Origin of the sequence: Caballeronia sordidicola (assembly GCF_001544455.2) — a bacterium.
Taxonomy (GTDB): domain Bacteria; phylum Pseudomonadota; class Gammaproteobacteria; order Burkholderiales; family Burkholderiaceae; genus Caballeronia; species Caballeronia sordidicola.
Genome location: NZ_FCOC02000001.1, coordinates 516139 through 573809 on the forward strand (window position 1 = coordinate 516139; position 57671 = coordinate 573809).

Sequence of the window (57671 nt, forward strand, 5' to 3'; positions counted from 1 at the left end):
TCCTAAGGTGAATACGGCAGGAGCGGTAGCAGCGTTCTTGATCGTATTGCCTGTCGCCAACAGGCCGCCAGCGTTTTGGTAGCAATAGACCCCGACCGAATAAAGACTGTCAGCGCAATTCACCATGTTTCCCGTGAAGTCGATATCATTGCTGCTGCCGCCTTCAAGGAACATCGCGCCTTTAAGATTGGGGGCAGTCGCAAGGTCGCCAAAGCCGGCGAATGTGTTGCCGCTTATGGTGCCCGATGTGCACGCGAGCACATGTATCGCGTGACCGCTCACGCCCCAAAACCGGCAACCCTGCACCGTGAAATCAACGGATGGCGCGTTGACTGTGATGGCGTCGGTAGCGACGGTCGGTGCGGCGATTGTCCGGGCGACGAAACCACAACCTATGTAGGCAATGCCGAATGCTGTGCCGTCAATAAACGCATCGTATTGAACGCAGTCAAAGGCGCAATTTAACCAAGTAAAAACGTTGGTGCCTTCGTTCACGGCGCCGTAGTAATACCCGTATGCGAAACAGTTCGTCGCCCGCCCCGTATCAGCGCGCTTGATATAGAAAGCCCACGCGTTATTGTTCACCCAGGTTTGCAAACCCGCCCCCGACTGCGGGTAATACTTCAGCGAAAACATGCACCTGTCCAGCCGATCAACGTCAATACCGTTGTCGAGAATAATGCCGCGGTATAGGGGGTAACCGTAAATGTCGCTCATCCACAGACTGCTATGACTGCTCGTAGGCGTGCTGGCATCAAGAAGGATATACGGGTTCATGAACATGCAATTCCGAACCATCGTATCTGCGCTGCCTTCTGTGAGCTTCAGCGTGGGCGGATAAGCAACAGGGATATCCGCTCCGACCAAGTCAGTTACCTGATTCGGATAGAAAAATGATAGCTGCTCGACTGTACTTGCTGAACCAAGCGACAGGGCAGGATTGACCAGACCAACGCAATACAGCCAGGCACCGTGCGTTAAGTCTTGGAAGAACCCAGAATTAATAGGGTTCATGCCGTGAAATTTGACATGTGCCGGGACGTTCAAAGAACTAACGAGATAGGTTCCGACTGGAACGAAAACATCGTATGCAGCGTTGAGCGCCTGTTGAATAGCGGGAGTGTCGTCAGTTACTCCATCTCCGACAGCTCCAAATTGTCGTATTGAGACTCCATTAGCGCAGGAGAGAATCCAGCATCCAATCCCACCGGACGCCGCAATGATCGATCCACCATTGTCCAAACTGGAAGAAGTTGACGCGCTGTAGTGATATCCGCCCCCGCCACCATCACCCATCGCGTAGTAGCCAGTGACGAATACACGCGTTGCCTTGACGGGAACTTGTCTAAGTGCGGCGATCGAATCGACTACTCTGTTCTGAATCAGGAGCGCCAACGACGAGCCTGAAGCGATCGACGAGTCTTGCACGCTGCCATCGCTTGGTGCACCGATAAGTCTCGCCGCCCCGCCCCTGATATAGACCTTTTGCGTGCCTTCAGGAATCGGTGAATTGAAAGATAGGCCATAGCCAATTAGCGAATATTGGTCTGGGCCTTGGAACGTTCCGTCAAAAAACACCTCAACATTCGCTGCGGAGTAGTACAGATTCTTCAACGTGAGAGCCAGCGATACGCCAGGAACAAACGTGTTTGGGGCGATTCCATCGCCGGCCATGAAGATTTCTGGATTCGGACTGATCGGAAGAAGCGCAATTTCGTCCTTCGTGAGGTAGCGATCGTCCAGCACGGAAACTGGAAGAGCACGGGTAACGCCGTTGGCAGCGCTCCACAGCGGCAGCTTGTCGGCAGAGTTAACCGACGTGGAGACCGATAGATCGTTGATTGTTCCCATGTTGATATGTATTCCTAATTTGTATTTTTACTACTTGCTGACAATGTATTCGTGATTACTTTAGTAAATGATATGACTTGGGGTTTTATTGGGCAATGGAAACTAGCTTTTCCGGCTGCTGCCGTTGGCCGAGATTAAGGCTTCACACTTACATGACAGGGAAAGCCAAAGCAGTGCGGCTGCTTTCGGGTGCAACGGGCGATCTCACGACGAACGCTTCAAAGATAAACTGCATGGCCGACTCCGCCAGCTTCGCGAATAGCTCAGAGCTAACGGCCTCAACTAGCGCCTCGTATGATGGCGCGTTGCCCACCATAGAGTTGGCCGCCATCCAGTAGTGCAGTACAGCTGCATACTCGCGGCGCAACGACCGGTAATGCCGTTCAGTCCATGCCCTCGGTCTAGGTGCCTTTGTGGATGACTTACGACATGAGAAGGCGTTTTGCTGACGCATGAGAATCGCCGACTGCACACACGCTTCACGTATCGATAAGTCAGGTTGCCCCCACATGAAACAAAGCGGCAGCGATCCATCAATGGCACTTTGCTGCGCCAGCGATACCCGGGCAGAGAGTTCCGATCGACCTATGTCGAACAACAGATCCTGATCGTCAGCATTGAGCCCCGCAACAAACGCGGCTGAGTTAGCTGCGGCGGCGTGCGTAATGCCCAGTTCGTAGCGTCTGCGGAACATCTCGTCTCTGGGAAAGGTCATTAGCGGAATTAGAGCGGACATAGCCAGTGCGGATTCGCCATGCCGGCCAGCTCTACGTTGCGTCGCTCGCATTCGTCGGCGGCGCGCTTCTCATCAAGAATTGCGAGTCGAACGCGCTCCATATGCTCCGCTAGATCGCTTTCCGACATCGCACTTTTCGTCGGGCGAGGATTGTCCGAGATCTCATAGATCATCCTTTCCTCCCGCACGGACGATACTCACTTTGACGGACGGCGCCCCCGCGATTCCGCCAATTCCGACGTCCACCTTTTCGCCGAACTGTCGCGGATTGATTTTCGCGGCACGCCACCGGTAATGGTGAGCGAGCTCCCGTGCCTTTGCGAGTTCAAAAGCATCCTTCGCGTCTTTGAGAACGGTTTCCGCTTTCTCCTCCCACATTTGCGCCGTCGCCGCTCTCGCCTCGCGCGCGCACGCGGAACGTTTATCGTCCTTGCTAATCCACTGCGTAAGCATTCCTGGCGAACATTTGAAAGCCCTCGCGATCACGTGCATTTGGTCGCCTTCCAAAATCATTCGGACGATCTCGTCGATGCCGATCTCATCCAGAGTGCGGGTCACGTCTCCCTTTGCCATCATTGATCCTCACTTGGTTCAAGCTCGTAGCCACCTAACTCGCTCAACGTGCGGATGGTCTCGTAACACTGCGATTGCGCCTGTAACGCCAACCACAAGTATTCGGAATCAGCATCGTCGCCTGACATCAGCGCCACCCGGTTAAACACCATGTCCAGGGTATTAGCCTGAGTCAGCAACATCTCCCGAACCGCCTTGAGATCGCCGCCAATTGCCTCGCTTACCTTTTTGCGGATCTCCGCCTCGTACGCGGTCAGATCGATTGCCCCGAACACCGGAATTGCAAACGCCCGCGCCGCGGCAGCGCCACGCGTGACGCCATTCGACGCGGTCCTTGCAGTGGTCTGAGCATCAGACTCGCCGGGCGCCTGTTGGATATCAAACGCATTTGGCTTCCGAGTCACTTCTTTATTCATTTGTTTCTCCAGTCGGATGTTCCGTCCGTGCGCATTCGCAAGGCGGGGAGCCAGCGGGCAGCGGTGCCGCTCCGCAAGCCAAGCAAATACGGCCGTCTTCGTCATTCAAGTTCTGCTCTTCCAAAGTTGCCTCCTAGAATGGTTCATCGAGTGGATCGTTCATCGCATCACGCTTGCCGTACAAACGCTCGGCCAGCTTCACGCCCGGATGTACCTCAGGGGTCTCTGGTTCGGCCGCAGCTTTACGCTTCCGGCTGACTTGATACGCCGACATGACGTTCTGCGCCACCATGCTCACGCTCGCCTTAACCGAGCCGTCCCGCGCCTCATAGGTGCCGATCTTCAACGTTCCAGCGAGCGAGACACTGTCACCTTCGTCCAACGCCAACAGTGCCGCCTTAGCTGAGTCGCTGAACGCGACGACGCTAATAAAGAGCCCCTCGCCTTCCCCGTCAGCCGCCCGGATATTCGCGGTCACGAACGTCTTGCCGGCCTGAGACAGGCGTTCCTCCGCAGCCTTAAACAACTTCCCACCTACCAATGCATCAATCATTTTTCGACCTTATATGTTTAGGATTACCGATAACTATTCACGTGCCAAATAACTATTCACCAAACTTGTCACGCTTTTCCGTGAATCGCCAAACCCATACTCAGCATGCGTTTCAGGACGATTTTGGAAACTATTCACCAATTCACGGGAGGGGTCACCCAGACCTGATTTTTCTCCTTAGCCACCAAAGAAATTTCTCCCGGGTGTGGGGGTGGTGGTGAATTGGTGAATAGTTTTTTATATATCTATGTAACCCAATACCAGCAAGGGTTTGGCAATTCACCAGACTTGGTGAATAGTTTGTGAATTGGTGAATAGTTTTCATGGAAGAAGCCGATAGTAGACTTGGGTTTGCGGACCTCGAACAGCGGCGCTATCCATGGATTCCGTCTCGATTACCTGGGACTGGATCATGTGGTCAATGGCCTGCATGAAATCCCGCGACCCAAGTTTTGAGCGATGCAGGAGCGCGCTATGGTTAACGATGCCCTTTTCCCGTGCAACCTCGTTGTACTTCGATCTTGGGCCGGCGAAAGGCGTCTTGCCGCCGATCGCGTCACGCATAATCTGCTCTATCTTTTGTGCCGCTGCTACAACAGGGCTGTCCGTCATGGTTTCAACGAACGCCAAAAGGCAGTGATGGGAGTAGGTGACGAACTCAAGACCCCATTTCACCTGCTCACGATTTATCGTCGCGGCGCCGGACCAGACGGCGAGCACAAGTGCAATTCGCTTCACTTGTTCCAACCCGCGAGCACATAACGCGCGCTTTGCACCGTCCGCTTTGCGCGCCTGAACGTCAAAGTGGGCCATTGCGCGGTCCAGCAGTGCATCCGCGTCAGAGTCGAATGACAGCCGGGTTACGCCCTCTTCCGGTTTTCTCATCGGATCGCCAAACGCTGAAACCTTGCGAGCCACAGCCCCAAGCTTTCCTTCTGCCTGGCCAAATACGCTAGATGGGTTGACGATCTTGCGTTGATCCACAAAATCTTCTCCCGATACCATGAGGACTCGCCCGAGCAGTCCGTCCTCGATGAGCCCCGGAGAAATGCCCTTCATCTTGGCGTGGGTAGTGACACCGAACAAGCTGGTGTATGGGTGGTACAGGACCTCAGGGGGCTTTTCAGAATTCGCGAGGAGCCGAGTGACATAAACGCTGCCCGACGCGCTGTAGAGTTCGAGAAGAGCTTTGCCGGTCGCGTTCTCGTACGGCGATGACTTAGCGCTCCCCAATGCGCCCAGCATGTGGCCGATCTCATCGATCGTAAGGTTGACGCGGCGATCCTCGGACGCAGCTAAAGCGTCTTCCAGGCCCTGCCCCGATCCTATGTTCGACATCGTATGACGGTCGTTGCCGGAGGCTGAAACCAAAGCCTTGACCAGATCCAACGGCCCACTCTTGCCCGCGCCAGTGCCGGCCAATCCAACGACGTAGAGATTCCCCCGGAGTCCGTCTTGCGTGGCATAGCGGCCATGCATGCACGACGACATCGCGCAAAGTGCCGCAGCGACCGTCAAAGCCGGTTGTGGGCGGTGCTGTTGGCCGATCGATAGGTGAAAGAGAGTCTCCATCGGACCGGGAAATGGTTCAGGGCAGGTGTTCGGAGGCGCAATCTTTTTTGGGGCTTCCAGGAGTTCCAAGACCTTCCTCGCGGGCGTCTTCGGAACAGCAGAGATGGTATGGCTCCTAATGCTTTCAGCAATCCGTTGTTCAAGGGCTGCGTCCATCAATGCGCCTCCAAAATGAAATCGTTGGCGTCCTGACTCTCGCGCGCTGATTTGAAGATCTGCACATTGCGGCCGTCGTCTAGCCATCTATCCGCGCATGCCTGGGCGGCTTTTTCGCCAGCGGGATCGTAGTCGGCTGCGATCGTCAGCGACTCCACATAAGGGAGCAGGGGGAATTGACTAAGATTGCCCGCATCAATCGCTGCCCAAACAGGCTTGAAGCAGTGAGCAAGGCTCAGAGCTGTTTCGACGCCTTCCCCGAGGCCGAGCGACCAGCAAACAGCATCGTCAGGCCACAAGCGGACGACTCCGCCCGATTTCCGATGGGAGTCACCGAGCAGCAAGCGGGGTTTATCGACCGCTGGTTTGGTGCCATCTGCATTTATCCAGGTTCGGTGGAGCGATATCGGGGCTTGGGTGAGGATGTCGGTAATGAGGGCAACCAGACAACCGCCAACATGGCCCGAAGGATGACGCGCTGCCGGGTCGTAACGGAGATCGCCGTCACGCGGGGGAAGGGCGCACAATCGAGACTCCAGATAATCACGTCCAATGCCGGCAATGGGTCCAAGTGCGTCCCAGTATTCCTGCCATTCGCCGGATAGACGGTCGCGCTTGGGCTTGGCGATAGGGGCCGGCATTGGACGAGCTTCGCGAACTTCGAAACCACCGAGTTGCGCGGACACTTGTTTCAAGCTTTCTGCGACAGACCAGCCGAAGACGTGAGACAGCAGAGTGAAGCCGTCACCGCTTACCTTATCAGATTGGCTGCAGATGTAGGTTCCATCGCCGGACTTGTCGTCAAACCGAAAGCGATCCGTACCGCCGCAACCAGGACACGGGCCATGGCGATTGATAAGGCTTTCGGCAGGAACACCCAGCGATGTCAGAATGTTGCGCCAGTTACCGTTGGCGGCGCGCTTAACCTCGGCGAACTCAACCCGCATAGCTGGCCTCCTTGATGAGGAAATACCGAGCGATACGATGGCGCCGGCCTTCAGGCGTAAACTCGTTGCTCCATACAGTTTGGACTTCATGCCCAGCACGACGGAGTTCAAGCACCCGCATCGCGGGATGCATCACATCAATACAGTGGCGCGCTTCGATGGTACTGAGCGATCCGTTTGACCTGAGGTAGGTCAGTACACGAAGGCGTTGAGCAGCGGAAGAATTCGCATTAGAATCAAGACCTGTCGTTGTACTGACCACGTTGTGAGAGGCGTGGTCTTTTTTTTGTGTCATTTCGCCCCCTTACGCCGATGCCGGCTTACGCGCGGCTTCGATGCGGGACGTTACCCACTGATTTACTGCATCGGACGGCCATGCAACCGCACGGTCCGTAATGCTAACGGGCGCAGGAAATTTTCCCGCTGAGATAAATTTGTAGATAGAAGCCCGGGATAGACCGGTCGTGGAGATGACTTCTGGGAGGCGAAGAAGGCGAATGCTTTGGGATTCCATGTGGTTCTCCGTTAAGCGCCTGAGCGCTTTTTTGAACATGGAAGCATTTCAACCTGCGACGCCCAATCTCCCCTATACGCACGGATCTAAGCGGAGCTTAACGAACCTTATCGATTCTATTAGCCGCTTGAGGTTTTGCGGCGCCGCGTCAACCGCAAACCCAATGCCTTCTTCGTAAGTGCCTTGACAGACCCGCCATCGGTGTACATCAAAGATTCACTGTTGACATCACCCGTAAAAGGAACCGCCTCGTCCAATGCCATTCTTCTCAGCTCGTCAAACACGACAGCCTGCGCATTGCTCTTGGTGTTATGAATCGCGGTATCGATGACGCTGTCAAGTACGTTTATTCGGGTCTTGGTAGTATGAACTATCACCCTCTCTGATTGCTCTTCTGAGGGCGTAGGCGTTGATGACATCAGTTCCGAGCGCTGGGCGTAATTCTGAGCCCGAATTTTCAATGCGTCAGGGATATCAATCCCTTTTCTTGATGCCCAATATGAAAATTGTTCAATATTCACGGAGTGCAACATACGCCCACTGATGTTCACCATAGGCAGCGCAATAAAACTGCCGTCTCGATTCACCGCCTCCCAAACCAAATGGAACGCGGCGGGAAACTCGCGCAGTTGATCTTGATACCAAATATCCCTCTTGGGAGGTTCTAAGTTAGCAGCGAGACACGTAGCCTCCCAAAGAAAAGCTCGATCAAACATTGCCCACTTCCCCCAGTCGGGGGTGTCAAAACGATATCCAAATGGCCGTGACATTTGCGCCCTTCTAGCGCTGACTTCCTTTAGGAGCCACGCCAGACCGGTGAAGTTTCCGGCTCTTCGCTCCGTCGAGCTAGGCGTGGCTTGATCAATACGCCGTCATTTCTCCAGGGCGAGTTTCCCCAACGCGTAACTATCGAGTGATCTGTAAATCGTAAAATGTTCCATCATCCGTCAAGCACGTACCATTGCCTTGTTGGCTCCACCCGCTAAACGAAAACACGCAACGAAGGTTGTGGCCATCGGAGGACTCGGCAAGTACGTTGCCATTGCCAACAGCGCTGACGCCCATACCCGAAGCGGTAGCAGTTTGACCGCCTGCGAACCCCGTCGCCAACGTAAAAGTACCCCCTTGAATATACGCATATTTACCCTGGTACTCGCGCCCGCCAATCGTGATACGCACCGACTTGTCGATTTGCTTTGCCACCCCGTGCGCCATACCACCCGCCCCACGCGGAAGCAAGTTGAGGGTATATGTCGCGCATCCACCTAAGAGGGTTACGGCCGCTAGCAATGCCACTTGTTTCTTCATTGTTTTATCTTTTTTATGCCAACGCCTAAAATGACCGTAGCGAGAACGCTAGGCCGCAGATTGCCGAAACGGGCGCACGGTCCATTCGTGGCCAGCCTCGCAATTCAATAGAAAGCACGCCCAAAGTTCTAAAGCTGCACGGCGCTCATCATAATAGTTGTGCTGATCGTAAATGCCTTCGACGCCAACGAGCTTGTGGTTTAGGCACATCTCCGAAATGTCGCTCGATACGCCAAGCTTGCGCATATGGCTTTTCATGGTGCTTCGAAGGTCGTGAGGGGTGAAGCGCCTAATCTTCGGCTCATGGTTGGTGATCCAAAAGTCTATGGCCTCGCGGATCGCGTCCTTCGAGATATGTGCGTCACCATCGAAGCGCTCGTTTCGGGTGCGTAGACGTGCAGGAATGACGTAAGCGGAATCACTTGTTACCTTCGCTAGCTCGCCGAGCCATTCAACGACGGCGGGTGCTAGAGGGATATCCATCTCAGGGCCGGTCTTGCTCTTTGGGATGTGCCAACGAGCTTCGTCGAGAAAGACATGCTCACGACGAGCGGTGAATAGTTCGGATATGCGTACACCGGTCGCAAGCAGCACGCCAACGGCCAGTCGGTTTTCGGTGCTCATCTTGGCGGTCATCAGGACATGCAACTCTTCCGCCGTCAGCATCAGACGCTTCCGCTTCTCTGGACGCTCGCCGAGGATGGCCGACAGCTCAACGCCAATAGCCGGGTTCACATTTATGATTTTTTTGCCGGCGGCGTGGCGGAACAACGCCTTCATGACGGTTAAAAGAGTGTTTGACTCGACCCAACCAAGCTGTGCTTTCTCAACGCGCACAACGATATCGGATGGCTCGACATCCGTGACCGACATTGCTCCCATGCCTGACTCGATGCGCTTCAGATTCCGTCCGTAGCCGCGTTGCGTGCTATCCGATAATTTTGACAGCACCAGGTTTTTATAGTCTTCCGCCAATTGCCGAACGGTCCAATCTTTGCGGGTTTTTGCTCGGCGCACGGCGAGCGCTGGGTTACGGCCCTGCTGAACTTCAACTCTCTTTTCGGCAGCAAGCTTGCGAGCCGCAGACAAGCCGAGGTCGGGGTAACGTCCCAGCGTAATTTCTTGTTGACGGCCACCGTGACTAAATCGAAGAATCCAGGCCGCAGTTCCTGCGCTTGAAAGCGTGAACGTCAACCCGGCGCCATCGGATTTGGCGACAGGCGCCCCCACTCTCACATACTGCTTGAGGAGCAGATCATTGAGCAGATTGGACTGACGCTTTGCCATTTCCCCCGACCGTTCTAGTAGCTACGTTATTAGCTACTAATTTTACGCGCTATCTTGGGAGACTGGTATGGATTTCTGTGTACGGAATTCCCTTGTTGCAAGGGCATCACAGACGGGTAAAAAGAATTCTATGGCGTCGCGTGGATCTAGTTCGGAACAGTACGATATTGTTTTGATGTAGGCGCTGGAAGGAATAAGGCCGGAGCGTTTTTGTCCGGCGCCACTTCGCTTTCAGCTTCGACCCAATAATCAGTAAGTCACTTTATCCCACATCAGGTTTCTTAATAGTTCATGCAATAAAAACATATTCAGAATTCGAAGACATTGCAAAACCCGTCGCCCACAACATCAAAAATAAAATATAAAAATCAACGTATGCGCCAATCACGCGCCACATCGGCCAAATCGTCCCCCACTTTAATATCACTGGACACGGTCTTTTTATATTTCTAAGATCGTTTTCATTCAGGCCAGTCGCCTCAGCGTAGACGCTTTTCCAGAAACCCCGCTATGCTTGTTGCTGCAAAGGCGGCGTAAAGGCAACTTAAGCGGCGCGATTTTGACATCCGTGAGTCTTGTATTTCTGCTCTCATGGACTTCCTGCTGCCAACGATCAACCCAGCCATATCACCAGGACCCGCGTGTCGTCTTTTTTCATCGATCGTCCGGTTTTCGCCTGGATCATAGCGCTCGCGATTTTCGTGGCGGGCGCGCTCGTCACGCCATTTCTGCCCGTCGCGCAATATCCGCGGCTGACGCCGCCACGCATCGTGATCTCAGCCATGTATCCGGGCGCGGCGCCGGAGAGCGTCGACAACACCGTGGCAAGCGTGATCGAAGAAAGTCTCGACGGCGCCGAAGGCCTGCAGTACTACGAAACCACCAGCGACAGCCTCGGCGAACTCGAAATAGCCGCCACGTTTTCCGCTGCCACGAATCCGGACATCGCCATGGTCGATGTCCAGAACCGCATGAAGCAGATCGAGTCGCGCCTGCCGCAGCAGGTCGTGCAGCAAGGCATCAGCGTGTTCAAGTCCACGGGCACATTCCTGATGCTCGTCGCCCTCACCTCCACCGACGGCAAGCGCGATTCCGTCATGCTGAGCGACTACGTCAACCGCTACATGCTGCGCGACCTGAAGCGCGCGCCGGGCGTGGGCGCAGCGGATTTGTGGGACGCGGGCGAGGCGCTGCGCGTCTGGATCGACCCAATGAAACTGCGCGAGTACAACCTCGCCGCCGCCGACGTGACGCAAGCCATCGCGACACAAAATTCAACGGTGACAGCCGGCACGCTCGGCGACGTGCCGTTCGTCGCGGGTCAGCAACTGACGGCGTCGGTGACGGTGCGGGGCCAGTTGATCTCGCCCAACGAGTTTGGCGAGATCGTGTTGAAAGCGCGGCCCGATGGCTCCGCGGTCCGGCTCAAAGACGTTGCCCGCGTGGAAATTGGCCGGGACAGTTACGCGTCGTTTTCGCGGCTCAACGGGAAGCCGTCGGCCACCATCGGCATCAGGCTCTCGCCGCAAGGCAACGCCATCGAAACGTCGGATGCGATCCGCGCCAAGCTTGCGGAATTGTCGCGCAGCTTGCCGCCGGGCGTGGCGGTCGTGATTCCCTTCGATACCTCCAGGTTCGTCCACGTCGCGCTGCATGAAGTGGTGTTGACGCTGCTCGAAGCCGTGCTGCTCGTGTTCCTCGTCATGTGGCTGTTCCTGCGCGACCTGCGTTACGCGCTGGTGCCGACCGTCGTGATTCCGGTCGCGCTCACTGGCGCGCTGCTCGCGCTCTACGCGCTCGGCATGTCGATCAACGTCTTCACCATGTTCGCGCTGGTGCTCGCGATCGGGATTCTCGTGGATGACGCCATCGTGGTCGTGGAAAACGTCGATCGCGTCATGCGCGAGGAAGGCCTGGCGCCAAAGGCGGCCACGCGCCGCGCGATGCAGCAGATGGGCAGCGCGATCGTCGGCATCACGGCGGTGCTGACCGCCGTCTTCGTGCCAATGGCGTTTTTCCCCGGCAGCGTGGGCGGGATCTATCGGCAATTCACCGTGGCGATGATCGCGTCGATCCTCGTCTCCGCGTTCACCGCCTTGTCGCTCACGCCCGCGTTGTGCGCGAACCTGCTGAAAGCGCCGCCGCGCGATGCGCTCAGGCACGGGGTTCATCGACCTCATGGCGGCGCCAGGTCATATGGTTTCTCCGCGATGTTCGACTGGACCTCGCGCAAATACAGCGGCCTCATCACGCGCGTTCTACGGCGCGCGGGTTCCATGTTCGTGGTGTATCTCGTGCTGGCCGGCGCGTGTGCGCTGCTTTATTTGCATATGCCCAACGGCTTTCTGCCGCAGGAAGATCAGGCCCAGCTTCAGGTCATGGTGCAGTTGCCCTCCGGCGCCACGCAGGCGCGCACGCTCGCGGCGGTTGAACAGGCGGAAGCCATTCTTCGCCGTGAACCGGCGGTATCGAATATCACGAGCGTGGTCGGCTGGAGTTTTCAGGGCAGCGGCCAGAACGTGGCGATGTGTTTTGTCGACCTGAAAGATTGGTCTTCGCGCGATATCGACGCCAGCGCCTTGCGCGACAAGCTCAACCACCCGCTCTCGGCCATCATGGACGCCACGGTGACAGCGCAAATGCCGCCGTCCGTACCTGGCATGGGACATTCGGAAGGCTTCGTGATGCGGCTCGAGGATCGCGGCGGCGTTGGCATCCAGGCATTGACGGCGGCCCGCGAGCAGCTTTTCGAAGCGGCCCGGCACAACCCGGCATTCGCCGATGTCCACTCCGAAGCGCTGCCGGACGCACCGCGCATCGTGCTCGATATCGATCGTGCCAAGGCGTATGCGCTGGGGGTATCGTTCGACAAGATCGGCGACGCGCTCGGCAATACCTTCGGGTCCACGTATATCGATGATTTCCCGTCGGGAGGCCGGATGCGCCGCGTGATGATCGCCGCCGACGCGCCCTCGCGCATGACCGAAAACAACCTCATGAACCTGTCCGTGCGCAATCTCGCAGGACAGATGGTGCCGTTATCTTCTGTGGCGTCACTTCATTGGACGACCGGTCCTTCAGTGCTCACGCGTTACAACGGCTCTCCTTCGCTCGATGTCAGCGGCCGCCCCGCCAACGGCGTGAGTTCCGGCGCGGCAATGGCCGAGATGGAGCGTCTCGCGCAGATGCTGCCGGTGGGCGTGGGCTTCGACTGGACCGACACGGCGCTGGAGGAAACCCGCGCTGCGCGCCTCACGCCGGTGCTGATCGGCTTGTCATTGCTGGCGGTTTTCATGGCGCTCGCCGCGCTCTACGAGAGCTGGACCATTCCGCTCGCGGTGCTGACCATCGTGCCGCTTGGCATGATCGGCGCAGTGATCGCGATGTACACGCGCGGCATGCCGAACGACGTGTACTTCAAGGTCGGCATGATCACGGTAATCGGGTTATCGGCGAAGAACGCCATCCTGATCGTGCAGTTCGCCCGCGCGTTGCACGCCGAAGGCATGGCGCTGGCCGCCGCCATTGTCGCCGCGGCGAGCGCCCGGTTCCGGCCGATCGTAATGACGTCCGCGGCGTTCCTGCTGGGCGTCACGCCCTTGCTGGTTTCGAGCGGCGCGGGCGCGGAAAGCCGGCGCTCGATTGGCACCGGCGTGTTCGGCGGCGCGATCACCGCGACCGTTCTCGGCCTCGTATTCACGCCGCTGGCGTATTTCATCGTGGTGTCGGCGCAAAGGGTCATGCAGCGCAGATTCAAGGCGCTTGCCCGCAGACAAGGATCGGCGAACGCGGAACTGGACGACCTGCCGCGCGCCGATGTCCAGGGCTCGGGCGAAAGCTGACCGGCGGGGACTTCGCCGCTATCCCAATCTCCCAGCGCAATCGCCTATGATTGCAGCAACGATTGCAACATTGCGTGTCTTCGCGCGATCCGGAGGTTGGGAATGGCCTATCCCGCAGGGACCGTTGCAGCACTCAGTTCGGCTGCGGCGACGGTGTTTTCCATCGGCATCGTGTTCCTGGGTTATTGGGGCATTCACGAGTCCACGCAGTGGCATTTCGCCGATGTCACCGTTGCCATCCTGGCGCTCGCGGGCTTCATCTGTCTCGGCCTGGTGCCGTGGCTCGCCACGTCTCCCGTCGATCATCCCGATGACGACTCCCTGATCCGCCATGCGCGGCGTGCATTCCTCGGCGGCGTTGGCGCGCTCTGGCTTGCTATCGTCGTGTCCATCTTTACGTGAACGTGCGCCCTTGAAACAGCTTCCCCTCAACATGAAGATTCGTTCCGGCCAGGTCATCGAACTTGTGGTGAACCTGCTGTTGCCGTGGCTCGCTTACCGGCTGGCCTTGCCGTATTGGGGCGAACTCGGGGCGCTGTATGCGTCGGCAGTGCCGCCCATTGTCTGGAGCCTTGCGGAGTTTGCTAGGACCCGCCGTGTCGATGCCTTGAGCGTGCTCGTCCTGCTGGGCATTGCGCTGTCGATCATGCTGATGGCGCTCGGCGGAAGTCCGAGGCTCTTGCTGATGCGTGAATCGATGGCCTCGGGCGCCATCGGCTTTGTGTTCCTGCTGTCGCTTGCGGCGCGCCGGCCGTTGACGTTCTATCTGGCGCGGGCGACTGTCGCGCGGGAATCGGAGGGTGGCGCAGAACGCTTCGAGGCGCTGTGGGACAGCCGGCCTGCATTGCGCCGGTCCGTGCGCCTGATGACGCTTGCGTGGGGGCTGGGGCTGACCGGCGAAAACCTGCTCCGTGCATGGCTTGCGTGGCACTGGCCGATTGAACGCTTCCTGCTGGTTTCGCCGTTTATTGGCTACGGGATTTATGGCGGCCTGACCGTGTGGACGCTGATCTATCGCAAGCGGATGAAAGCCCGCGACGCGAGCGCACCGGCCAGCACCGTTCAACCCTGAAAACGCGCCCGAAGTCCGATGAACGTGGAGCGCTTTTATCACGCCGCCTGCTGCTGATACTGAATCCGGTGCAGGTTCGCGTAGAGCCCGTTCAACCGCAGCAATTCGGCGTGACTGCCCTGCTCCGCAATCTTGCCGCCGTCCATCACGAGAATGCGGTCAGCCCGCTCAATAGTCGATAACCGGTGCGCAATCACCAGCGTCGTGCGCCCCTTCATCAGCGTTTCGAGCGCTTCCTGCACATGCCGCTCGGATTCGGAGTCGAGCGCGGACGTGGCTTCGTCGAGGATGAGAATCGGCGCGTCCTTGTAGATGGCGCGCGCAATCGCAAGCCGCTGGCGCTGGCCGCCCGAAAGCCGCATGCCGTTTCCGCCCACGCGGGTTTCCATGCCCTCGGGCATGGCCATGACCACGTCTGCGAGATTCGCCGCGGCGAGCGCCGCCTTCACCCGTTCACGGTCGGGCGTCTGGCCATACGCCACGTTGGCGGCGATCGTATCGTTGAAGAGCACCACGTCCTGGCTCACCATCGCCATCTGGCTGCGCAGGTCGTGGAGGCTGTATTCGGGAAGCGCCACGCCATCCACGAGCACCGCGCCGTCAGCCGGGTCGAAGAAACGCGGCAGCAAGTTGACCAGCGTGGTCTTGCCGCTACCCGATGCGCCCGCCAGCGCCACCATCTCGCCGGGCGCGACCTTGAACGACACGGCGTCGAGCGTGGGCGCCGTGCTCGTTCCATACCTGAACGACACGTCGCGGAACTCCACTTCGCCGCGCGCGCGTTGCAGCGGCTGGCCGCCGCCTTCGGGCTCCACGGGTTCATCGATCAGACCAAAGATCAGTTCGGCCGCCGTCATGCCGCGCTGCAGCGGCTGGTTGATATCGATCAGGTGCTTGAGCGGCGAGATCACAAGCAGCATGGACGTGACGAACGCAACGAAACCGCCGACCGTGGTCTGGTCGTTCGCCGACTGCACGACAGCAATGGTGATCACGATCGCGAGCGCAATAGAAGCGAGGAATTGCGTCAGCGGCTGCGCGAGGCCGCCCGAGACGGTCATGCGCATGGAGTAGCCGCGCAGGCGATTGCTCATGCTGGTGAAGCGGTCGTTTTCGTACTTCTGCCCGTTGTGCACCTTTACGACCTTGTAGCCGCCAACCGTCTCTTCCACGATGTATGACAGCTCGTTCGTGAGCAACTGATGCTCGCGGTTCAGGCGCCGCAGGCGCCGGTTGATCTTGCTGACCAGCCAGCCGATGGCCGGCAGGATCACCGCGATGACCAGCGTCAGGCGCCAGTTGAGAATAAACAGGTAGCCCAGCAGGAAAACCACCGTGAGCGAATCGCGCACGAGCGTCACGACAACGCTCTGCAGCACGTTCAGGATCTGGTTCACCTCGAACACGATTGCATTGATGATCGTGCTGGCTGTTTCGCGCTGGAAGAAACCTGCGCTGGTGTTGATCATCCTGTCGAACATCTTGAGGCGCAGTTCGAGCAGGATCTTGTTGGTGACATACGAAAGCAGATAGCCGGACGCGTACTGCATGCCGCCGCGCACAACCGCGAGACCGACCACCGCAGCCGGCACGATCCATTTGGCGCTTGCGCTGCCGTTCGCGCCGAAACCGTGGTCGAGCAGCGGTTTGAGCAACATGGGGATACCGGCTTCGCTCGCGGCGACAAAACCCATCGCGATCAGGCCGAGCACGACAATACCGAGGAGCGGCCGGATATATGGCCAGAGCCGGGTCATCACGGCGGCCGGCGAGGTGGTCGTGCCGCCGCCGATCGTTTTGCTCAAGGTTGGCTTTTGACTCAAAGGTGTGTCCTTAGTGGTGCGGAGTTTGGCGCTTGCCGCCACTCGCGTGGCGGGTAAATCCGGGTCAGTGCCGAATCCACGCCTGAGCGGCAAACCGCCATTGTAATGCGGCGGGAGCCGGCGTCTCATTAAGCCTTCCGCGCGGATTTCGTATCGGCAAACGAAAAGATGAAACCCGCCGCCATGTGCCCTCGCAACAGCCCCGAAACCTCACTTCGCCGCTTCGCCCCGCGCCCTCGCGACCACGCCCGCCAGCCTTTCTCCGCGGCCCATCAAAAACCCCGAAAAGCACCAGAATGCAAGCGCCGTGGTCTGCCACATGAAGTCATCGGTGGAATTCTTGGCGATCATCCCGGCCACGAGCGCAATGCCCGCGGCGCTTATCCACGGCGTCGCATGGCGCAACCGCCAGAACCGCCAGATCAGCGCAAGCAACAACGCAATCTCGAGCACCACGCCCACAATGCCCGTCTCCAGCCAGGTATTCAGAAACAGGTTGTGTGCATGCGTAAGGGCCTGTGGCTCACGCTCCAGCAGACTTGGGGGAATCTCAGCCTGAAAGACCCTTCCCGGCAGCGGCTTGCCAAAACCGACACCCGTCCACGTCCGTGCCTCACCTTCCTTGCCGTAAAAAGCCCAGAGCTTGGGACGGGTATCGGAGGACATTGCGTCGCCAATTCCCGCCAGCGCCTCCGGCATGTACACCTTGTCTCCGGCAACCGTGACTTCGCGCGCCGCCGGCGTTGGCATGCTGTGCCCAAGGCGCAGGCGCACGCTCAGTTCGAGCGTTCCCACCGCGGCGACGCAAATCACCAGCACACTGACGGCCGCGAACAGCAAATGCCTCCGATACGACGGGTAAGCCGCGATCACGAGCGTGAGGCCCGCCGCAGGCCAGAAAAAGCGGTTGAGCGTCGCCAGTCCGATAACCAGCGCGAGCACAATGCCGCTCAGCCCGAAAAGCCGCCAGCGGCGCTCCATCATGAGGCCGGTGAAAAGAGGTATCGAGAAGATGGCGAGCGTGCTGGTGTGGCCTACGCGGTTGTAGTAGTGCAGGAGCCAGTCGGCGGGGTCCGTGGGCGGCTGCAGACGGCCCCAGTAATACAGGCTGCCTGCGGCAAGCAGAAGGCACGCGACCCAGTTGATCAGCACGATCTGCTGGGGCCGGCCTGTGCGCGTGCCGACGAGCCAGAACGCAAGGAACGAGACGAGCGGATACAGCACTTCGTCGAGCCACGCATGCATGCTGTCGCGCGGAAACGGCGACCAGGATACCGATACCAATGCCCACGCCGCCCACGCGGCAATGGGCCACAGCAACGGCCAGCGCAGCGGCGACGGCCGGTCCGGCGAACAGGCGGCGGCGAGCGTGCCGATACCCACAAGCCCCAGCGCCATGTTTTCCAGCGCGGTCATGTGGGCGAACATCGCGACAAACATAATGACGGGACACGCCACCCACAGAACGCGTTCCACCTGCATGCACATCTTCGTCATTGCACTCCCGGAAGAACCGCCCGCAAGCTGTTGCAGACGGCCTCAAGCGAAATAAATCCCATGCAGTCGGCATGGTCGCCGCGCCACGCGACACACGTCGATGTATTGCGGTCACAGCGGCGCGCCCACGCGACGTGCCGCCGGAAAATATCGGGCTGATCGCGGCACGGCATGTCCGCGATAGTAACCGGCGTGAACGGCGCATCACGCCAGTAGTTTCCCGCGCCGTGAATCAGCGCGTTGCCCGGCCCGAACAGCGCAATGGTGGGCACGCCGGTCAAACGCCCCAGATGAGCCACGCCGGTATCCGGGCAGACAATCGCCCGCGCGCCGGCAAACAGGTGCCACACCTGACGCAAGTCGATACGGCCCGCAAAGCTCGTAAAGCGGCCCGCAGGATCGATCGCCTCGATCAGTTCCGTTTCGCTGGGTCCGCCGCTCCAGACCGGCGTAAGCCCGGACGCTTCCACGAATGCCGCCAGCGCCCGCCAGCGCTCGTCGGGCCAGCGCTTGACGCCGGTGCTCGCGCCCGGATGCAGCACCACGTAAGGCTTCCGCAATATCCGGGCATCCGCGTCCGAAAGCGCTGCGGGCGCGGGCGCCGGCCAGTCATCCTTACGATACGGCCGCGGCGGCGGTCCTTCGATCAACTCCGCAGCGAAATCCGCCCACGCGCCGGGAATGGCCGGATAAGGCACGGCGTGGTCGAGCGGCCAGTTTTTCCACACGGGGACATCGTCTGCATGCCCCGTGATCCATCGGCATCCCGTTGCGAGCGCGAGCCACGCATGCCGATTATCTCCCGCCACAATGCCAAGATCGTACGGTCCCGAACGCAGCACGGCCGCGACCGAGCGCACATCGCGCGGATCGAAAGGAATCACATCGATGCCGAACGGCCTGCCGGCATAGAGCGGCACGATCGGTTTCGGACAGGTCAACACGATCTGCGCGTGTGGATACTGGGCGCGCAACTTGGCGATGAGCGGCGTGAGCAACAGCGTGTCGCCAAGCAACAGGTGATGCGCGATCAGGACGCGCTTCACCGTCTGCGGCTTCCGGCGCAACGGCTTCAATGTCAGCCGGGGCAATGCGCGGGCCAAGATGCGCATGCGTCCAGAAAGTCGGCTCATCGGACAGCGTTCCTGCTTGAGAATTAGAGTATGTGGGTTGCGCTCGACCACGCGTGCGAAACCGCGCCGTGCTCTGGCAGCCGGGTCAGGCCGGTCAGCTCCGCAGCCATTCACAAACGCCAGGCTACGAGCCCCGCCGCGCGGATCTCCTCCAGCGGCAGGCTCGACTTGACGTCGGCGAATACAGCGCCTGGTTTCGCCAGCGCGATCAACGCGCCCGTATTTTGCAGGAAATCGCGGTGCGGCACTGCGAGAACAACAAGATCGGCGGGATTGAGTGCGTCGAAGTCCGTCAATGTGGCGCCGTATTCGTCGAGCGCTTCCTCCCGGTCCGCGAGTGGATCGTGGAGCTGGACCTCGAGACCATAGTCCTGCAGATGATGGACGATGTCGATCACCTTGGAATTGCGCAGGTCCGGACAATTCTCCTTGAACGTGAGCCCAAGCACGACCGCCTTCGCGCCAAGCGGCGCACGGCCGGTCCGGATCAGCGTCTTCACGGCGCGATCGGCGACGAACCGCCCCATGCCGTCGTTCACACGCCGGCCGGCCAGGATCACCTGTGGCGTGTAGCCGGACACTTGTGCCTTGTGCGTCAGGTAATAAGGGTCCACGCCAATGCAATGGCCGCCGACCAGCCCGGGCGTGAACGGCAGGAAGTTCCACTTGGTGCCGGCAGCGTCGAGGACCTCGCGGGTATCGATATCAAGGTAATCGAAAATGATCGCCGCCTCGTTCATCAGCGCGATGTTCAGGTCGCGCTGCGTGTTCTCGATCACCTTCGCGGCCTCGGCCACCTTGATGGAACCGGCGCGGTACACACCGGCCGTCACCACCGAGCCATAAACCTCGGCGACCAGATCGAGCGTTGCGGCGTCCGACCCGGAGACGATCTTCACGATGTTGCAGAACGTGTGCTGCCGGTCGCCGGGATTGATGCGCTCCGGGCTGTAGCCCACGGTGAAATCCGTACCGAAGCTGAGCCCGGATTCGCGCTCGAGGATCGGCACGCAGATTTCCTCCGTGACGCCGGGATAAACCGTCGATTCGTACACCACCACGTCGCCGCGCTTGAGCGCCCGGCCGACCGTTTCGGACGCGCGGATCACTGGCTGCAGGTCCGGCTGCGCGCCGGCACTGATCGGAGTGGGCACGGCGACAATGTGGAAATCGGCCTGCTTCAGTGTTTCGATGCTGTCGGTCAGTTCGATCTGCGCCCGCGCCAGTTCTTCACGGCTGACTTCGCCGTTCCGGTCCAGACCCGCCCGGAGATCGGCGAGGCGGTTCGCGCTGACGTCGAAGCCAATCGTGCGGCGCTGCGTACCAAAGGCTAAGGCAACGGGCAGGCCCACATAACCTAGGCCGATAACGGAAACGTGTCGATCATGCATGGCGATAAATTCTCGTAGATGTCGGGACGTGCGTGGACCGTGATGCGCCGCTACCCGGGCTGCTCCGGTCCATCGTCATTTGATTTTCAGGTAGAGACGGCTCACGAGCGGCCGGCTGTGAACCCACATGCGGCTCTTGAGCCACGGCGCGGGTTTGTTGCGTACGTCGAGCCGGAAGATGTTTCCCGGATCGCCATGCTGCGTGTTGGTTCCAGGCTGGACCGTGTACAGATGGCGAAAACCGGCAGCGGCGGCTTCTTCGAGATAGTCGGTATCGAAGTAACCTTGCGGCCAGCAAAGATGATCCGACGCCTCACCGAGGTTCTCTTCGAGCGTTGCCCGGGACCTGAGCAGATCGTGGCGAAGGCCCGCGCGTTTGGCGGCCGCGTCCGTGCTCACACGGTCCCAGCGCGTATGCGTGTGCGTATGGCTGTGGAACTCGAAGGTCCCGGCCTCGCGCATGGCGTGAATCTCGGACCAGCGTGCGATCACCTTGTCCGTCTCGCCCGCCTCTATCGCTGCCTTCGATTCCGTGTGGCCCAGCAATTCCGGCACGTTTGACGATGCGCTCGCCGTGTTCGGACGCACGGGCCCGTCGTTCACCCAGCCTGACACCAGAAAACCGATCGCCGTGAAACCATGCTGCGCGAGCACCGGATGCGCGTGCACCCAGTTGTCGAGATAACCGTCGTCGAAAGTGAGCACCACGGACTTTTCCGGCACCGGCTCGCCCGCGAGATATGCGCTGAAGGCGCGTGCGCCAAGCGTGGTGTAGCCTTCGCGCGCAAGCATCGCCATCTGGTCCGCGAAATTCGCCGGCGACACCGTCACCGCGCCTGCGGCCGGGCTTACGTGGTGATACATCAGCACGGGCACGGCGCGCGCCGTCTTCATGCGAGACCTCGCTCGCTCAGGCTGCTGACGTAGAAGGCGGCCATTTCGTTAGCCATCGTATCGACGGAAAAACGCGTTCGCGTGACCATCAGACCGGCGTCGCCCATGCGCCGGCGTTCTTCCGGCGCATCGGCCAGACGCAGCAGCGCGGCGGCGAGTGCGCGGTCGTCGTGCGCCGGAACCAGCAGACCGTTCACACCGTTGTCTATCACCTCGGGCACGCCATCCACCGCCGTGCCGATCACCGGCAGCCCTGCCGCCATGGCTTCGATAAACGACGTGCCGAGCGCCTCCTGATACGTGGGCAGCACGAACAGGTCGAAGCCGGCCAGCACGTTGGGGATATCGCGGCGCAGTCCAAGCATGTGGACATGATCGGCGAGACCGTTCTCGTGCACGCTGGCCTGGATTTCATCGAAGAGCGGGCCGTCGCCGGCAAAGACGAAATGCAGGTTCGGACGCTGTTCGATCAAGGGTTTCGCAATCCGGATCAAATCCGCATGACCCTTCTTGTCGCGCAGGATCGCGACCGTTCCGGCAATCACAGCGTCGTCACCCAGACCCAGTTCCGCACGCAACGTCGATTCGGCACGGCTCACTTGTGGCGGCCTGACAATACCCGTATAGATGGTCACGACATCCTTTTCCGGCACACCTTCCGAGACCAGGTAGCGCCGCACCGACTGGCTCACCGCCACGACCTTGTGCGGCAGCCACGTATAGGTTGCGCGTGACGTGATGGCAAGCGCGAGATGACGCGTGCGCACGATCAGCGGCGTGCCCGCGAGGCGGGCCGCCGCGCCGCCCAGCAGACTGTCGCGGCCGCTATGTGTGTTGAGCACGTCGAAGCTACGTTCCTTCAAAAGTTGACGAATTCGCGCGACGGCGCTCACGTCGACGCCCGAGCGCATGGGCGTGGTGTGAATGGTGAAACCTTCTGCGCCAAGCCGCTCGCCGAGCCGCGCGCCGGGCACGCAAACGAGTTCCAGCGTATGCCCGCGTTCACGCAGCGCAAGCATTTCCTTGAACGTGCGGTGTTCCTGGCCGCCCCATCCGTTGGACGATTCGCTGTGCAAAATTCTCAGCGGTTTCATTTCGATGATGAACTCCGGGTGATTCCTGACGGGTCCGCGCTGGCAAAGAACCGGCTGCAAGGACCCATTGCAATCTGTGTATTGTGAGCACGATCAGTGCATTCGTGTATATCGATATGATTCAAGCCCGGCATGTCCGCCGCGACATGCGACGCTGAGCCTTGCTGCGCCCGTTCTGGCGTGCTGCGCTGCGCGGACACGAGCGCGCGTCGAGTCTGGTATAACGATGGCCGGGCGGACAGCCTCACGGTGGCGCGGCGCGCAGTGCCCATGTGCGCTTCATCCCGTCTTGCAAACATGCGCCGGGATGTAGCGGGGTACGCAAAATCGCCGTGACAGCGACTATAAACGCAGCGCTCGCAGCTGGTGCTTTTGGCGTCAAATTATAGCAATTTCACGGAATTTACTTTCACGTCCCATGACCCGCCCAACGCTTGGCATCGCCCTGATCACCTTCAACGCAGCGGCCCGTCTTGCGCAGTGTCTCGAGGCCGTTTCGTTCGCGGATGAAATCGTCGTGGTCGACGGCGGCAGCACTGACGCGACCATCGGGATTGCAGAGGCGCACCGTGCGCGAGTGGTGGAAGCGCGCGACTGGCCCGGCTTCGGCCCGCAGAAAAACCGCGCTCTCGATGCGCTGACAACGGACTGGGTGCTGTCAATCGACGCCGACGAAATCGTGTCGCCGGAATTGGGACTAGCGATCCGCGAGGCGCTCGCCAAACCGCAAGCCGATGTCTACGCGGTCGATCGTTTATCGAACTTTTGCGGCCACTGGATTTATCACAGCGGCTGGTATCCGGACTGGATTCCGCGGCTCTTCAAGCGCGGCGCCGCGCGTTTCTCCGATGACCTGGTGCACGAGCGGCTCGTGCTTTCGCAACCCGGCGCAACGAAAACCGCGCGCTTGCAAGGCAAGCTGATGCATTACTCGTACGAGGACTTCGAGACCGTGCTGCGCAAGCTCGATGCTTATTCCACGGCCGGTGCGCAACAACGTCACGCGGCGGGAAAACGCGGCAGTTTCAGCACGGCGGTGCTGCGCGGCGCATGGGCATTCGTGCGCACTTACCTGCTGCGACTCGGTTTTCTCGATGGCCGCGCGGGTTTCATGATCGCCGTATTCAACGCGCAGACCGTGTATTACCGCTTTCTCAAGCTGGCGCAGTTGAACCAGCCGCGCTGATTGGATTGTTCGGACTGTTCGAATTCCGGATGCCGGCGGCAAGCTCAAGCAATGCTTCTATATGCGCGTCAATGCTCGTGTTGTAGAGAATGGACTCAGCGCCGAGATTCTCCGGCCTGGAATCGAGCGCACTTTGCACGGTGCGGCGCAAATCGTCGGCGTTTCCCGGCTGGAACGTGAATTTTGCACGGTCCGCGATGGCGCTGATGCAACCGATGCTGGCCGGGAAGATCACGGGCGTTCCGCACATCACGGACTCGATGCCCACCAGTCCAAACGGTTCGTACGACGACGCGAGAATCGTGAAGTCAGCCGCCCTATACGCGTCCTCGATGTTCTTCGCATACCCGATATACCGGAGCCGGTCCGAGCCCCGTGCGGGCGGCCTTCCGGCAACCGCGATCACGACCGGCAAGCCGCTGTCCCGCAGCGCCGCTTCAATAAGCGGCAAGCCCTTGCGCTCATGGCTGCTGGATGGAAACAGCAGAACCGTTTCGTGTTCGGCGAAACCGAATTGCTTGCGAAGCTCGGCGCGCTTCGCTGCGGATACCGGCGAGAAGCGCGTGTCGTCAACGGGCGGACAGAGTACGCGAATCTTCGAATCGGGCACGTTGTAGAGCTTGCGCAATTCGTCGCGCATCATCTCCGAGTGCGCGACGATCACCGCAGCCTGCCGATACTGCAATCGCTCGATCTCGATCTGCCGGGTGTCCGACCTGCGCTCACCGCGTCCGGTCGCGGCAAGAAAGCCGATATGCGTACCGCCGCAGATTGCAATCTCCGACGACTCCACGCGATTGCAACCGATCAGCACATCGACCCGCGCCTTCTTTCGAGCCCGCTTTACCGCCCAGTTGAAGTAGGTGTCACGCAGCTTGGACGGCAAAAACGACACGTTGATTTTGTGCGCCGTGACCATTGCGCTCTCAGGCTGCGATGTGTCGATCTTTCGTGCAAAAAACACCGGCTTGCGTTCGCCGGTAAAGCCGGCCGTATTGAGCCCGCGAACGAGGTCCATTGCGTAGCGCTCAAGTCCGCCGCTTTGCTTGAGCGCATTGGCGGAGATGCCGAGCTTTGGCAACGGGCGGATCGCGGCACGCATCAATAGACGATTTCGATGGAGCTGCCTGCGAATTCTCCCCGCAGCGCGCTAATGAGATCGTCGGTTGGCTTCACACGCCATTCGTCGCCAAGCCGCACTTCTCCTTCAGCGTGTTCGCTTCTGTACAGAATGCTCACGTTCAAGCCATTCGGAATCTGCACGGGTGCGCGTTGGCCGCGGCCGCCCTCGCCTTCTCGTGAGCCGCCGCCTCGCGGACCACCACGCGACGTCTGCTGCGCCGCTGCCGGCACCGCCTGCTCAGGCGGCGCGCTGTGCGCTTCCAGTACCTTCTTCAATCGCACCGCGTCGGCGTTGCCGTTCATTTCGACCTTCACGGATTGCGCGTAGCGGCTGCGCGCACGCTCCAGATCCATTGCCGCTTCAACCGTAAAACGAATGCCACCAGTGAACGCGTCGTTGCGCGCCTGGCCCTGCACCACCAGCAACTCGTCTTCCTTGTAGAGCGCCTTGTTCGCCTCGAACTGCTCGTTGAATACGGTGACTTCGCACTGGCCGGTGCCGTCGTCCAGATTGACGATCAGCATCTTGCCGCGCTGGGTCATCTGCGTGCGCATGGTCGTGATCACACCTGCCACCAGTTTGTCGCGCCCTTCTTTCAACTCGCCAATTTTTTGCCGGACGAAGCGGCGCACTTCGGTCTTGTAGGCATCGAACAAATGGCCCGACAAGTAGAAACCCAGCGCGCTCTTCTCTTCCTGCAAGCGCTTCTTGTCCGGCCACATGGGTTCATCGACCAGATCGTGACCTTGCTGTGGTTCGTCGCCCATGTCGAAAAGACCGGACTGCATGGCGTTCGCCGCAGCCTGATCCGCCGCTTCCATGGCGAGCGGCACCGACGCAATCAACTGCGCGCGGTTGTCATGCAGCGAATCGAACGCGCCCGCGCGAATCAGCGCTTCCACCGTGCGCCGGTTCACCATGCGGCGATCCACGCGGGTGCAGAAGTCGAAGATATCCGTGAACGGACCGTCTTCCCGAGCGCGCAGGATTTCCTCGATAGCGCTCTGCCCACTGCCCTTTACCGCGCCGAGGCCGTATCGAATGGTTCTGGAACGCTTGCCGTCGGCTTCGGCCACGGGCTCGAACCGGTAGGCCGACTGGTTGATATCGGGCGGCAATACGGCCATCTTGTTGACGAGGCAATCCTCGAACAGGATCTTGACCTTGTCGGTGTCGTCCATGGCAAGCGACATGTTGGCCGCCATGAATTCGGCTGGATGATGCGCCTTGAGCCACGCCGTGAAGTACGCGAGCAACGCGTAGGCGGCCGCGTGCGACTTGTTGAAACCGTAGCCCGCGAACTTCTCCATCAAGTCGAAGATTTCGTCGGCCTTCCCGGCGGTCAGGCCGTTTTTCGCCGCGCCCTGCCGGAACAGTTCGCGGTGCTCGGCCATTTCCTCGGCCTTTTTCTTGCCCATCGCGCGGCGCAGCAGGTCGGCGCCACCGAGCGAGTATCCGCCGATGATCTGCGCCATCTGCATCACCTGCTCCTGATAGACCATGATCCCGTAGGTCTCTTTCAGGACGGATTCCACGCGCGGGTCCGGATACTCCACGATCTCCCGGCCATGCTTACGCGCGCAGAAGCTTGGAATCAGGTCCATTGGGCCCGGCCGGTACAAGGCCACCAGCGCAATGATGTCCTCGAACCGGTCAGGCTGCGCGTCCTTCAGCATGCCCTGCATGCCGCGGCTTTCAAGCTGGAACACGGCGACCGTGTTCGCTTTCTTGAGAATCTGGAACGAAGCGGGATCGTCGAGCGGAACTTGCGACAGGTTCCAGTCTTTTTTCGATGGATCCAGACGGCGGATATACCGTTCTGCCCAGTCGAGAATGGTGAGCGTGGTGAGGCCCAAAAAGTCGAACTTCACCAGCCCGACGGCCTCCACGTCGTCCTTGTCGTACTGGCTGACCACGCCGCCGTCTTCGCCCTGCGTGTATAGCGGGCAGAAATCCGTGAGCTTGCCCGGCGCGATCAGCACGCCGCCCGCGTGCATGCCGACGTTGCGCGTGAGCCCTTCCACGCGTTGAGCAAGTTCGATTAGCTGATGCACCTCGTCTTCGTTGTCGAAGCGTTCCTGCAGCGTCGGCTCTTCCTTCAGCGCGTCCGCGATGGTCACGTGCTTGCCCGGCTTGAACGGAATCAGCTTCGCAATGCCGTCGGTGAACATGTAGCCCAGATCGAGCACGCGGCCTATGTCCCGAACGGCCGCTTTTGCCGCCATCGTGCCGAACGTCGCGATCTGCGACACGGCGTCCGCGCCGTACTTCTGCTTCACATACTGGATGACGCGGTCGCGCCCTTCCTGGCAAAAGTCGATGTCGAAGTCAGGCATCGACACGCGGTCCGGATTCAGGAATCGTTCGAACAGCAGGTTGTACTTGAGCGGATCAAGATCGGTGATGAACAACGCATACGCGACGAGCGATCCCGCGCCCGATCCACGGCCCGGGCCGACCGGCACGCCATTGTTCTTCGCCCACATGATGAAGTCGGCAACGATCAGGAAGTAGCCCGGGAAGCCCATGCCAATAATGGTCTTGCACTCGAACTCAAGGCGCGCGTAATACGTCTCGCGCTGCGCTTCACGAGTGGCTTCGTCCGGGTAAAGCTGGACGAGGCGTTTCTCGAGCCCGTCCTTCGACAAATGCACGAGGTAATCGTCAAGCGACATGCCGTCGGGCGTCGGAAACAGCGGCAGTTTCGGCTTGCCCAACTCGAGCTTCAGATTGCAGCGTTTCGCAATTTCCACCGTGTTCGCCAACGCCGACGGAATGTCCGCGAACAACGCGCACATGTCGTCTTGTGTACGAAAATATTGCTCGGTCGTGAATCGCTTTTGACGGCGCGGATTCGCGAGCATGTCCCCTTCGGAAATACACACGCGCGCTTCGTGCGCCGTGAAATCGTCCGGCGTCATGAACTGCATGGGATGCGTGGCGACAACCGGCAAGTTCAACTGCGCGGCGAGCGCGACGGCTTGCTGAATATACGTCTCGCCGCCCGGATGTCCGGCCCGCTGCAACTCGATGTAGAACGCATTGGGAAAGAGCTTCGCCCAGCGCTCGGCGTGACGAAGCGCAGCCTGGTCGTTGCCAGCCGCGAATGCCATGCCGATATCGCCATGCTGTGCGCCCGACAGCGCCAGCAAGCCGTCGGACAATCCGTTTTCGAGCCATTCGTACTCGACTTCCGCCCGCCCGCGATACTGATTCGTGAGCCAGGCTTTCGAAAGCAGTTCACAAAGGTTGAGATAACCGCGCTGATTCCTGACCAGCAGCAGCAAACGCGAAGGTTTGTCGCGATCTGCTGGATTGGTGATCCAGACGTCGCAGCCGGCGATGGGTTTTACACCCTTGCCCCGCGCTTCCTTGTAGAAGCGGACAAGGCCGAATGCATTGCCGAGATCGGTCAGCGCGAGCGCGCCCTGACCGTCCTGGGCGGCGGCCTTGACAACGTCGTCAAGGCGCACGATGCCGTCGGCAATCGAGAATTCGGAATGAACACGAAGATGGACAAAGCGGGGATCTGACATGACCGATATTGTACATGCGCCTATTCGCGAAAATACCTCTCACCGCACGCGTTAGCCATTCGGCCGAGGGCTCAACGCGTTCAATTCGCATGATGAAAAAAGTGCCGCATCCTTGTGGATGTAGTGCGCTCGTCATTAGCCGTTCGGCCGAGTCGGACGCGTCGGCGGTTTGCGGGATAATAGGGACTCGACATCAATCTTTTGCGCCTGTCGAGTTCGTTTTTCCTTCCGGCAACGCCCGTTTCCAAGCACTTTAAGAGCATTTGCGTCATGAGCATCATCAATCTTTCCGCGTATAAATTTGTGACCATCGAAAGCGGCGCCGACTGGCGGCCGCTGATTGTCGAACGCTGCCTGTCCCTTGGCTTGCGCGGCACGATCCTGCTCGCGCCCGAAGGCATCAATTTGTTTGTGGCGGGCGAGCCCGCGCCCGTCCGGGCATTCATGGAATACGTTCGGACAGATCCGCTTTTCGAAGGCAAATTCGCCGATCTGGAATTCAAGGAAAGCATTTCGGCTACGCAGCCTTTCGGCAAGATGCTGGTCAAGCTGAAGCGCGAAATCATCACCATGAAGAAGCCGGCAATCAAGCCGGAACTCGGCCGCGCGCCGTCGGTGTCTGCTGCCACGCTGAAGGCGTGGCTCGACCGGGGACACGACGAAGAGGGCCGTCCGGTCGTCATGCTCGACACGCGCAATGCGTTCGAAGTCGACGTGGGCACCTTCGACCAGGCGCTTGATTACCGCATCGACAAATTCAGCGAGTTTCCCGCCGTGATCGAAGCGCATCGTGCGGATATGGAGGGCAAGACGGTGGTGTCGTTCTGCACGGGAGGGATCCGCTGCGAAAAAGCTGCGATTCACATGAAGGAAGTCGGCATCGACCACGTTTATCAGCTTGAAGGCGGCATTCTCAAGTACTTCGAGGAAGTGGGCGGCGCGCATTATCACGGCGAATGTTTTGTGTTCGATCATCGGACTGCTTTGAATGCGGCGCTGGAACCGGCAGCAAATGCGCAAGATGGCGATGCCACAGGCGCGGAAGACGAAGCAGTCGGCAGCGACGAAGCGCACGCCGCGATCACGGCCGACGGCCGGGCTTCGTTTCCCGGTCCAGGCGAGACACGGCATAAGGCATGAGTTTCATCACCGCCCGGCGCGTCGCTGCGCGACTTTCGCTCCAAATTAAACGGAGCAACCGGAGCACATTGCCAACGGTCGGGCGCGGCGGATGAACACCAATCGAGCTTATCGCGGGCGTTTTGCGCCTTCTCCCACCGGGCCGCTGCACTTGGGCTCGCTGGTGAGCGCGCTGGCCAGTTTCCTCGATGCCCGCGCGCATCGGGGAACATGGCTCGTCCGGATTGAAGACGTGGACGGTCCGCGCACCGTACCCGGCGCCGCCGAGGGAATCCTGGACACGCTGCGCAAGTTCGGCATGCAGCCCGACGAGGAACCCATCTGGCAGAGTCAACGCGAGGGCGCGTATCAGCGGGCGTTCGACCTGTTGTTATCGGCGGGACGAGTGTATCCGTGTGGCTGCACGCGTCGCGAGATTGCCGATTCGCTCGCGCGCAGCCATGCGGGGCACGCGCGGCACACCACCCTCGCGTATCCGGGAACGTGCCGCGACGGACTGCACGGCAGGCCGCCGCGAGCGTGGCGCGTGCGGGTGCCGGATGGCGACGCTGCCGTGTTCACTTTCGAGGATCGATGGCAAGGCAAGCAGACACAGGATCTGGCAACGGACGTCGGCGATTTCGTGCTCAAGCGCGCGGATGGCGAATGGGCGTACCAGCTTGCGGTTGTTGTAGACGATGCGGATTGCGGCATCACGCATATTGTCCGCGGTGAGGATCTGCTGGATTCAACCGCGCGCCAGATTTACCTGCAGCAGTGCCTGCGCGTTCCGACGCCGGCCTATTTGCACGTTCCCGTGGTGGAAAACGAGCACGGTGAGAAGCTCAGCAAACAAACGGGCGCGACGGCGCTGGACACGGCCCATCCCCTTGCAGCGCTGACCTTGGCGGCCAAGCATCTCGGACTGGAAACATCGTGCGTTGGTTCGCTCGAAACGTTTTTTTCGGACGCCACCATGCAATGGGCGCGAAGGTTCGGAACCTAGGTTCCCGCATATCCGCGCCTTACCCAAAAACCACCGCGTAAAAATGCAAAAAGCGGCATTGCTGCCGCTTTCCATCAAAAGACACGCGTCAAACCTCAGGACTCCGACTGCGTCCTGCGCGGCATGCCTAGTCCGCCCAGCAAAGCGGCCAGCGGCTGACGCGGCGCGCTTTTCCGTTCGGCTTCCGCCGCTGCCTCGTCCTGCGCTTTCCTGGCCGATGCCGGCGACGCCACATACGGCTTCAGGAAAAAATCATCGACCGGTTGCTGGCGCGAATGCGAGCGCTCGAAGGACGTAGAACGGCGGCGCGGCTCCTCACTGCGCGCATGCCGATGTTCACCGCGCTCCGCACGCGCCGGCCGTTCGTCACGGCGACCCGAAGACGACTCGCGCCGCACCGGCACATCGACCTTCAGCGTCATGACTTCGAGCGGCCGCTTGATCAGCTTTTCGATATCGGCGAGTTGCTTGCGCTCGTTGGGGCTGCATAGCGACAACGCGTCGCCCGTTGCGCCCGCGCGTCCCGTCCGGCCAATACGGTGAACATAATCTTCAGCACTGAACGGCAGATCGAAGTTGATCACGGCCGGCAAATCCGTGATGTCAAGGCCGCGCGCCGCGACGTCGGTTGCGACCAGCGCTTCAATTTCGCCCTTCTTGAATGCATCGAGCGCCTGCATGCGCTCGCCCTGCGTGCGATCGCCGTGAATGGCCGTCGCCACGATTCCGTCTTTTTCCAGCACGCGCGCGAGACGGCTTGCGCCAATCTTGCTGTTGCAGAACACTAGAACCTGCTTCAGGCCGCGCTCGCGGATCAATTGCGTCACCGCACCTGACTTGTCGCTTTCGGCGATTTCGAACACGATCTGGCGCACATTCGCGTTCGTGGAATTACTGCGCGCGACTTCGATGGTTTGCGGATTGCGCAAATAAGTTGCTGCGAGCTTCTTGATTTCACCTGAGAACGTGGCCGAGAACAGCAGCGTCTGGCGTTCCTTCGGCAGCAAATTCAAGATGCGCTGCAGATCCGGCAGGAAGCCCATGTCGAGCATGCGGTCGGCTTCGTCAAGCACGAGCATCTGCACCTGACCGAGATTCAGCGTTTTTTGCTGCACGTGATCGAGCAGGCGTCCCGGCGTTGCGATCAGGATTTCCACGCCGCGCCGCAAGGCTTCGGATTGCGGGTTCATGTCGACACCGCCAAACACCACGGTGCTGCGCAGCGGCGTGTGCTTGGAATAAGCCTGTACGTTGGCCGCGACCTGATCCGCGAGTTCGCGCGTAGGCGTGAGAATCAGCGCGCGCACCGGATGACGGGCAGGCGATGCGCTCGTGCTTGCCGTTGGCAGCAGACGCTGGATGATCGGCAGCGAGAAACTTGCCGTCTTGCCCGTGCCTGTCTGGGCGGCGCCCATTACGTCACGGCCGGCGAGCACCACGGGAATCGCCTGCGCCTGGATGGGCGTGGGAATCGTGTAGCCAGACTCAACCACCGCGCGCAGGATATCTGCAGACAGGCCGAACTGGTCGAATGTGGGCACAGGACCGGGCGCTTGAGGTGAGACGCGGGTCTCAGCGCCGGGTGCGTCGGATGAAGCGGCGGACGGGTTCGTGACGACGGGATCGGACATGGTGACTTTGGTGGCTTTCGCTTTCGCTAAAAATGCGCCGGAGCGGCGCGCGAGCGGTCATTCCACCGCTCATGGACATCGTAAGGAAGAAGCCGCGTGTCTCGCCTTGCAACTGGCAATCGGCGATCAACCCGCGGACTTCGGATTCGCAAGGTTTCGACCTCTGCGAATTTTTGCCTGATCCGGCCTGATGCAACCGGACAGCGTAGTACGTATAGCAAGTACAAACGGCTCAAACGGCAACGTACACGTGATAAGTGCATGTACAACGGCGTGCGTGGCGCTGCCTCGACGGCGAGCAATATGAAAAACACGATCGCGCCCTGCTCCGCAGTCGCGCCGGTCGTGGCGCCCGGACTACGGGAAAGCCCGATATTGTAGCACTGCGCCGCATGCCGCCACGCGCCGATAGCGCTACACGTTGATTCGTCGCAAAGCCCGGCCGGCCGGGCTTTGCGACCATTCCAACCGTTTCAAGCAGCGGCTGCAACGGTCTATTTTGCTTTCGACGCGGGTTTGGGTGCATCGCGAACGACCATCAGGCGCAATTCCGTCATGTCCTCGATGGCATATTTGACGCCTTCCCGCCCAAGCCCAGAGTCCTTGACACCGCCATACGGCATATTGTCGACACGGAACGACGGCACGTCGTTGATCACCACGCCGCCTACTTCCAGTTCGTCCCAGGCGAGATTCACGTTCGTGAGGCTATCGGAGAAGACACCGGCTTGCAGGCCAAAATCGCTGTCGTTCACTGTTTCGAGCGCCTGGGCGAAATCGGTGAACTTTTCGAGCAGCGCAACCGGACCAAACGCTTCCTTTCTGTACAAATCCTGATCACGCTTCACACCTTCGAGCAACGTTGCTTCGAACATTGCGCCGTCCACCTTCCCGCCCGCAATGATCTTTGCGCCGCTGGACACCGCGCTTTCCATCCAGCCAGCAAGCCGTTTGGACTCGGATTCCGAAATCATCGGGCCGACAAACGTCTTTTCGTCTTTAGGATCGCCCATTTTCAGCGACTTCGTTTTCGCGATGAGCTTTTCGCGCAGCGCATCGTAGATATCTGCGTGCGCCAGGATGCGTTGCACGCCAATGCAGCTTTGCCCCGATTGGTAGAACGCACCAAACGCCAGCCGGTCCACGACGTAATCAAGCCTGTCCGCCTGATCGCGATCGACAATCGCCGCCGCGTTGCCGCCCAGCTCCAGAATCACCTTCTTCTTGCCTGCCTTCTTTTTCAGCTCCCAGCCAACTGCGGGCGAGCCTGTGAACGACAGCAAGCGGAAGCGTTCGTCGGTGGTGAAAAGATCCGCGCCGTCGCGATGTGCCGGGAGAATCGAAAACGCGCCCTTCGGCAAGTCTGTTTCGGCAAGCACCTCGCCCATGATCAATGCGCCGACCGGCGTACGGCTCGCCGGTTTCAACACGAATGGACAACCGGCGGCGATTGCGGGCGCAACCTTGTGCGCGGTCAGGTTCAACGGGAAATTGAATGGCGATATGAACGAGCACGGACCAATCGGCACGCGTTTGTAGTAACCGTGATACCCCGCGGCGCGCGGTGCGATTTCAAGGTTGATCATGCCGCCGTCTATACGCACCGACTCCTCGGCGGCCACCCTGAATGTATCGATAAGACGCGTCACCTCGCCCTTCGAATCGTTGATCGGCTTGCCGGCCTCAATGCACAGCGCTTCCGCGAGTTCGTCGAAACGTTCGCGAAACCGCTTCACGCAATGGTCCAGAACCGCTTGCCGCTGATACGGCTTGAACTCGCGCATCGCGCGCTGGGCAGCAACCGCGTGGCCGATCGCGGCGTCGATTGTCTCTGCGTCCGCCATTGCCACGCGCGTCGCGACTTCGCCACTGAATTTATCGGTGACTTCAAGGTCCGTGTTGGCCGCCACGGCTTCGTTCGCCAGGTAATACGGATAGGTTTTCTTCAGCATGTCAGCATCTCCATGAGTCTAAAGTTGCGCGCTGAGGCGCTTGATCTCGCGGTTCAACACGCGCTCGTTGTCGGAATAGTCGATGGGCACGTCGATCAGGTGCACACCCGGCGTGGCAAAACATTCACGTATCAAGGGCGCGAGCGCCTCTGCAGTTTCCACCCGATGCCCGATCGCTCCATAACTCTGCGCATACGCCACGAAGTCCGGGTTCTGCAGCGTCATGCCGTAATCCGGGAAATTCATGTTTTCCTGCTTCCACCGGATCATGCCGAACGCATCGTCGCGCAACAGCAAGATGACCAGGTCCAGTTTCAGCCGCACGGCGGTTTCGACTTCCTGTGAATTCATCATGAAACCGCCGTCGCCGCAGACCGCCATCACGTTGCGCTCCGGGTGCACGATCTTGCTTGCAATAGCAGACGGCAGGCCCGCTCCCATGGACGCGAGCGCGTTGTCCAGAAGAATGGAATTCGGTTCGTGCGCCCGGTAATAACGGGCGAACCAGATCTTGTACATGCCGTTGTCGAGGCAAATGATTCCGTCCTTCGGCATGGTGTCGTAGACGTCCTTCACGATCCGCACGGGATACATGGGGAAGCGGTCGTCGTGCTCGCCTTTCGCAAGTTGCGCGTCGAAGTGCTCCTTGATCATCCTGAAGCGCGAAAAATCCCAGTTGTCCTGCGGTTCTTTCAGGAGTTCCTTCATTTGCCAGACAGCATTCGCAATGTCACCCACCACTTCAATTTGCGGGAAATACACCGGGTCGACCTGAGCACCGAGAAAATTCACGTGAATCACGGTCTTTTCGCCAGCGTCGCCGCTGCGCATGAAAAACGGCGGCTTTTCGATCACGTCGTGACCAATGTTGATGATGCAATCCGCGTGATCGATCGCGCGATGCACGAAATCCCCATCGGATAGCGTCGCATTGCCGAGCCACATGGGATGAGATTCATCGATCACGCCCTTGCCCATTTGCGTGGTGAAAAACGGAATGCCAATCTGATCGACGAATTCGCGCAGCATCTTCGTGGTCGTCTTGCGGTTGCCGCCCGCGCCGATCATCAATAAGGGATGCCGTGCTTCGCGAATGGCCTCGACTGCGCGCTCCACCGCTTTTTCCTCCGCGACCGGGCGGCGGCTGAAGCTCTTGGGAATCGGCGCGCCGTCGCCTTCCTCGTGCGCCACGTCTTCCGGCAATTCCAGATGGGTTGCGCCCGGGCGCTCTTCCTCGGCTCGCCGGAAAGCCTCCCGCACCGAAGCCGGAATATTGCCGATAGACACCATGGAACGCGTGTACTTGGTGAGCGGTTCCATCATCCGGACCACGTCGACAATCTGGAAGCTGCCCTGCTTGCTCGACTTGATCGGTTTCTGGCCCGTGACCATCAGCATGGGCATGCCGCCCAACTGCGCATACGCAGCGGCGGTCACGAAGTTGGTGGCGCCCGGCCCGAGCGTTGCGAGGCACACGCCCGTCTTGCCCGTCAGCCGGCCGTATGTCGCGGCCATGAAACCCGCGGCCTGTTCGTGGCGCGTCAGGATCAGCTTGATCTTCGAGCGGCGCAGCGATTCGAGGAGATCGAGATTTTCTTCGCCGGGGATGCCGAACACATATTCGACTTTCTCGGCTTCCAGCGCTTTGACGAACAGATCCGATGCTTTCATGGAAAAGTCTCGCTTGATGGCGACGCGCACGACGAATGCCGTGCGCGAGACGCAATGAGATGAATCGGCTGCACGCAGCGAGGCCGCGCGGCAGCCGCCGGTCGTTCAATGTGCCTGAAGCCTTCGCCCCGGCACAACCATAGCAACCATACTCCCGATAGCCGTTCAATGCCGCGACGGGCCTTCACGTTAGCCATTCGGCCGAGGTTTCGAACCGGCTCGCCAAATAACGCCCCATAGAAGAAGCCCGTTCCGACTCACGTCAAAACGGGCTTCTTCTCTAAATTTATCGATCATCAAACAAACGAACCGCGCTACGTTCCCGTCTTGCACTCGGCAAGCATTGGCGCGGCTTTCGGGTCCGCGGTCTCGTCGGTGAGCGTGCCTTCAGGGCCCTTCGTCCACCATGTGTAATGGTCCCCGACGTATTTCGCGCCCGACGCAGCGAGCACATTCACAAACAGCATCTTGCGGCCATCCACGGTGAGCAGCGCAAAGCTCTGTTTGTTCTTCGTGTTCATATACTGGACGGTCAATGCCTTGCCACCGCTGCATTTGTAGCGAAGCGTGTTGGTGGTGGCCGTCTGGACCTGCGGCACGGTCAGCGGCATGGAAAACGCCGCGTGCGTTGCGCATACGGCGCACAGCGCGCCCACGGCCGCCACGAATCGTCCGATCTTCCTGCTAGCCCTTCCAGTCCCGCACATTCGTTCGATCACTCCTTTCATCGTGCTGTCCTTTCGTTGGTCGTTTGTGGCGTCGGTGCACCGCAGCTCACGGCGATCAAGGATCGATCACGCCGGCGCAGGCGTCGGTAGGCGCCGCCGCTACGTGACCCACCACCGGCACGATCTTCAATCCCGCCGACGCAATACGGCACGGCGCCGCCGCCAATCCGCACCCGCCCAATCCAGCCAGGACCGCGCATAACGCAGCCATTGCACACCATTTCACTGTGAAACCTCCGTGCTGCCCGCGCGTATCCACTGGGCAAGCAGCGTGTTGCCGTCATCGAGTGGAGACGGGTCTTACCTTAGACGCTGCCAGCTTCGCGCGTTCCCGGGCTTCGCCCGTATCGCGTCCAGTCGCGAGCGCCACGCCCATGCGGCGCTTCGTGAAACTTTCGGGCTTGCCGAACAGACGCAGGTCGGAATCGGGCACCGCGAGCGCTTCGGCTACGCCTTCGAAGCCAATACCCGCTTCGTCCAGCCCGCCATAGATCACCGCCGATGCACCCGGCGCGCGCAACGCCGTATCCACGGGAAGACCGAGAATCGCGCGCGCGTGGAGGTCGAATTCGGAGAAACGCTGCGTGGCGAGCGTGACCAGACCTGTGTCATGCGGTCGCGGGCTGACTTCGGAAAACCAGACATCGTCGCCGCGCACGAACAGCTCCACGCCAAACAAGCCGCGGCCGCCGAGCGCCGTGGTGACCTTTTCGGCGACATTGCGCGATTTCGCCAGCGCCACGGCGCTCATGGCCTGCGGCTGCCACGATTCCACATAATCGCCCGCCACTTGAACGTGACCGATCGGGTCGCAGAAATAGGTCTGCAGATCGCCCGTTTCCGCACTGCTTGCGCGCACGGTGAGTTGCGTGATCTCGTACTCGAAGTCGATAAACCCCTCCACGATCACCCGTCCGTGATTGACCCGGCCGCCGGCCATGGCGTGTTGCCACGCGGGTTCAATATCAGCGTCGCTCCTGAGCACCGATTGCCCCTTGCCCGACGACGACATCACCGGCTTCACCACACATGGAAAACCAATCTTTTCGATGCCCGACTTCATCTCGGCAAGCGAATCGGCGAACGCATAGGGCGAAGTCGGCAGGCCAAGCGTCTCGGCGGCGAGACGGCGAATGCCTTCGCGGTTCATCGTGAGCTGGGTCGCGCGCGCGGTCGGAATCACGACAGCACGTTGCTCGGCTTCGATTTCGGCCAGCGTGTCGGTCGCGATGGCCTCGATTTCCGGCACGATCAAATGCGGCTTCTCGGCTGCGATCAGCGCGCGCAACGCCGCGCCGTCGGTCATGTCGATCACGTGCGAGCGATGCGCGACCTGATGGCCGGGTGCATCGGCGTAACGATCCACCGCGATGGTCTCCACGCCGAGCCGCTGCAACGCGATGATCACTTCCTTGCCGAGTTCGCCCGCGCCGAGCAGCATCACGCGGGTGGCGCCAGACGAAAGCGGCGTGCCGATAATGCCGGTTTGAAAAGGGGACGCAGCGGACTTCGCGCTTGGCATGGATGCTCCGGAAAAGAGGCCTGTAAAACCCGGAATGTTAACACGCGCACTTATGCTGGGGACGATCCGCGAGGTACACGCGCCGCCGATTGCAAGGCAGGATTCCGCCACGGAAAAGAACGCTGGAAATGACCTTTCTTTACACATCGCAACGATTCGATTGCAAACGGCCTTGGGTCGTGCCTGACGAGTGCGATACCCTTACGGTTTTGCCAGCCTGAGGATATTTCATGTCGATGCAGCCTTCCCGTTCGCGCCTGGCGCTCCATTCGGCGCGCAGCCGCGTACATGCTGCTTGCGCGCATTCCACGCCAGATTCCGGGCTGCATTCGAGGTTTTCGATGGCCGCGGTTTTTTCAGCTGCGACGCTGGCCCTGAGCGTGGCGCTCGCTGGCTGCGCATTGCCCACGCATCCGGACAGCGCCGCGCCGCCGACCGATCCGTACAATCCGGCCGCGACCCAGCTTCTCGACGATACCCAATGGCAGTTGGACACCTGGACCGACGCCACGGGCCGCGCGCGTGATATTCCCGGTGCATCGGCTGGCGGCATGGGCACGCCCGTGACGCTGAATTTTTCGACGGACGGCGGCCAGCGCCGGGCCAACGGCTTCTCCGGATGCAACCGCTTCACAGGCACCTACGACCTGACCGATGGCAAGCTCTCGTTCGGGCCGCTCGCTGGCACCCGGATGGCGTGCGCGCCCGGCGCCGGCAGCGCGCTCGAACAGCCGTTCCTGCAGGGACTTGGCGCGATCGAGAAAACCGGTGTGCAGATGCGCCCGCCAAAAGAACTGCAACTCACCTTGAAGAGCGGCGATGTGCTGACATTCAAGGAACACGCGCAACCTTGAGAATGTCTTTTGGAGATAACGGCCAGCACTGGAAATTCGGACCCGGCCCAGGTTCTCCGAGTCTCCTCCTGGTTCATGACGGTTAAACTCGGCGGTATCGTTTTATCTTTGCCTGAGCTTTGGTTCGCTGCTCACACTGCTCACATCATTCCTGGTTCCTTGCATGCACACGGTAGTTTTCGGCTGGTTCGGTATCTCGGCCGTCTGGTTCATCCCTCTTCTCTGGCGCATCGTCAAATCCGTTCTGCCGAACGGCGGCGGCCTGCGCGGCCCCGGCACGATCCGGCTGTGGCTCGGTTTTTTCTGCGTGCTGCTCGCAAGTTGCACGCTCGAAGCCGCCCTGTTCCACTTTGTGGCTTTCGCCACCGATATCGACCGTCTTGGCCATGCGCTGTTGAGCGCGTTCGCGGCCCACGGCGGCGTGATCGGCACGACGGGCGCGCTGTACGCCGGCGCGGGTGCGGCTGTGGCCCTGCTCATCGGCTTGCCGTGGTTCCTGGACTTTCAATGGCGCGAAGCGTTTGCATGGGCAAACGTTGCGTTCGGCCTGGGTCTCGATCCTGGCCTGTTCGTGACGCGGGAACGAGCCGTCCGCGAGAAACCATCGCGCAAGAAAGCGCCACGGGAAAAAGCGGAAAGAGGCGGCGCGGGCATGGGTTCGCCGGGCAGGATTGCGCCCGATGCGCCACCACTCGGAATACCGCCCGCCACACCGCGCCAAGGCAGCCGATATCAGCGGCCGACAGTCTGGAGGCCGCAGCCCGCCAGACGCAGCGACACCGAACGGCAAGCGCGTGGTCCTGAGGCTGCGCGGCCGGTGGAACCATCGTTTGGCGAACGCCGCGATTCATACGCCGCGAGAGAAAACAAGCCGGAAAGCGTGCGCGGTTCGGTATCGATCGAACCGCTTGAACCGGTCGCGCCCGCTGGATGGCTGAAAACAGGCGGATTGCAGGATAAAGTCGCGGGAACGGCCGCAACGCGTTCGAATTCCACGAGCACGATGAACCCGGCGGCCACGCCGCGCACCGCCGATACGTCGCGTCCGGCGGTCGCCAGAAGTTCTCCGCCGAATTCAATCGGTTCGTCGGCTGCCCGCGCGGCTCAGGCGGCGCGCAATTCATCGATGCGAGCACCGTCGAGTTCATCGTCGAATTTGTCGCGCGGCAACGTCGTTGCGCCCGTGGTTACCCGCGACTCGTTTTTTACGGCGGCCGCGTCTGCTGGCTCGAATGCGCCAGCAAGACCCGTGGGGCCGCCGCCGGAACCTGAGCGCATCAAGGAAGCGCTGCGTTCGATTGAAGAAACTACCGCGCAGTGGACCATGCGTGGCGATGCGCCTCGAAGTGCGTCAACGAGCGTGGCGACGTCCGCGAGTGATAGCGTCGTTCAAAATCCGCCGGTGGAACCGCCCGCAACGGTTCCAGCGGCGGCGTCAGTAAGCGTTGCAGGCTCGTATTCGACCGGCACGCCTGACGATACAACGCCTGATTCGCTCACAACCGAAGCCGATACGGTTGGCAATACGGCTCCGCTTGAACCTGCGCCCAGCGAAACGGTCAATGTGGGCGGCGCTGACGATGACCCACATGTTTCTGCCGCAGAGCCCGAGCCTCCATCCACGCACCTTCCCCCTTGGGCGATCCGCCGCGATCACGCGTTGGGCAAGGACGCCGACGAGAGCGACGTAACGCCAGCCTGGCAGGACGAAACGCCTCCGTCACGCCCTCCCCCGCCGCCAATTCACATTGTCGAATCGAACGCCACAGCGCCGAACGCATACGAACCGGCGGGCGGCGTCGAAGAGGACATGGAAGCAGAGCCGATCAACGAACCTGAAGATCCAGTCTCCGGCCCGTCGAACATCGTCCATTTCCCCCGTGCGCTTGCGCCCGCTGCCACCATTGAAGCCCAACCGGCAACAGCACCGCCTCAAGAGCCGCGTCCCCCGGTCCGCGGTTTCATCGCAACGGAATTCGAGTTTCATGCGCCGGCGGCATCGGCTGTGGAGCTGCCCGGACTCGATCTTCTCGAACCCGCGTCCGACGAAGTCGAGCCCGTGTCCGAGCAACATCTCGCGAACACTGGCCAACTGATCGAACAGCGCCTGCAGGAATTCAAGGTGCCGGTCACGGTGGTCGGCGCATCGGCGGGACCGGTCATCACGCGCTTCGAAGTCGAGCCGGCGCTCGGCGTGCGCGGCAGCCAGATCGTGGGCCTGATGAAGGACCTGTCGCGCGGACTCGGGCTCACGTCCATCCGCGTGGTCGAGACCATTCCCGGCAAGACCTGCATGGGTCTGGAACTGCCGAACGCCAAACGGCAGATGATCCGGCTCTCCGAAATCCTGGAAGCGGATGTCTATCGCGATTCCAAGTCGTTCCTGACCATTGCGATGGGCAAGGACATCATCGGCAATCCGGTGGTCACCGACCTCGCACGCGCGCCGCACATGCTGGTCGCGGGCACGACGGGTTCGGGCAAATCGGTCGCCATCAACGCGATGATCCTCTCGCTGCTCTTCAAGGCGAAACCGGAAGACGTGCGCCTGATCATGATCGATCCGAAGATGCTGGAACTGTCGGTGTACGAAGGCATTCCGCATTTGCTCGCGCCGGTCGTGACCGACATGAAGCTCGCCGCGAACGCGCTGAACTGGTGTGTCGGTGAAATGGAGAAGCGCTACAAGCTGATGTCCGCGGTGGGCGTGCGTAATCTGCAGGGTTTCAATCAGAAGATCCGCAACGCGGAAGCTGCCGGCAAGAAGCTGACGAACCCGTTCTCGCTCACGCCCGATGCGCCCGAACCGCTCGCCAAGCTGCCGATGATCGTGGTCGTGATCGACGAACTCGCCGACCTGATGATGGTCGCGGGCAAGCAGATCGAGCAACTGATCGCGCGCCTCGCGCAGAAGGCGCGCGCCGCAGGCATTCACTTGATTCTCGCGACACAGCGGCCTTCAGTGGATGTCATCACCGGCCTGATCAAGGCGAACATTCCGACGCGCGTGGCGTTCCAGGTTTCATCGAAGATCGACTCGCGCACGATTCTCGACCAGATGGGCGCGGAATCGCTGCTTGGTGCGGGCGACATGCTGTTCCTGCCGCCCGGCACCGGCTATCCGCAACGCGTGCATGGCGCGTTTGTAGCCGATGAAGAAGTGCACAGCGTCGTGGAGTATCTCAAGCAGTTTGGCGAGCCGGAGTATGAGGAAGGGATCTTGTCGGGGCCGACGCCCGAAGGCGGCACGCCGGATCTGTTCGGCGAGACGCAGGACGCCGAAGCCGATCCGCTTTACGACGAAGCCGTCGCGTTCGTTTTACGCACGCGGCGGGCATCGATTTCTTCAGTGCAACGTCAGTTGCGAATTGGCTATAACCGCGCGGCACGGCTTGTTGAACAGATGGAGTCGGCCGGCCTCGTCTCGCCGATGGGAACCAACGGCAACCGCGAAGTGCTCGCGCCGGGCCAGCCCGAATAACCGCTCACCACAAGCGCAAGCGCCTGAGCAGGAACAGCGTGACGGCGGCGCACACCACCATCACGCCCATCACGACCGCGAACGAATAATGGTCGTGCGTGCCGGGCAGGCCGGCCACGTTCATGCCGAAGATGCCCGAGACGAGCGTCGCGGGCATCAGCAACGCGGACATGATCGCGAGCCACAGCAGCTTGCGGTTGATGTCTTCCGAAAGAAGCGCGGCGATTTCATCCTGCAGCAACTTCGAGCGTTCGTACTGCCCTTCGAGTCCCGCGCCGAGTCCGTTCAGGACCTGGATGGCCTGGATCAACGTTTCCATGGATCGCGGCTCCGCCCAGTCGAGCCGCCGGGTCACGAGTTGCGTGAGCGCGTTGCGCTCAGGGTCGACAAACCGCTTTACCTCCACCAGCCGCCGTCGCACCGAGCCCAATTCTGCGCGCCAGTTCGAATGACGGCCATCGAGCACGCCCTCTTCCACGTCGTCGAGCCGGTCGCCGATTTCATCGATACGATCTGCAAACGTGTCGTTCAGCGCGCGGATCAGGCCGGCGAAGAGATCGACGGGATCGCGGAACGTCGCGCCTTCCAGTACCGCGTGGCGAAGCCGGTCGGTCGATTGCAACGGCTGCGCGCGCACGGTGATCATGCGGTTTTTATCGACGTAAAAACGCAGCGCGCCGGTCGCGCGGCGCGTGGCCTGCGCATTCGGATCGGCTTCGGGCGTCTCCGCGACGCGCTCCAGGTCCGCGACCACGCCATACATGAAGGTCGGGCCCATGTGCACGCGGGGCCGCTTGTCTTCGCCGTTCAGGAATTCCCGCGCCACGTCCGGCATGGCGGTGACGCCGGTAAGCCAGCTTTCCACGGTGTCGTCATTGGCGCTCAGATGCAGCCATGTCGGGCCATCGCCTGCGATTTCCCGGCGCGCTTCGTCCCATGACAGACGCAGCGCCTCGGCGCCGGAAAAGCGAAACGCGCAAATAAAACCGGGCGGCGCCTGGGAATCGCTGGGATTGAGCCTGTTTGTTTCTCTGCCGGCTGCTGTGGTGATGTTCAACGTTTGTTTCCTTCCATACCGATACTCGGCGGACACTGCGGGTTAAAACTGCCTGCATTATGCAAAAACCGGGCCGTCGATGATCGGCGGCCCGGACGTTATTGCCATCCCGAAAACGTCAGGAAGGCGAAACGAACTTGAAATCGACGGGCGAGCCGATTTCGAGTTTCTTCGGATCCGACGCGAGTTCGCCCGTCTGCGGATCGCGCCGGAAGAAGTAGACGCTGTCGCTGTCCTGATTGCCGACGATCAGCCACCGGCCGGTTGGATCAATGGCGAATTCGCGCGGGGTCTTGCCCATCGTAGAACGGCGGTTGAGCAGCTTCAGATGACCATTCGAAGCATCGACGGCGTAAGTCAGGATTTCGTTGGCATCGCCACGATTGGTCGCGTACAGAAAGCGGCCGTCCGGGGAGAAATGGATCGCGCCGCCGCCAATCTTGCCTTTGAAGCCGGGCGTGGTCATTGGCAGAGTTTGCTTGAGCGTGAGCTTGCCGTCGTCGTAGTCGTAGACGAGCACCGAAGCGTTCATTTCGGTCGTCACGTAGGCGTGCTTTCCCGCTTCGTCGAAGACCATGTGGCGCGGTCCCGAACCTGGTTTCACCAGCGTGTAGCGTGATTCGGTCGGACCGAACAGACCGCGCGTGCCGTCAGGTGTGTATCGGTAGGAATACAGCTTGTCCGCACCCAGGTCTTGCGCGAACAGATAGCGTCCGTCAGGCGAAAACACCGTGGAATGCACGTGTGAATTGTCCTGGCGGCCTGTCACGGGACCGTTGCCGTCGTGATGAACCGTGAGCACGGACGGCAAGACCCGTTCGCCTTCCAGCGGAAACACGGCGAAGCTGCCGCCAGGATTCGACGCCACCGAGTAATTTGCCGTGAGCAGATACCGGCCATCAGGTGACAGCGCGAGGTAGGCGGGATCGTTGCCATCGGAGGAAACGCGATTCACGAAGATGAGTTGTCCGCTCGCCGGATCGAAGCGAAATGCGCTGATGCCGCCGCGCTGCGAAGCGGGCCCGTTGTCGCCGGGCAATTCGTTCACCGCGTAGACGTGCTGACGGTCCCGGCTCACCACGAGATACGAAGGGTTCACCGCCTGCGCCGACGTGAGTTGCGTAATGGTCCCGTTAGCGGTATCGAACCGATACACATAGATTCCCTGGCTCTTGCCGCTGCCCGTATAGGTTCCAACCAGCAAGTCGTACACGCTGCTATTGGCAGCGCCGGATGGATTCGCCGACGCGCCGGGGGCGGTGCCGGCGTCCTGCGCCATTGCCTGCGCAGAGGCGAGCGACAGGCCAACCGCGACACTTGCCGCGAAATTCCTCGTCAGGAAACGTGGCCCGCGGCACGAAGTTTGCGTGCGGGCGCTACGCGGGGAAAAAGAAGTAAAAACGGAATGCATTGAAACCTCCTGATCGTTCGTTATTACGGCTTGTTTTCAGGTTATGTGTGTCGAGAAGCAAGATACCGATGTCTCACCCATCCGTCGCGTCATGCAGGCCCATTTGCATGCCTGTCCCGCATGCCCGTGTCCAACCATCATTTCAATCAAAACAAGGAGCAATAATGGATATTCATCTGAGCCTCGGTCCTCTGGTCGCTCTTATCGCAGGCATTCTGATCCTGGTCGTGCCACGCCTGCTCAACTTCATTGTCGCAATCTATCTGATCGTGATCGGGTTGATCGGCGTGTTTGGATTGAGCGCGACGCATTTCTGACAGCGTTGCGTAAGCCCGGCCACCGGCTTGCCGGACCTGCGCGTGACGCAGTCAGGTAAGACGGTGCTTTCGGAGCGAGGTTCCGGCAATGCGCACGCAAAACCACGCGGGGACGATCATGACGATTGCCCGCTTATTGAGACCATCCAAGGGTAACGAGCCGCTTGCTCGGATTGGCTACATTGCCACAGATGAAAAATTACCCGTTGGCAAGCTGCTCGAGCCGCAAGCGGCCCTGCAGCGAAAGGCCGCCTACAGCCATCAGGCCGTTCTCTTCGCGGTGCCGGGTGAAGCAATCGCGCTCGATCAGAAACGACGCAGCGACCTCCATGCCGTTGCGCGACAAGCCAAGATCCTTGTAATCAAGGTCGATGAGCGTGGTGGTATCGGCAATATGGCTTGCAGCCGAAAGAATGGCGATGCAATCGGCTCTCAACGGGTTCGGCATGGCTTTCACGTTCGATATCCTCGAAAACGTTCGGCAAAGCGTGGACGCTTGACGCGATCAGGGTGTGCGCGCCGGACTGGCCAGCGGCATCGCTCAAGCGTGAAGTTTCATTCTAGGCAATCGTCCAATTATTTTTCAACCCTGGCTTACGAAAGCCGTGCAATTGCGCTGCGAAAAGTTTCGCGAAACACGCGTGAAACACACGAGACGCGAATGCGCTTCATAATCGGTGGCTCGTTCGTCCGCAACAGCACGACCCGCGCGCCCCGAATAACGCACGGCGCCGAGCGCCGCCGCCCCAATCGAGATCACATTCCTGCCTATGCCCGCACTGATTGAAGACTACGCCCTGGTTGGCGACGGCCACACCGCCGCCTTGATATCGAAAGAAGGATCTGTCGACTGGCTCTGCTGGCCGCGCTTCGATTCCGGCGCGTGTTTCGCCGCGTTGCTCGGTACGCCTGAACACGGCCGCTGGCTGATCACGCCCGATCTGCCCGAGGGCGCAGCGGCTCCGGTAATCACGCGCAAATATCGCGGCGACACGCTGATCCTCGAAACCGATTTCGAAACGCCCGAGGGCCGGGTTTCGCTCATCGATTTCATGCCGGTACGCGACGGCATCTCCGACCTCGTGCGGATTGTCGTCGGCCGCCGCGGCAGCGTGAAGATGAAGATGGAACTGGTGCTGCGCTTCGACTATGGCTCGTCCATTCCGTGGGTCAGCCGCCTTCCCGACGACAGCGGCATTCGCGCCATTGCCGGCCCCGATCTGTGCGTGTTGCGCACGCCGATCGAACTGAGCGGCGAGAACATGCGCACGGTCGGAGAATTCACGGTGAACGAGGGCGAGCGCGTGCCCTTCTCGCTCGCATATTCGCAATCTCATTTGCGTCTGCCGCCCGCCCGCGATCCACATACGCAATTCGCACGCACGGAAAATTTCTGGCTGGAGTGGTCCGGGCGCAGCAACCTCGACGGCCGCTGGGGCCCGGCGATCCGCCGCTCGCTCATCACGCTCAAGGCGCTTGCGTATGAGCCGACGGGCGGTATCGTCGCGGCTCCAACCACATCGCTGCCGGAGCAACTGGGCGGGACACGCAACTGGGATTACAGATATTGCTGGTTGCGCGACGCCACCATCACGCTGCTCGCCATGATGCGCAGCGGCTACTACGACGAAGCCCGCGCGTGGCGGGCGTGGCTCGGCCGCGTGATGGCGGGTTCGCCGCAACAGATCCAGATCATGTATGGCATTGCCGGCGAGCGGCGGCTGCCCGAATGGGAAGTCGGCTGGCTGCCGGGTTATGAAAATTCGAAGCCGGTGCGAATCGGCAACGGCGCGGTCGACCAGTTGCAGCTCGATGTCTACGGCGAGGTCATGAATGCGCTGCATCTTGCACGCGTGGGCGGCCTGCAAAGCGACGACACCGTCTGGTCGATCCAGCGCGCCATGCTCGATCACCTCGACACGGTCTGGCAGGAACCCGATGAAGGCATCTGGGAAACCCGTGGCGGCCGCCAGCAATTCACGTTTTCGAAGGTGATGGCGTGGGTCGCGTACGACCGTGCGATCAAGTCGGCGGAACAGTTCGGGCTGGAAGGTCCGCTCGACCACTGGCGCAACCAGCGCACCGTGATTCACGCCGACGTGTGCTCGAAAAGCTGGAACGCGTCGATGAACTCGTTCGTTCAGACCTACGGCGGCGACGATCTCGACGCCAGCCTGTTGCTGATCCCGCTGCTCGGCTTCCTGCCGCCGGAAGATCCGCGCGTGATCGCGACGCTTCACGCCATCGAACGCGATCTGACGCACGACGGGCTGGTCAAGCGTTATCACACGGCCGAAGTGCAGGACGGCCTGCCGCCGGGCGAAGGGACGTTTCTCGCATGCAGTTTCTGGCTGGTCGACAACCTTGCGCTGCAAGGCCGCCTGGACGAAGCGTTTGCAATGTTCGAGCGCCTGGTGGGACTCGCGAACGACGTCGGCCTGCTTGCGGAAGAGTACGACACAGTGGCGAAACGCCAGGTGGGTAACTTCCCGCAAGCGTTCTCGCACGTTGCACTCGTGCATACCGGCATGAACCTCATGCGGCACGAACAAGGCATGGCGAAAGCGACCGGCCAGCCCGTCCAGCGTCACGACGCACCAACCGACGCCGCGAGCACAATCGAAAGCAATACGTAATATTTTAGAAATACCCGACCAAAATTCACGAAAATTGCGGCAGATTTGACGTTTCACTGAGGTAAACGACACCCATGTTGCGTTGCACAAAACATGGTTCTTGGCTATGATCGGAGAAGGTTTCCGACCGGTCGTTCAGCGAAACAATTCATCTGCAATATATGTTTAGTGCTGCTCGTCGCGACCTGAAACCGCACGGTAGTGCGAGGCATCAACGAATAACTGCGAGCACCGGCAAGACGGTGCAATCGACGAACTGCTTGGGCCGCGCGGATCCGGTGAATGCTGGCCGCCAGCACGCTGCCGCCGATAGAAGCCAACCGCCAGTTGCGCTCCCTTGGAGAGCAACTGGTTTTACACGGGTACAACATGCTCTATCAACTCCACGAATTCCAGCGGGCCATGCTGAGTCCGCTGACAGCATGGGCCGAAGCGGCATCGAAGTCGTTCACCAACCCTTCCAGTCCGCTTGCGTATGTTCCGGGCTCCACGCGTCTCGCGGCAGGTTACGAACTGCTGTACCGGCTGGGCAAGGACTATGAAAAGCCTGAGTTCGAACTGCATCAGATAGAAAAGAACGGCCACGCCATTCCTATCGTCGAGCAGATCGTGATTGAAAAGCCGTTCTGCCGGCTGATCCGTTTCAAGCGTTTCTCCGACGACAGCGCCACCGTCACCGACCTCAAGACCGAACCTATCGTGCTCGTATGCGCCCCGCTTTCCGGCCACCACGCCACGCTTTTGCGCGACACGGTGAAAACCCTGCTGCAGGACCACAAGGTCTACCTGACCGACTGGCTCGACGCGCGCATGGTGCCGCTCGAAGACGGTTCGTTCCATCTCGACGATTACGTGGAATACATCCAGGAATTCATCCGCCATATCGGTGCGAAGGATCTGCACGTGATCTCGGTATGCCAGCCGACCGTGCCGGTACTCGCCGCCATTTCGTTGATGGCGAGCCGCGGTGAAGACACGCCGCGGACCATGACAATGATGGGTGGTCCTATCGATGCACGGCGCAGCCCGACTTCAGTGAACTCGCTTGCGAGCGAGCATTCATATGAATGGTTCGAAAACAACGTGATCTACACGGTGCCGGCGAACTATCCGGGGGTTGGACGAAAGGTGTACCCCGGCTTTCTGCAGCATGCGGGTTTCGTTGCAATGAACCCCGAGCGTCACGTGACGGCGCACTGGGACTTTTATCAGAACCTGATGCGCGGCGACGACGAAGATGCGGAGCAGCATCGCCGCTTCTACGACGAATACAACGCCGTGCTCGACATGGACGCGGATTATTATCTCGAGACCATTCGCATTGTGTTCCAGGATTTCCGGCTGGCCGAAGGCACGTGGGACGTGAATGGCGAACGTGTGCGTCCGCAGGACATCAAGCACACCGCGCTCTTGACCATAGAAGGCGAACTCGACGATATCTCGGGGAGCGGCCAGACGCGTGCGGCGCATGATTTATGCACCGGCATTCCGGCGAAAAACAAGCGCCATTACACCGCCGAAAAAGCCGGTCACTACGGCATTTTCTCGGGCCGACGCTGGCGCACGATGGTGTATCCGCAACTGCGCGAGTTCATTCTCACGCATGACAAGGCGCCTAAGAAGGAAGCCGTTCCGGCCTGAACGCATCCTGGTTCGACCAAGCCGCAACCACTCTGCACGCCGCGTTTTACGCGGCGTGTTTCTTCCTGGCACAGCCTCTTCAGCGAGGCAATGCCAAGTTACATGCATCAGCGCCGCATCAGGTAGGCGAGCAGCAATTCGGTATTCATCTTGATGATTTCATCGCGTTCGGTTTCGCTGCTGAAATCGAGTCCGATCGTGGCTTCCAGCGTAAATCGATTCGATACGATGTAGTACCCGAGTCCCGATAAAGTCACATAGAAGCGCAACGGATCCACATTGTTGCGAAACAGTCCGGCGTGTTGTCCGCGTTCGAGTATCTTCGCAAGCGTTGTGACCACGGGCGAAATGAGTTCGCGAATGCGCGGGGAACTCTTTATATAGCGCGCTTCGTGAAGGTTTTCGTTATTCACCAGCCGTAAAAGCTCGGGGTGCTCACGATAATAATTCCAGATGAAATGCGCGAGTTGCGTCACGGCTTCGACCGGCGCCACCCCTTCCAGATCGAGCGTTTTCTCGGCATCCGTGAGCGCCGCGAATGCATGTTCCAGCACGGCAGTGAACAACTGCTCCTTGCTGCCGAAATAATAGTAGAGCATGCGCTCATTCGTTTCGGCGCGGCGCGCGATCTGGTCCACGCGCGCGCCAAACAAGCCCCCTGCCGCAAATTCCTCCGCGGCAGCAAGGAGGATTCGGCGCCGCGTGCCCTCTGGATCTCTTTTGATTTTTGGCTGGTTCATGGTGGCTTCATGATCGACAAACCGCGTTTTGAGGGTAGCGTCATGCATTCTCTTGTCCTAAAGAAGCATGCGATGGATCGGTTGCGCCAACGTGATTGGGAATACCGTCCTGCAGTCAATCGAAAGCGATTTGATTATGTGCACATCGTTGGCCGGTTGGCAATTGGGAATGATTGGGAACAGCTTGAAATTCAGCGATAATGCCGCCTCGGACACAACGCACTGAAACAAGCCGAAAGCGCCGACCGCGCAAACGTGATATCAAAAACGAGCGCGGACATAAGCGGTTGAACATATCCCCACGAGTCGTCGCCGGACGTAAGTCGTACTGATCGCGCGAAGAAGCGAATCGTCTGTTTTGTCCGCGATTGCCGCGGCCAGCCGGATCGCAGCTTGGCTCATGTCGGCGCAACCCGGCGACGTCTCTCTCAAGCCGTTAATGACAGCAGTGATTGCAATTTCCCCGACGCCTCTCGCCAGCCAGATCGAAGACTTGCTGCCGCAGACGCAATGTACAAAATGCGGCTACCCTGCCTGCCGGCCTTACGCAGAGGCCATCGCGACTGGACAAGCGAACTACAACCAATGTCCGCCGGGCGGGCAGGAAGGCGTGGCGCGGCTTGCCGCGCTGCTCGGCAAGCCCGTGATCCCGCTCAATCCGGAGAACGGCCTGGAGCGGCCACGCCCGCTTGCGTTCATCGATGAAAACCTGTGCATTGGCTGCACGTTGTGTCTGCAGGCGTGTCCGGTGGACGCCATCGTGGGCGCGGCCAAGCAGATGCATACCGTTATCCCGGCGCTTTGCACCGGGTGCGACCTGTGCGTGCCGCCCTGCCCGGTTGATTGCATAGCAATGATTCCCGTTACGGGCGACCACACCGGCTGGGATGCATGGAGCCAGGCGCAGGCGGACGCGGCGCGTGCTCGCCACGACCAGCATCTGGCGCGGCTTGCGCGTGAGCGCGACGCAGCCGAAGCCCGCAAGGCGGCGCGGGTGGCGGGCGCCCCAAGAACAGCGGCGCCGGCCGCGCCCGATACAGCCGCCGCCGGCACGCAAGCGCAACCTTTAGCCGTGACGCCCGAGGACGAAGCACAAGCCAAAAAGCGTGCGATCATCCAGGCCGCCATGGAACGCGCGCGCAAGAAAAAGGAAGAGCTGGCGAAGCTCGGTGCAGGGCCTAAAAACACGGGCGATGTAAGCCCCGAGGTACAGGCGCAAATCGATGCCGCCGATGCCCGGCGTCGCCGCCTGGGTTTGACGCAGCCGGACGAAACGCCGCCATCAGCGCCCGGCGCAAACGCCGGCAACAATCCAGACAACGACCCCGACGCCTGAGCCGATGAACGCAAAAAAACGCCGCGCAATCTTCGAGACGCTGCAGAGTCTGAATCCGCATCCGACCACTGAACTCGAGCACAACTCGCCGTTCGAGCTGCTGATTTCGGTGCTGCTCTCGGCGCAAGCCACCGATGTCTCAGTCAACAAGGCCATGCGCCGCATGTATCCGGTCGCGAACACGCCGGCCAAAGTGCTGGGGCTCGGCGAAGAAGGCGTGATCGAGTACATCAAGACAATCGGGTTGTATCGGACGAAAGCGAAGAACGTGATCGCAACGTGCCGGATTCTGGTCGATCAATACGGCGGCGAGGTGCCTGACAACCGCGAGGCGCTCGAAGCGTTACCAGGCGTCGGGCGCAAGACGGCGAACGTGATCTTGAACACGGCGTTCGGACATCCGACCATTGCCGTCGATACCCATATCTTCCGCGTGTCGAATCGAACGGGTCTCGCGCCCGGAAAGGATGTGCGCGCGGTGGAAATGGCCTTGGAGAAGTTTGTCCCCGACGAATTCAAGCACGACGCGCATCACTGGCTGATCCTGCACGGGCGCTATGTGTGCCGCGCCCGCGTGCCCGAGTGCTGGCATTGCGCGATCGAGCCGTTGTGCGAGTATCGGCCGAAGACGCCTGCGCCTGTCGAATAAGACGCTTGCACCGATGCAGCTTAAAATAAGCGCTTCACCACGATTCAGCTAGATTCAGCTAAAGCGAAGCGCACCATGTTCAACCCCAGCCGCGACGAAGTTCGCCAATTTTTCACCGAAACCTGGCGCAAGCAGCGGCAAGGCGGCGTTCTGACGCCGCTGGAAAGCATCGCGGCCGACTGGATTGGCGAGCATCCGGAATACCAGCAGGAACTTGCCAGTCCGGACGTCGCGCAGGCCGACTATTCGCCCGATCAGGGCAAGAGCAATCCGTTCCTGCACCTGTCGATGCATCTGGCGATCACCGAACAGCTTTCCATCGATCAGCCGCCGGGAATCCGGCGCGCGCATGAGCGGCTCGTGGGACGTCTCGGTTCGACTCACGACGCGCAGCACGCCATCATGGAATGCCTTGGGCAGATCATTTGGGAAGCGCAGCGCAACAACACGCCGCCCGACACCGACGCGTATCTCGCGTTGATCGAACAGCGCGCGTCGCGGGATTGACGCACCCGAAAGCGCCGAACGACGCTTCAAACGAAAACACCTCGCCTTGAGCGAGGTGTTTTTCCATCCACGGCAAACAGCCGGAAGTTACTTCTTCAGCACCAGATCGCCCTTCAGCGATTCGATATACGCCGCAATGTCCTTCAAATCCGCCTGCGACAGGTTCTGCACCTGTGCCGACATGATGGCGTTGCTGCGGCCGAAGTTCGGATTGCCGTTGCCCATCTGATACTGGCGCAGCGCCCAATAAACATAGTCGGCGTGCTGACCCGCGAGCTTCGGATACTCCGCGCTCACCGGCTTGTTCAGGTTCGGCCCGTGACAAGCCGCGCAGTTGTGCGCTTCCGCGAGTACCTTGCCATTGCTGGCGTCAGCGGCAAATGCCGGCTGCACGGCCATTGCGCCGGCCAGCGCCGCCGCCATGCATGCTGTTTTCAACACTGTTTCGAGTGCCTTCATGAATTCTCCTATCCCGCGAATGGTAAGTGCCGAGTGAGCGTGTCTTCGACCTGATGCTCTTGATCAGGACCAGCGCGCGGGATCACTTGTCGGGATTGTTCTTCGAAGAGGGGGTTTGCGCGGCGTAGTACGCAGCAATATCGGCAATATCCTGGTCGGTGAGCGTGACCGCTATGCCGTGCATGGTCTCGAAGTGACGATCGCCCTTCTTGTAGGCTTGCAGCGCATTCTCAAGATAACGGGCGCTCTGGCCGCCGAGCATGGGAACCCGGTACACCTCGGGATACGCGGTGCGATACCCGGGAATGCCGTGACACCCGATACACATCGCAACCTTGCCCTGGGCCGCTTTCGCGTTGCCCACGACATCGGCGGAGGCCTGGGTCGCGAAGCCGGCAAGCCCCGACAGCGCTGCGATCACGGCACATTTGCCGACGAATTTATTCATAGCTTCTAACCTGGCATGAGGGGAAATCCGGCACCTTGTAAAGGCCTGGCGTTCCGGGACTTTCTCGGGACTGGTCAATCTCGGCCAAATCTCAAACGCGTCCAGGTGCATTTAAGACAAGTCCGATTTACAGCCACACGGGCCAAAAAAATCGCGCTAATTGTACCGCGCGACCTACCCTGCGTCCACAGGCCGCGGCGTGCGGTGTCGCATCGCGCCAAGCCCCGCCGATCAAGGCCGATCAAGGCCGGACAGCCTGCGACAATGTGTCCAATGGACATCTTTAAAATGCCGGAATACCGGGAATTTGGGCGCTCAATAGCAAAACGGCATCTGACTTATACTGCAATTTTCCTTCTTCGAGAGATGCGTCATGCGTTTTGAAGGCTCATCGCAGTACGTCGCAACCGACGACCTCAAGCTCGCCGTCAACGCCGCGATCACGCTGCAACGCCCGCTGCTGATCAAGGGCGAGCCCGGCACCGGCAAGACCATGCTGGCGGAGGAAGTGGCCGCCGCGCTCGGCATGCCGCTGCTGCAATGGCACATCAAATCGACCACGAAGGCGCAGCAGGGATTGTACGAATACGACGCGGTCTCGCGCCTGCGGGACTCGCAGCTCGGCGACGAACGCGTGAAGGACATCCGCAATTACATCGTGAAGGGCGTGTTGTGGCAGGCGTTCGATGCCGACGTGCCAACCGTGCTGCTGATCGATGAAATCGACAAGGCCGATATCGAGTTTCCGAACGACTTGCTGCGCGAACTCGACCGCATGGAGTTCTATGTCTACGAGACACACGAACTGGTCAAGGCGAAGCATCGGCCGCTCGTCATCATCACGTCGAACAACGAGAAAGAACTGCCCGACGCGTTCCTGCGCCGCTGTTTTTTCCACTACATCAAGTTTCCCGAACCCACGACGATGAAGCAGATTGTCGACGTGCATTTTCCGGGTATCAAGGAAGAACTGGTCGCCGCTGCCATGCAGAGCTTCTTTGAGTTGCGCAACGTTTCGGGGCTCAAGAAGAAGCCATCGACATCCGAACTGCTCGACTGGCTGAAACTGCTGCTCGCGGAAGATATTGGTCCGGAAGCGCTTCGATCCAGCGATCAAAAGCAGATCATTCCGCCGCTGCACGGTGCGTTATTGAAGAATGAGCAGGACCTGAGTCTTTTCGAGCGGCTTCTGTTCATGAACCGCAATAACCGTTAAGCAGTCCCGGTCATGAGCCGCAGGAAACCGCCATGCTGATCGACTTCTTTTATTCGTTGCGCAGCGCAAAGCTGCCAGTTTCGGTCAAGGAATACCTCACCTTGCTCGAAGCGTTGAAGTCGCGGGTAATTGGACCGTCTATCGACGAGTTTTATTTTCTCGCCCGCATGACGCTGGTCAAGGACGAAAAATACTTCGATAAATTCGATCAGGCTTTCGGCGCCTATTCTCACGGCGTTGCCGCGCTCGATGAAGCCGCGCTCGATATTCCGCTGGAATGGCTGAAGAAAAAGCTCGACCGGGATTTCACGCCCGAAGAGAAGCGCCAGATTGAAGCGCTTGGTGGTATCGACAAACTGATGGCACGGCTGAAAGAGCTTTTCGAAGAGCAGAAGGAAAGGCACGAAGGCGGCAGCAAATGGATCGGCTCCGGCGGAACATCGCCTTTTGGCAACGGCGGATTCAATCCGGAAGGCATTCGCATTGGCGGCGATTCCGCAGGAAACCGGACCGCCGTCAAGGTATGGGACGAACGCGCTTATAAGGATTACGACGATCAGGTCGAAATCGGCACGCGCAATATCAAGGTGGCGTTACGGCGTCTGCGCCGTTTCGCGCGCGAAGGCGCGGCCGACGAACTCGATTTACCCGACACCATCCGCAGTACCGCCGCGAACGCCGGCTGGCTCGACCTTAAAATGGTGCCGGAACGCCATAACAATGTGAAAGTCCTGATGCTGCTGGATGTAGGCGGCTCAATGGACGACCATATAAAACGCGTCGAAGAGCTCTTTTCCGCCGCAAAGTCGGAATTCAAGCATCTCGAGTTCTATTATTTTCATAATTGCGTCTACGATTATCTCTGGAAGAATAACCGGCGCAGGCATGGGGAACGCACCGCCACGTTCGACGTATTGCACAAGTTTTCGCCGGATACAAAACTGATTTTTGTCGGCGATGCAACCATGAGCCCATACGAGGTCGTGCAACCGGGCGGTTCCGTGGAATACAACAATGCCGAAGCCGGCGCTGTCTGGCTGAGACGCCTCGCCGATCAGTTTCCGCATTTCGCGTGGCTTAATCCCGAACCGGAAAGCCTTTGGGAATATCGGCAATCGGTATCGATTATTCGGCAGATCCTGGGCGGCCGCATGTACGGTCTCACGCTGGCCGGTCTTGAAAGCGCAATGCGGGCGCTTTCCAAATAAGCGCGCCAAAACGTTTAAGTGGCACGGCCGCTTTTTTTCATACTGTCCCTGTTGCTAAAGCCTTTCGGCGCGTACGATTCGCGCGAAACATTAATGAAAGGCTTTGAATGAATCCGTCCGCCGCGGCTTTCCGGCCATTTGCCGACTCGTCGCTCTCGGCAATGGTCGCCGGTTTTGTCGCAATGATGACCGGCTATACCAGTTCGCTCGTGCTGATATTCCAGGCGGGGCGCGCCGCGCATTTATCGGATGCGCAAATCTCTTCCTGGATCTGGGCGCTTTCAATCGGCATGGCGCTGTGCACGATCGGGCTGTCGCTCAGGTTCCGCGCACCCATTGTGATCGCCTGGTCGACGCCCGGCGCGGCGCTCCTCGTGACGTCGCTCCCGAACGTGCCTTATGCCGATGCCATCGGCGCGTTTATCGTGTGTGCCGTGTTGCTGACCGTGGTCGGGCTGACCGGCTGGTTCGACACGCTCATGCGCAGGATTCCCGCGGGAATCGCGGCGGCGCTGCTGGCCGGGATCCTGTTCGAGATCGGCATCGAAATCTTCAAGGCCGCGCAATTCCAGACGGCGCTCGTGCTGACGATGTTCTTCACCTATCTCGTCATCAAGCGCCTCGCGCCTCGCTACGCCATCCTGAGCACTCTGGTGGCAGGCATCGTCGCCGCGGGCATGCTTGGTCTCCTCGATTTCAGCCAGTTCCACGTCGCGCTCGCGCATCCGGTCTTCACCGCGCCGCACTTCTCGCTCGCGGCGGCGGTCAGCATCGGCATTCCGCTTTTTGTGGTGGCGATGGCCTCGCAGAACGTGCCCGGCATCGCCGTGCTGCGCGCGGACGGGTACAACACGCCCTCGGCGCCGCTGATCGCAACGACCGGCATTGCGTCCCTCGTGCTCGCTCCGTTCGGCTCCCACGGCGTCAATCTGGCCGCCATTACTGCGGCCATCTGCACCGGCCCCGAAGCCCACGAGGATCGGTCAAGGCGCTATATGGCGGCCGTCTGGTGCGGTATTTTTTATCTTGTCGCCGGGATATTCGGGGCCACCATCGCGGCGCTGTTCGGATCGCTGCCGAAGGCGCTGGTCGTATCGGTCGCGGCGCTCGCGCTGTTCGGCTCGATCATGAGCGGCCTTACCAACGCCATGCAGGACGTGCGCCAGCGGGAAGCCGCGCTCGTCACGTTCATGGTGACGGCTTCCGGGCTCACGCTTTTATCGATAGGATCGGCGTTCTGGGGACTTGTCGCCGGCGTCGTCACGCAGATTGTGCTGAACGCGCGCCGGGCGTAGATTTATCCCGCCGACGCGAAAGGTTCACAGGGCCGGCGTGTAATGACTTCAGGACCAAAGGTAAAAGACTGGCTCAAGTGCGGGCACCCGGATTGCGACGCGTAGATGTAAGCACCGAAGCTCAAGCGGGAAACACCACCGCCATCAGCCCTACTCTCGCCAAACGGCGCGGCAGGACTAGAATGACACTCTTGGGCGAGACGATTGCCAGCAGCTTTGGCGCCGCGGCAGCACGAGCGGCCTCGCATCCTCCTTTCAACGCGGGCACTCCGCATCTTTGACA

Annotated in this window: 51 protein-coding genes (1 of these 51 running past the window's edge); 18 read left to right on the forward strand and 33 right to left on the reverse strand. The window is 60.2% G+C overall.

The genetic code is table 11. From position 1 onward, the window contains the following. From AWB64_RS02245 to AWB64_RS02295, 13 genes are all read right to left on the reverse strand, one after another. Positions 1–1851: the 5' portion of a putative phage tail protein gene (locus AWB64_RS02245; protein ID WP_060816976.1), read on the reverse strand. Its footprint begins 105 nt before the window's first position; only the first 1851 of its 1956 coding nucleotides appear in the window; the start codon lies at positions 1849–1851; its stop codon lies off the left edge, out of view. Between the two features lie 148 nt (positions 1852–1999). Next, positions 2000–2545: a hypothetical protein gene (locus tag AWB64_RS02250; protein ID WP_157766565.1), complete on the reverse strand. Its 546-nt coding sequence runs from the start codon at positions 2543–2545 to the stop codon at positions 2000–2002. Positions 2546–2574: 29 nt separating this feature from the next. After that, complete coding sequence (locus tag AWB64_RS02255) at positions 2575–2760, reverse strand: hypothetical protein (protein WP_060816978.1); 186 nt, start codon at positions 2758–2760, stop codon at positions 2575–2577. Then, positions 2750–3145, reverse strand: coding sequence for a terminase small subunit-like protein (locus tag AWB64_RS02260; protein WP_157766566.1), 396 nt, complete (start codon positions 3143–3145; stop codon positions 2750–2752). The genes AWB64_RS02255 and AWB64_RS02260 overlap by 11 nt, the downstream gene beginning before the upstream one ends. A 14-nt stretch (positions 3146–3159) precedes the next feature. Continuing rightward, positions 3160–3576 (reverse strand): hypothetical protein, encoded by a 417-nt coding sequence (locus tag AWB64_RS02265; RefSeq protein WP_157766567.1) that lies wholly within the window; start codon positions 3574–3576, stop codon positions 3160–3162. 133 nt (positions 3577–3709) lie between these two features. Beyond that, the gene (locus tag AWB64_RS02270; protein WP_060816981.1) at positions 3710–4129 is read right to left on the reverse strand and encodes a single-stranded DNA-binding protein; all 420 of its coding nucleotides are present in this window, start codon (positions 4127–4129) and stop codon (positions 3710–3712) included. Positions 4130–4450: 321 nt separating this feature from the next. Further along, positions 4451–5857: a DUF3987 domain-containing protein gene (locus AWB64_RS02275; protein WP_060816982.1), complete on the reverse strand. Its 1407-nt coding sequence runs from the start codon at positions 5855–5857 to the stop codon at positions 4451–4453. Continuing rightward, on the reverse strand, positions 5857–6894 hold the full coding sequence (locus AWB64_RS02280; protein ID WP_082850336.1) for a toprim domain-containing protein: 1038 nt from the start codon (positions 6892–6894) through the stop codon (positions 5857–5859). The genes AWB64_RS02275 and AWB64_RS02280 overlap by 1 nt, the downstream gene beginning before the upstream one ends. Then, on the reverse strand, positions 6794–7099 hold the full coding sequence (locus AWB64_RS30735; RefSeq protein WP_075643219.1) for a helix-turn-helix domain-containing protein: 306 nt from the start codon (positions 7097–7099) through the stop codon (positions 6794–6796). The genes AWB64_RS02280 and AWB64_RS30735 overlap by 101 nt, the downstream gene beginning before the upstream one ends. A gap of 9 nt (positions 7100–7108) precedes the next feature. Further along, positions 7109–7357, reverse strand: a complete 249-nt coding sequence (locus AWB64_RS30740) for a helix-turn-helix transcriptional regulator (RefSeq protein ID WP_341845184.1) — start codon at positions 7355–7357, stop codon at positions 7109–7111. A gap of 80 nt (positions 7358–7437) precedes the next feature. Beyond that, positions 7438–8034: a hypothetical protein gene (locus tag AWB64_RS02285; protein WP_157766568.1), complete on the reverse strand. Its 597-nt coding sequence runs from the start codon at positions 8032–8034 to the stop codon at positions 7438–7440. 190 nt (positions 8035–8224) lie between these two features. Then, positions 8225–8626, reverse strand: a complete 402-nt coding sequence (locus AWB64_RS02290; protein ID WP_244163906.1) for a hypothetical protein — start codon at positions 8624–8626, stop codon at positions 8225–8227. 48 nt (positions 8627–8674) lie between these two features. Beyond that, positions 8675–9913: a tyrosine-type recombinase/integrase gene (locus AWB64_RS02295; RefSeq protein ID WP_060816985.1), complete on the reverse strand. Its 1239-nt coding sequence runs from the start codon at positions 9911–9913 to the stop codon at positions 8675–8677. Positions 9914–10554: 641 nt separating this feature from the next. On the opposite strand from AWB64_RS02295, the gene AWB64_RS02300 reads away from it, so the two are divergent. From AWB64_RS02300 to AWB64_RS02310, 3 genes are all read left to right on the forward strand, one after another. Beyond that, positions 10555–13755: a multidrug efflux RND transporter permease subunit gene (locus AWB64_RS02300; RefSeq protein WP_060816986.1), complete on the forward strand. Its 3201-nt coding sequence runs from the start codon at positions 10555–10557 to the stop codon at positions 13753–13755. Positions 13756–13857: 102 nt separating this feature from the next. Beyond that, the gene (locus AWB64_RS02305) at positions 13858–14157 is read left to right on the forward strand and encodes a hypothetical protein (protein ID WP_060816987.1); all 300 of its coding nucleotides are present in this window, start codon (positions 13858–13860) and stop codon (positions 14155–14157) included. A 31-nt stretch (positions 14158–14188) separates the two neighbouring features. Continuing rightward, positions 14189–14827, forward strand: a complete 639-nt coding sequence (locus AWB64_RS02310) for a VC0807 family protein (protein ID WP_060816988.1) — start codon at positions 14189–14191, stop codon at positions 14825–14827. Between the two features lie 38 nt (positions 14828–14865). Here AWB64_RS02310 and msbA read toward each other — a convergent pair whose 3' ends face one another. The 6 genes from msbA to AWB64_RS02340 form a co-directional block, all read right to left on the reverse strand. Continuing rightward, the gene (gene msbA, locus AWB64_RS02315; protein ID WP_374728600.1) at positions 14866–16584 is read right to left on the reverse strand and encodes a lipid A export permease/ATP-binding protein MsbA; all 1719 of its coding nucleotides are present in this window, start codon (positions 16582–16584) and stop codon (positions 14866–14868) included. A 276-nt stretch (positions 16585–16860) separates the two neighbouring features. Further along, entirely contained in the window at positions 16861–18147 is a 1287-nt protein-coding gene (locus tag AWB64_RS02320; protein WP_060816990.1) for an O-antigen ligase family protein, read from the reverse strand. Further along, the gene (locus AWB64_RS02325) at positions 18144–19280 is read right to left on the reverse strand and encodes a glycosyltransferase family 9 protein (protein WP_060816991.1); all 1137 of its coding nucleotides are present in this window, start codon (positions 19278–19280) and stop codon (positions 18144–18146) included. The genes AWB64_RS02320 and AWB64_RS02325 overlap by 4 nt, the downstream gene beginning before the upstream one ends. A 110-nt stretch (positions 19281–19390) precedes the next feature. After that, on the reverse strand, positions 19391–20671 hold the full coding sequence (locus AWB64_RS02330; protein ID WP_060816992.1) for a nucleotide sugar dehydrogenase: 1281 nt from the start codon (positions 20669–20671) through the stop codon (positions 19391–19393). Between the two features lie 75 nt (positions 20672–20746). After that, complete coding sequence (locus tag AWB64_RS02335) at positions 20747–21565, reverse strand: polysaccharide deacetylase family protein (RefSeq protein WP_060816993.1); 819 nt, start codon at positions 21563–21565, stop codon at positions 20747–20749. Beyond that, positions 21562–22659 (reverse strand): glycosyltransferase, encoded by a 1098-nt coding sequence (locus AWB64_RS02340; protein ID WP_060816994.1) that lies wholly within the window; start codon positions 22657–22659, stop codon positions 21562–21564. The genes AWB64_RS02335 and AWB64_RS02340 overlap by 4 nt, the downstream gene beginning before the upstream one ends. Positions 22660–23077: 418 nt before the next feature. Between AWB64_RS02340 and AWB64_RS02345 the strand changes: the two genes are divergently transcribed. Next, positions 23078–23845 (forward strand): glycosyltransferase family 2 protein, encoded by a 768-nt coding sequence (locus AWB64_RS02345; RefSeq protein ID WP_060816995.1) that lies wholly within the window; start codon positions 23078–23080, stop codon positions 23843–23845. Here AWB64_RS02345 and AWB64_RS02350 read toward each other — a convergent pair. Continuing rightward, on the reverse strand, positions 23814–24947 hold the full coding sequence (locus AWB64_RS02350) for a glycosyltransferase family 4 protein (protein WP_060816996.1): 1134 nt from the start codon (positions 24945–24947) through the stop codon (positions 23814–23816). The two genes, AWB64_RS02345 and AWB64_RS02350, sit on opposite strands and share 32 nt — an antisense overlap. After that, positions 24947–28513, reverse strand: a complete 3567-nt coding sequence (gene dnaE, locus AWB64_RS02355) for a DNA polymerase III subunit alpha (RefSeq protein ID WP_208603239.1) — start codon at positions 28511–28513, stop codon at positions 24947–24949. Before dnaE ends, AWB64_RS02350 begins: the two co-directional genes overlap by 1 nt. A gap of 261 nt (positions 28514–28774) precedes the next feature. Between dnaE and AWB64_RS02360 the strand changes: the two genes are divergently transcribed. Next, positions 28775–29644 carry a sulfurtransferase gene (locus tag AWB64_RS02360; RefSeq protein ID WP_082850337.1) on the forward strand — a complete coding sequence of 290 codons (870 nt, stop codon included), beginning with the start codon at positions 28775–28777 and terminating at the stop codon, positions 29642–29644. A gap of 91 nt (positions 29645–29735) precedes the next feature. Beyond that, positions 29736–30629 carry a tRNA glutamyl-Q(34) synthetase GluQRS gene (gluQRS, locus tag AWB64_RS02365; RefSeq protein ID WP_060816998.1) on the forward strand — a complete coding sequence of 298 codons (894 nt, stop codon included), beginning with the start codon at positions 29736–29738 and terminating at the stop codon, positions 30627–30629. Between the two features lie 95 nt (positions 30630–30724). Here gluQRS and AWB64_RS02370 read toward each other — a convergent pair whose 3' ends face one another. The 6 genes from AWB64_RS02370 to purT form a co-directional block, all read right to left on the reverse strand. Next, positions 30725–32260, reverse strand: a complete 1536-nt coding sequence (locus AWB64_RS02370) for a DEAD/DEAH box helicase (protein WP_060816999.1) — start codon at positions 32258–32260, stop codon at positions 30725–30727. A gap of 494 nt (positions 32261–32754) precedes the next feature. Continuing rightward, positions 32755–34212 carry an aldehyde dehydrogenase family protein gene (locus AWB64_RS02375; RefSeq protein ID WP_060817000.1) on the reverse strand — a complete coding sequence of 486 codons (1458 nt, stop codon included), beginning with the start codon at positions 34210–34212 and terminating at the stop codon, positions 32755–32757. Positions 34213–34230: 18 nt separating this feature from the next. Further along, positions 34231–35883, reverse strand: a complete 1653-nt coding sequence (locus AWB64_RS02380) for an acetolactate synthase large subunit (RefSeq protein ID WP_060817182.1) — start codon at positions 35881–35883, stop codon at positions 34231–34233. 314 nt (positions 35884–36197) lie between these two features. Then, positions 36198–36611: an MliC family protein gene (locus AWB64_RS02385; RefSeq protein ID WP_341845185.1), complete on the reverse strand. Its 414-nt coding sequence runs from the start codon at positions 36609–36611 to the stop codon at positions 36198–36200. Positions 36612–36666: 55 nt separating this feature from the next. Then, positions 36667–36822, reverse strand: a complete 156-nt coding sequence (locus tag AWB64_RS31335) for a DUF6726 family protein (RefSeq protein WP_341845188.1) — start codon at positions 36820–36822, stop codon at positions 36667–36669. Between the two features lie 69 nt (positions 36823–36891). Further along, positions 36892–38133: a formate-dependent phosphoribosylglycinamide formyltransferase gene (purT, locus tag AWB64_RS02390; protein WP_060817001.1), complete on the reverse strand. Its 1242-nt coding sequence runs from the start codon at positions 38131–38133 to the stop codon at positions 36892–36894. A 341-nt stretch (positions 38134–38474) separates the two neighbouring features. On the opposite strand from purT, the gene AWB64_RS02395 reads away from it, so the two are divergent. Both AWB64_RS02395 and AWB64_RS02400 read left to right on the forward strand, forming a co-directional pair. Beyond that, positions 38475–38987, forward strand: a complete 513-nt coding sequence (locus AWB64_RS02395) for an META domain-containing protein (RefSeq protein ID WP_060817184.1) — start codon at positions 38475–38477, stop codon at positions 38985–38987. 163 nt (positions 38988–39150) lie between these two features. Further along, positions 39151–42468 (forward strand): FtsK/SpoIIIE family DNA translocase, encoded by a 3318-nt coding sequence (locus AWB64_RS02400; protein WP_063493143.1) that lies wholly within the window; start codon positions 39151–39153, stop codon positions 42466–42468. Positions 42469–42472: 4 nt separating this feature from the next. Here AWB64_RS02400 and AWB64_RS02405 read toward each other — a convergent pair whose 3' ends face one another. Continuing rightward, positions 42473–43525: a transporter gene (locus tag AWB64_RS02405; RefSeq protein ID WP_244163907.1), complete on the reverse strand. Its 1053-nt coding sequence runs from the start codon at positions 43523–43525 to the stop codon at positions 42473–42475. A 118-nt stretch (positions 43526–43643) separates the two neighbouring features. Further along, positions 43644–44936, reverse strand: a complete 1293-nt coding sequence (locus AWB64_RS02410) for a lactonase family protein (protein WP_060817002.1) — start codon at positions 44934–44936, stop codon at positions 43644–43646. A 164-nt stretch (positions 44937–45100) separates the two neighbouring features. Between AWB64_RS02410 and AWB64_RS30745 the strand changes: the two genes are divergently transcribed. Next, positions 45101–45253: a DUF3096 domain-containing protein gene (locus tag AWB64_RS30745; RefSeq protein WP_075643220.1), complete on the forward strand. Its 153-nt coding sequence runs from the start codon at positions 45101–45103 to the stop codon at positions 45251–45253. A 199-nt stretch (positions 45254–45452) separates the two neighbouring features. Here AWB64_RS30745 and AWB64_RS02415 read toward each other — a convergent pair whose 3' ends face one another. Continuing rightward, entirely contained in the window at positions 45453–45701 is a 249-nt protein-coding gene (locus AWB64_RS02415) for a hypothetical protein (protein ID WP_060817003.1), read from the reverse strand. Positions 45702–46023: 322 nt separating this feature from the next. Between AWB64_RS02415 and AWB64_RS02420 the strand changes: the two genes are divergently transcribed. Together AWB64_RS02420 and AWB64_RS02425 are read left to right on the forward strand one after the other, a co-directional pair. Further along, complete coding sequence (locus AWB64_RS02420; RefSeq protein WP_060817004.1) at positions 46024–47889, forward strand: glycoside hydrolase family 15 protein; 1866 nt, start codon at positions 46024–46026, stop codon at positions 47887–47889. A gap of 369 nt (positions 47890–48258) precedes the next feature. Continuing rightward, the gene (locus tag AWB64_RS02425) at positions 48259–49530 is read left to right on the forward strand and encodes a polyhydroxyalkanoate depolymerase (RefSeq protein WP_060817186.1); all 1272 of its coding nucleotides are present in this window, start codon (positions 48259–48261) and stop codon (positions 49528–49530) included. 107 nt (positions 49531–49637) lie between these two features. Here AWB64_RS02425 and AWB64_RS02430 read toward each other — a convergent pair whose 3' ends face one another. Further along, on the reverse strand, positions 49638–50270 hold the full coding sequence (locus tag AWB64_RS02430) for a TetR/AcrR family transcriptional regulator (RefSeq protein WP_060817187.1): 633 nt from the start codon (positions 50268–50270) through the stop codon (positions 49638–49640). A gap of 9 nt (positions 50271–50279) precedes the next feature. On the opposite strand from AWB64_RS02430, the gene AWB64_RS31460 reads away from it, so the two are divergent. The 4 genes from AWB64_RS31460 (at position 50280) to AWB64_RS02445 (ending at position 52762) form a co-directional block, all read left to right on the forward strand. Beyond that, on the forward strand, positions 50280–50471 hold the full coding sequence (locus tag AWB64_RS31460) for a hypothetical protein (RefSeq protein WP_157766569.1): 192 nt from the start codon (positions 50280–50282) through the stop codon (positions 50469–50471). Positions 50472–50709: 238 nt separating this feature from the next. After that, positions 50710–51606 carry an electron transport complex subunit RsxB gene (rsxB, locus tag AWB64_RS02435; protein ID WP_060817188.1) on the forward strand — a complete coding sequence of 299 codons (897 nt, stop codon included), beginning with the start codon at positions 50710–50712 and terminating at the stop codon, positions 51604–51606. A gap of 4 nt (positions 51607–51610) precedes the next feature. After that, on the forward strand, positions 51611–52255 hold the full coding sequence (nth, locus tag AWB64_RS02440) for an endonuclease III (RefSeq protein ID WP_060817005.1): 645 nt from the start codon (positions 51611–51613) through the stop codon (positions 52253–52255). 75 nt (positions 52256–52330) lie between these two features. Beyond that, positions 52331–52762, forward strand: a complete 432-nt coding sequence (locus AWB64_RS02445) for a DUF1841 family protein (protein WP_060817006.1) — start codon at positions 52331–52333, stop codon at positions 52760–52762. Positions 52763–52849: 87 nt separating this feature from the next. On the opposite strand, the gene AWB64_RS02450 is transcribed toward AWB64_RS02445, so the two are convergent. Together AWB64_RS02450 and AWB64_RS02455 are read right to left on the reverse strand one after the other, a co-directional pair. After that, entirely contained in the window at positions 52850–53221 is a 372-nt protein-coding gene (locus tag AWB64_RS02450) for a c-type cytochrome (protein WP_060817007.1), read from the reverse strand. Between the two features lie 82 nt (positions 53222–53303). After that, positions 53304–53669 (reverse strand): c-type cytochrome, encoded by a 366-nt coding sequence (locus AWB64_RS02455; protein WP_060817008.1) that lies wholly within the window; start codon positions 53667–53669, stop codon positions 53304–53306. Between the two features lie 373 nt (positions 53670–54042). On the opposite strand from AWB64_RS02455, the gene AWB64_RS02460 reads away from it, so the two are divergent. The 3 genes from AWB64_RS02460 to AWB64_RS02470 all read left to right on the forward strand — a co-directional run bounded on the left by AWB64_RS02460 (position 54043) and on the right by AWB64_RS02470 (position 57388). Further along, complete coding sequence (locus AWB64_RS02460) at positions 54043–54885, forward strand: AAA family ATPase (protein WP_060817009.1); 843 nt, start codon at positions 54043–54045, stop codon at positions 54883–54885. A 32-nt stretch (positions 54886–54917) separates the two neighbouring features. Beyond that, positions 54918–56093 (forward strand): vWA domain-containing protein, encoded by a 1176-nt coding sequence (locus tag AWB64_RS02465; RefSeq protein WP_060817010.1) that lies wholly within the window; start codon positions 54918–54920, stop codon positions 56091–56093. 107 nt (positions 56094–56200) lie between these two features. Continuing rightward, positions 56201–57388, forward strand: coding sequence for a benzoate/H(+) symporter BenE family transporter (locus AWB64_RS02470; protein ID WP_060817011.1), 1188 nt, complete (start codon positions 56201–56203; stop codon positions 57386–57388). Positions 57389–57671: the final 283 nt, after the last annotated feature.

Excerpts from the sequence above, each read along its gene's own strand:
- AWB64_RS02250 (WP_157766565.1), bottom strand. The coding sequence starts at position 2,545 with ATGTTCCGCAGACGCTACGAACTGGGCATTACGCACGCCGCCGCAGCT.
- AWB64_RS02255 (WP_060816978.1), bottom strand. The coding sequence starts at position 2,760 with ATGATCTATGAGATCTCGGACAATCCTCGCCCGACGAAAAGTGCGATG.
- AWB64_RS02265 (WP_157766567.1), bottom strand. The coding sequence starts at position 3,576 with ATGAATAAAGAAGTGACTCGGAAGCCAAATGCGTTTGATATCCAACAG.
- AWB64_RS02270 (WP_060816981.1), bottom strand. The coding sequence starts at position 4,129 with ATGATTGATGCATTGGTAGGTGGGAAGTTGTTTAAGGCTGCGGAGGAA.
- AWB64_RS02275 (WP_060816982.1), bottom strand. The coding sequence starts at position 5,857 with ATGGACGCAGCCCTTGAACAACGGATTGCTGAAAGCATTAGGAGCCAT.
- AWB64_RS02280 (WP_082850336.1), bottom strand. The coding sequence starts at position 6,894 with ATGAAGTCCAAACTGTATGGAGCAACGAGTTTACGCCTGAAGGCCGGC.
- AWB64_RS30735 (WP_075643219.1), bottom strand. The coding sequence starts at position 7,099 with ATGACACAAAAAAAAGACCACGCCTCTCACAACGTGGTCAGTACAACG.
- AWB64_RS30740 (WP_341845184.1), bottom strand. The coding sequence starts at position 7,357 with ATGTTCAAAAAAGCGCTCAGGCGCTTAACGGAGAACCACATGGAATCC.
- AWB64_RS02285 (WP_157766568.1), bottom strand. The coding sequence starts at position 8,034 with ATGTTTGATCGAGCTTTTCTTTGGGAGGCTACGTGTCTCGCTGCTAAC.
- AWB64_RS02290 (WP_244163906.1), bottom strand. The coding sequence starts at position 8,626 with ATGAAGAAACAAGTGGCATTGCTAGCGGCCGTAACCCTCTTAGGTGGA.
- AWB64_RS02295 (WP_060816985.1), bottom strand. The coding sequence starts at position 9,913 with ATGGCAAAGCGTCAGTCCAATCTGCTCAATGATCTGCTCCTCAAGCAG.
- AWB64_RS02305 (WP_060816987.1), top strand. The coding sequence starts at position 13,858 with ATGGCCTATCCCGCAGGGACCGTTGCAGCACTCAGTTCGGCTGCGGCG.
- AWB64_RS02310 (WP_060816988.1), top strand. The coding sequence starts at position 14,189 with ATGAAGATTCGTTCCGGCCAGGTCATCGAACTTGTGGTGAACCTGCTG.
- msbA (WP_374728600.1), bottom strand. The coding sequence starts at position 16,584 with ATGACCCGGCTCTGGCCATATATCCGGCCGCTCCTCGGTATTGTCGTG.
- AWB64_RS02320 (WP_060816990.1), bottom strand. The coding sequence starts at position 18,147 with ATGACGAAGATGTGCATGCAGGTGGAACGCGTTCTGTGGGTGGCGTGT.
- AWB64_RS02325 (WP_060816991.1), bottom strand. The coding sequence starts at position 19,280 with ATGAGCCGACTTTCTGGACGCATGCGCATCTTGGCCCGCGCATTGCCC.
- AWB64_RS02330 (WP_060816992.1), bottom strand. The coding sequence starts at position 20,671 with ATGCATGATCGACACGTTTCCGTTATCGGCCTAGGTTATGTGGGCCTG.
- AWB64_RS02335 (WP_060816993.1), bottom strand. The coding sequence starts at position 21,565 with ATGAAGACGGCGCGCGCCGTGCCCGTGCTGATGTATCACCACGTAAGC.
- AWB64_RS02340 (WP_060816994.1), bottom strand. The coding sequence starts at position 22,659 with ATGAAACCGCTGAGAATTTTGCACAGCGAATCGTCCAACGGATGGGGC.
- AWB64_RS02345 (WP_060816995.1), top strand. The coding sequence starts at position 23,078 with ATGACCCGCCCAACGCTTGGCATCGCCCTGATCACCTTCAACGCAGCG.
- AWB64_RS02350 (WP_060816996.1), bottom strand. The coding sequence starts at position 24,947 with ATGCGTGCCGCGATCCGCCCGTTGCCAAAGCTCGGCATCTCCGCCAAT.
- AWB64_RS02360 (WP_082850337.1), top strand. The coding sequence starts at position 28,775 with ATGAGCATCATCAATCTTTCCGCGTATAAATTTGTGACCATCGAAAGC.
- gluQRS (WP_060816998.1), top strand. The coding sequence starts at position 29,736 with ATGAACACCAATCGAGCTTATCGCGGGCGTTTTGCGCCTTCTCCCACC.
- AWB64_RS02370 (WP_060816999.1), bottom strand. The coding sequence starts at position 32,260 with ATGTCCGATCCCGTCGTCACGAACCCGTCCGCCGCTTCATCCGACGCA.
- AWB64_RS02375 (WP_060817000.1), bottom strand. The coding sequence starts at position 34,212 with ATGCTGAAGAAAACCTATCCGTATTACCTGGCGAACGAAGCCGTGGCG.
- AWB64_RS02380 (WP_060817182.1), bottom strand. The coding sequence starts at position 35,883 with ATGAAAGCATCGGATCTGTTCGTCAAAGCGCTGGAAGCCGAGAAAGTC.
- AWB64_RS02385 (WP_341845185.1), bottom strand. The coding sequence starts at position 36,611 with ATGAAAGGAGTGATCGAACGAATGTGCGGGACTGGAAGGGCTAGCAGG.
- AWB64_RS31335 (WP_341845188.1), bottom strand. The coding sequence starts at position 36,822 with ATGGCTGCGTTATGCGCGGTCCTGGCTGGATTGGGCGGGTGCGGATTG.
- purT (WP_060817001.1), bottom strand. The coding sequence starts at position 38,133 with ATGCCAAGCGCGAAGTCCGCTGCGTCCCCTTTTCAAACCGGCATTATC.
- AWB64_RS02395 (WP_060817184.1), top strand. The coding sequence starts at position 38,475 with ATGGCCGCGGTTTTTTCAGCTGCGACGCTGGCCCTGAGCGTGGCGCTC.
- AWB64_RS02400 (WP_063493143.1), top strand. The coding sequence starts at position 39,151 with ATGCACACGGTAGTTTTCGGCTGGTTCGGTATCTCGGCCGTCTGGTTC.
- AWB64_RS02410 (WP_060817002.1), bottom strand. The coding sequence starts at position 44,936 with ATGCATTCCGTTTTTACTTCTTTTTCCCCGCGTAGCGCCCGCACGCAA.
- AWB64_RS30745 (WP_075643220.1), top strand. The coding sequence starts at position 45,101 with ATGGATATTCATCTGAGCCTCGGTCCTCTGGTCGCTCTTATCGCAGGC.
- AWB64_RS02415 (WP_060817003.1), bottom strand. The coding sequence starts at position 45,701 with ATGCCGAACCCGTTGAGAGCCGATTGCATCGCCATTCTTTCGGCTGCA.
- AWB64_RS02420 (WP_060817004.1), top strand. The coding sequence starts at position 46,024 with ATGCCCGCACTGATTGAAGACTACGCCCTGGTTGGCGACGGCCACACC.
- AWB64_RS02425 (WP_060817186.1), top strand. The coding sequence starts at position 48,259 with ATGCTCTATCAACTCCACGAATTCCAGCGGGCCATGCTGAGTCCGCTG.
- AWB64_RS02430 (WP_060817187.1), bottom strand. The coding sequence starts at position 50,270 with ATGAACCAGCCAAAAATCAAAAGAGATCCAGAGGGCACGCGGCGCCGA.
- AWB64_RS31460 (WP_157766569.1), top strand. The coding sequence starts at position 50,280 with ATGATCGACAAACCGCGTTTTGAGGGTAGCGTCATGCATTCTCTTGTC.
- rsxB (WP_060817188.1), top strand. The coding sequence starts at position 50,710 with ATGACAGCAGTGATTGCAATTTCCCCGACGCCTCTCGCCAGCCAGATC.
- nth (WP_060817005.1), top strand. The coding sequence starts at position 51,611 with ATGAACGCAAAAAAACGCCGCGCAATCTTCGAGACGCTGCAGAGTCTG.
- AWB64_RS02445 (WP_060817006.1), top strand. The coding sequence starts at position 52,331 with ATGTTCAACCCCAGCCGCGACGAAGTTCGCCAATTTTTCACCGAAACC.
- AWB64_RS02450 (WP_060817007.1), bottom strand. The coding sequence starts at position 53,221 with ATGAAGGCACTCGAAACAGTGTTGAAAACAGCATGCATGGCGGCGGCG.
- AWB64_RS02455 (WP_060817008.1), bottom strand. The coding sequence starts at position 53,669 with ATGAATAAATTCGTCGGCAAATGTGCCGTGATCGCAGCGCTGTCGGGG.
- AWB64_RS02460 (WP_060817009.1), top strand. The coding sequence starts at position 54,043 with ATGCGTTTTGAAGGCTCATCGCAGTACGTCGCAACCGACGACCTCAAG.
- AWB64_RS02465 (WP_060817010.1), top strand. The coding sequence starts at position 54,918 with ATGCTGATCGACTTCTTTTATTCGTTGCGCAGCGCAAAGCTGCCAGTT.
- AWB64_RS02470 (WP_060817011.1), top strand. The coding sequence starts at position 56,201 with ATGAATCCGTCCGCCGCGGCTTTCCGGCCATTTGCCGACTCGTCGCTC.